Consider the following 56,236-nt stretch of genomic DNA (forward strand, 5'->3'; position numbering starts at 1 on the left):
ACATCCTAAAAAGGTAAGTAGCTTATATAGACGCTAAATCCGCTAAATAATTAGCTAACTCTCTCAATCAGGCCGCGCAAGGTGATGTCAATGGCCTCTGCAGTCAAATCCTTGTCGCCAAGCGAAGGCGAATGCTTCACGGCAGTCAGCCGATTTTTCCGGTCCTCCTTGATAGTCTTGATCCCTTCTGGAAGATGGGTAGCAGGCAAGCCGGCCCAATGGAGAAGGATCGATACGCCCGTAGGCCACACCGACGCGTCCGCGCCGCTCAAGTACTCCGAGATCGCATCTATGGCGATGGTCGAGCGACTTCCAGGCTTTCGATCCTTCCTCTTCCAGATAGGCGCGCCGACTGAGGGGCTTTGACGCGGCATCGAGACTGCAGCGGCTTGCATTTGGCCGGGTGCTCTGGCTTCAATTGCGCGGTTATCAAGGAATTGCCTCACATCTTCGAGCAGGACGACAGTACGCCATATCGCTTCGCCGGAGAGAAACGTCTCAGGACTGAGAGTCGCCGCATTGCGCAGCGTGATCTTCCCGGCGCGCCCCAATTCTTCAACGGACGAGATAAAAAGGCTGCGCTCGATTTCATTTGACATGGTGCCATCGACCGGGTGAATTGCGCGTGCAACCATATCGGCGAAGTTCCAAAGCGGCATTGGCTTGCCGGTTATCTCGATAAAGGCCGAGTAGTGGCGGTCTGACATAAGCACTCCCAAAGTGCAGCCCTGAATTAAAAGGCCGGCGCGGGTCCGTCAGGGAAACGGATTTTCGGGAGCAACCCCTAGCGCCTTCCAAAAACAATCTACCTCAGTCGGGGCTTCCCGCGGTCATGCGAAAGCCGCAACCCAGCGCCGACAGAAAGCCGAAACTGCCGAGCAGATACCAGAAGAACGACAGGACGACGCCCAGGCTTCCCGTAGCGTTCAGCGTGACGATGGAGAGGCTTGCAAGCGCCGCCAGGACGCACAGCAGCAGATAGCCGAGGGCAACCCTGCCGCGGCCGGTGGTGCCGCCGTTGTAGCGGGCGTGGGGCTTCGAAGCGGTGCGGGGGTAGGTGTTGCGCATGTTCAACCCCTCAGCGCCATCATTGGCTGTTGAGCGCGAACCGACGAACCACCGACGAGTCGGAGATGTGTTTGCGCCTCGTCGGCATCCATAACCTTCCACGCGGCCGCGAAAAATGTCTCGCCGTTTCTGAACTGAACGACGTATCCGGGCCGGTAGCTGCCGCGGGTGCCGTTGTCCAGCAGGTATTCACCTTCTTTCTCCTTCACACTGTGTATACCGAAGCCTTGTGTGATCACCGCGGCTGCGCCTCCCCACACCGTCACGGAGTCGCCAACCTTGAACAGGGCGCTTGCATCGCGCACTGCTTCATGAGCAGCCGAATAGCCGGGGTCGTGTTTGATACGTGCGTCAGCTTCCCGGTCTTCCTCTTCGGCCCGCTCTCGGCGTGCGCGCTCTTCATCGTTGAAGCCCAACGTAACCCGGAACTTGGCTGCGCCCATCTTGAAGATTCGTTTGTATGACTCGTCATGCACAGGGCGCGCGGTGCGGGGCAGGCGAATGCCATTCACGTATGTCGTCGCCGTGCTTGGCATACCGGGCAGGCCGGGCAGTTGGTCGAGGGTCAGAAGCCCCGCGGCGGCCAAGGCTTCGGCGGTTCCGATGTAGTGCTTTCCTTGCCAGTCCATGTCGAAGCTCACGCCGGGCATTTCATCGCGGTTTGCCTTCATTGCGTCACCTCTTCTGCGCGTTCGGACAACGTTGAGAGCTTGCTCAGCACGCCGGCAAATGTGATGTCTGCACGAGCAATGCTGGCTCGGTAGCCGGTAGCGATCTCCATGTGGCGCTCCCTGTTGAAGCAAGTTCCTCCGCGCTGCAGAAGGGCTACGATTTCGTCTGTCAACTCGGCGATTTCTGCCTTGGTTTCGTCGTCGTAGCTGAAGCCATGCCACACCGTCGGTGCAATGGCGCGCGGAATCATCAGAAGCACGGCCTGCATCGTGGCAGCCGTCCTTGCGCGAAACGCGGCGTGCGTCGACGGCATGTCTTCGAGCGCCTTGCGGCTTCCCTCTGCATCCTTGTCGGCGGCAAGCCTCCTTTTTCTTTCGGCCGCGCGACGTTGCGCTTCCTCGTTTTCCAAGCCGACCTGAACCCGGGCGCGATGGCGCCCTGTCAGCTGGATGGTCATGAAGCCTTCATCTTTAGGGCAGCGTGGAGCGCCCGGACTGCGCCTTACGCCACAATAAAAGGATGACGTCGTCTTCGGGTTGCCGGGCTGGCCGGGGCACTGCTCGCGTGTGAAGAACCCGGCAACGATGAAGTCGTCAACTGCTCCGACGTAAAAGTCGCAGTAGCTGTAGCTCTCCGTCAATTGGATGCGAGCCCGCGCGCTTTGCAGTGCAGTTGTGATGCTCGCCTTACGGCTGGTAGTGGATGTCGTTGGGCCGCATTGCGGCGTTACAGTCAGGGAAGCCATTTGAAATACTCCAATCCAGTGTTTCGGGTGGTCAGGCCGGGCCGGTGCTAGTAACACCCGCTCGGCCGACTTGTTTTGCCTCAGCATCAGAATCGATTGATCGATCTTGATCGCCCTAAGACGCGGCGCTCACTCTTCGGTCGGTGGTGCTACTTTCGTATCTGTGTACTTCGCGGCCAGGCGCCGAACGTCCAGCATCGCGCCGAGGTAGGCGGACACCCAGTCAGGGATCGGCACCACGCCGGTAGCCCAGCGGCTCGGGGTCTTTTTCTCCAAGCCGGTCTTGGCGCAAAGATCTGATTGCTTCCATCCCAGCTCGGCAAGCGCCTGCTTGAATTGCTCAGGGGTCACGCCGCGTCTTTCGCTGCGTCCGGGGCCCGTTGAGCCCGCTGCAGTGCGCGTAGTTCGCGCCCGTACTTTCTGTGAGCGTAGGCATCAGCGCTGGTCTTTACGCGCTGCGCCATCCAGATCGGATAGCCGCAGACCATCTGTTCGCGGGTGCCGTTCTCATGGATTGCCACCACCGAAAAACGCTGGCCCGTGTCCTGCTCGATCACATGCCGGGGTGGCGCCGGAATGCGTGTTCTGATTTGTTGCGGTACTTGCTCGTAGTCCATCTGTCCTCCGGGTTATGCACAGCCCGTGCCGTGCTGAATCGATTATGTCACATTAACCATGAAGGGTACAAGAACAATATTTATGTTCCCATTATGGTTAACATAACGCTCGTTGTATTGCTTTCTTATTGTGCATAACCTGAGCGTAGTTTTAACGATTTCCTCAATGGAATCAACGGGATGCACCAGCTTTTCGAGATGCTCAAGAAAAAGGCATTAGTATCTCGGTCGTGCGCAGAAAAGTTATCCACAGGGACCAGGGTGTGATGATTGTGGCGAGCGCGGTCATGTGCATCAGAGGAGAAGCGTTGTTTTATTCCGGAACGCCTCAGGGTCATCGTTAGTCCTACTGATAGGATTACGAAACCTCCTGCAAAATAACGTCCGTTGGAAGTTAAGGTGAGCGCACCGATACCGATCCGGTCCAGCATCTGCAGCTTTCTGCAGTCCACCATAAAGATGAGCGCACTCCCACTTACTCTCGATCAAGACATCGTTGACCGCCTGAACCGTATCCTGCATAAGACGGGACATATTGGTCAGGATGCACTTCCGCGCTTTGAGCGTGCCGCGCTTTTCCGGGATCTCGACCGCCTAGCTCGGACCAACGTGGTCCAGGCTGATTGCCTACGCGCAACCATCGCGACCCTTGAAGCAGATGATGCTGTTGTCGAAGACCGCATTCGAAATCTCGAAATGAATGGTGCTCCCGATATGGCAAGGTCAGAGCGCGTGCGCTTTGCTGCGAATCGCTTGCGGGCATCTGAGTTTCTTCCGCTCGTCAGGGAGGCTGTGCATCATCCATTGCCGCACGCACTTCATGAGGTACTTCCATCGATGGTAACAATCGGCGCTTTCCATGCCGCGCGCGACGCGCTGGCCGAAGCAGATCGACAGCAGCGAGTTGCGCATGCGACCCCGGTTTTCGCTATAGCCCGTGAGGGTGCGCGAGTGCTCGACGAGCTTGGGGTTGACGATGATGCGATGGCGCGGACGATAGATGTCGTAGGTCAAGTCCTTTGGAAGCACCGTCTGATTTGGCTAACTGACCACGCTGACGTTTGGACCTCTCCGGCTGGAAGCCCGCCGAATTTGTTGTTGCAATACCGCGTGCAGCTCTCTCCCCGGGCCGCTGCCGATCTTTCTTGGGAAATTAGTTCCGAGCTTGCCGGAGTTGACCTACCGCCGCGGGGCGTGTCGATTGGGCTACTTGGAACCGAATTGGAACTTGCTGCAGTCGCATGAGCATATCGCCGCAGGATTTGATTGCCTGTGGCGAAGCCCTATGCAAAGGCCCCACTGAAGCTGAGTTACGGGCCGGCATGAGCCGCTCCTATTACGGTGCGTATCACGCGGCGCGGGCGTGGTATGAGCCATTAGTGCCTGGCACCAACGGAGCCGGACCAGTGGGCGGCGTCCATCAGCAATTCATTAATTGCCTCCGCAACCCCGCTCCCGAAAACGAGGCGGAAGTGCGTCGATTCTCCAAAGTACTCGGAGCGCAGCTAGACGTTGTGAAGATTCAACGGCACATGGCGGACTACGACCTGGACGCGACGGTGGAAAAGCTACAGGCCGAAAATCTCTTGCGCCTTTGCGAATCTATCGTGGTGAGAGTAACCAAGCCTGCCGCCACCGCGTCGGCGCATTCGCTGCAGCCTCTAGTTGCCCCTGGCTCGCCAGCACAAACCCCTGCTGCGAAGTAAATAAAGCACCAGCCACGCTGGTCGCCCGAACCCTTTTGTAGGTTTTGTAGGGTCGGTAGTGGGCCGCTTTTTGATTTCAGACCGCTTCGACTTTGGCGGTTTCATCCTTCTTGGCGGGCATAGACACCTTTGCCTGTTCCAGCACCCAAGACTCAATGCGCTCGTGATGCACCCGCACCAGGTCCAGCGGGCGAACGGTGTAATGCTTCTCCGCCGTGGCCGAGGGCTTGTGACCCATGATCTGAGCCACCACCCCTGCAGGTATCTCTAGCCATTCCGTGAGGCTTTTGAACGATCTGCGCAGACCATGCAGCGTCAGGCCAGGCACGCCGGCTGCAGTGCACGCCGTTTCCATGGCGCTGTTTGGGTCGGCGATGGAATGATCTTTCTTGCGGGTGCTGGCAAAGACGAACGTATTCACGCGGGGCAGGGCATCAATAAGGCTCCAAACATACGGGGTCAGCGGGATCTGCCTGTCTCCCTCTACCTTGTCCCGAATCGTCATGCTTTTCCACCGCTGATCGATGTCTGTCCACTTCAGCGCCATCAGCTCGCCGCGGCGGGAACCGATGAGCAGCAGAACCTGCAGGTAGGCTGCAAGGGTCTTGCTTGGCAGGTTGCGAACGGCATCGAACCACGCCGGCAACTGCTCTTTAAGAAGCACGTCTTTCTTGTGGCCTGCCTTGCCGAACGCGTCCCGTGCCTTGCGGGTCTTCGCTGCTCCCTCCTGTACAACCCCCTTGTAGTCGTCCTCCTCTGCGCACCAGGCAATGAAAGCTTTCAGGCATCGCCACGCGAGGCGGCCATAAGTCGGACGCTCCGCGCCTTGCTTGATAGCCCATGCCTCGATTCGGCTCGGCGTCAGCTCAGTCAGTCGGAGAGAGAGCAGGGGGTATATCGGACCGGGTTGCGTCTTTCCCGTTCCCTTGGTCCCGCGCTTCACGACGACGCCGCCAGGCTTCGCGAGCGCCGTGTGGTCGTCATAGTGGCGGTCGCCCCATGAATCTTTCCGGGCAGCGAGATAAGCAGTCCACGCTGTCTGAACGGTGACCTTCTCAAGTTCTGTGCGCTGGTCCCGGATCGTGTTGGCAGCGGCCTGCGCCTTGACCTCGTGCCTTGGGTCAAGTCCGCCGTCTAGCAGCACCCGGAGGCGGTTTGCTTCTGCCCTTGCCTTAGGTAGCTCCCATGCTCGGACATCGCCGATGGTGATACGCACGGTCTGGCCGTTCAACTTGCCCTCGAATACGAACGACTTCGCGCCGTTGGCTGTCACCCGGACCCGAAAGCCCGGCGACTTGTTGTCGCGCATGAATGCCTGTAATTTGCCCTCTGGACACGTCAGGCGCTCGATGCTGCCGACGGTTATCTCTGCACTCTTGGAGAGGTCCGGTGCAGCATCTTTGCGTGGTCTTGCCATCTATCGGTCTCGTGTAGCCGCCATGTAGCCGAGGCAGGTGGATTTTGATCGCTTTTCATCACACCTGATAGCACTGAGTTGCGTCGATAGAGGGTAGAAAACGTGGTTTTCAGGTGACAAGATGGCATTATGTCGCATCCGATCACAATTTAACTGGCCGGACTTTTAATCCGTTTGTCGTGGGTTCGACCCCCGCACGTCCCACCAATTTCCCCGTATGGGGGCGTTAAAGCCTGCTATTTAATCGATAGCAGGCTTTTTCTTTGGGTTCGAAGAGCACAAAGAAACTCCAACGAGTCCGTTTGCGCGCCTGATGGTCAAGGGTCAAGCAACCTGGTCGTCATCCTTCGAAGAATGCGTCGGAGAAGCAATGGCCGAAATGATGCCTATGGCACTGGCACGCAGCAATTCCGACCTGAGTGCCGCTTCGAGCACGCTGCGAGCTGTCTTCGGCTGTTCATGGTCGTATTCGTCGTCGAGCTCGCAGTGCAGGTAGTAGTCCACCCGCTCCATGAGACGCTCGACCGATGCTGCAAGGTCCGATTCATTCATTGGCTTTTCCCGTTCCTCCGATTGAGCTGCGCAGAAGGAACAATTTTGTCTCTGGTTACTTTTCTACTTATCGAGTTGACCAGTACCTGACTGACGCAAGTGAGTCTGTCGCGGATATACCGCATACACAAGGGTGTATTTCACACCAGTTCCCGTTGTCAGGCCCGCACGTTGGCGACCGCTACGCTTGCAGGATAAGCCACGCAAGGATTTGAGTACGAAAGTTCTGCAGACTTACTCGCTTGCACGCGCATCCGCGCACGCGAGTTCAGTGCAGGTTGATTGTCGACTGAAGCGTGCCGCGCGACGACGGCGGCAACAGGTGCTGCACCGACAACGCCACCTTCACGCAATCCTTGATGTGCTGCTCGCCGAGCGCGCGCAAGGCTGCGTAGCCCAGCGCAGCCGATACGATCTGGCCGGCCAGCGGCACGTATTTGGTCGCCTGCTTGATCGTCAGCCGCATCCCGGCATGGCGCGCCAGCAAGAGCAGCAGATCGCGCGTGACGAGTCGTCCTATCAACAACGCGCCGACGGCGGCGGCCGCCTTTTGAATGCGCTCGCGCTTGTGCGGCGCCAGGTTTTCGATCTGCGTGACCGACAGGCCGAACTCAGCGCTGATCTGGGGCACCAGTCGTGACAGCAGCGCGGCGTCGGCGGCCCAATCGACGCCCGGCAGCGGCACGGCGCTCGCCGCTGCGGCGAGCAGCGCCTTGCGTGCCAGCAGGCGGCGGCTGCGCTGTACCGCCGCGATCAGGTCGGCGTTGCCTTTGGCGAGTTCGAGGGCGGAGGGCATGGATGCTGTTCCTTCGTCGTGACCGTCGTGATGCCGCTCAGGCCACCAGCCCCTCGAGTTGATCCGACAGCGACAGCCAACGCTCTTCGAGCTTGGCGATCTCTTCGTTCACCGCTTTCAGGCGCTTGCCCGCGTCCGCCATGTCCGCGGCTTTGCCTTGCTTCGCCATTTTTGCTTCGAGCGAAGTCTTCTCGGCGCCGGCTGTCGCCAGCTTCTCGTCGACTTGGGCCAGCTCCTTACGGATCGGCTTGGTCTGGTCGACACGCGCCGGCGCTGCAACGATCGGCTTGACGGCAACCGCCGCCTCGCGCGTGGCGACCTTGGCTTCTTCGCGCTGCCGCTTGGCTTCTTCGAAGAGGTAACGCTGATAGTCGTCCAGGTCTCCGTCGAAGTCGGCAACGGCGCCACGGCCGACCAGCCAGAATTCGTCGCAGACCGAACGCAGCAGTGCGCGGTCGTGGCTCACCAGCATCAGCGTGCCTTCGAATTCGTTGAGGGCGACGGCCAATGCTTCGCGCGTGGCAAGGTCCAGGTGATTGGTAGGCTCATCGAGCAGCAGCAGGTTGGGGCGCTGCCACACCATCATCGCCAGCACCAGACGTGCTTTTTCGCCGCCGCTCATGGTGCCGACCGCCTGCTTGACCATGTCGCCGCTGAAGTTGAAGCTGCCCAAAAAGCTGCGCAGGTCTTGTTCGCCGGTGCGCTCCTTGACCGCGCTGCCGAGCTCGCGCGCCATGCGCATCATGTGTTCGAGCGGATTGTCTTGCGGGCGCAGCACATCGAGTTCTTGCTGCGCGAAGTAGCCGATGTTGAGGCCCTTTCCTTCGGTCACTTCGCCGGCCAGCGCGCCCATTTCGCGCGCGATGGTCTTAACCAGCGTCGACTTGCCCTGGCCGTTGGCGCCCAGGATGCCGATGCGCTGGCCAGCCTGCACCGAACGGCTCACATCCGTCAGGATGGTCTTGGGAACGTCGTCCACCACATAGCCGAAGCTCGCCTTGCTGATCGACAGCATCGGATTCGGGATGTTGCCCGGCTCCTTGAATTCGAACGTGAAGTCAGCTTCAGCCAGCAGTGGTGCGATCTTTTCCATCCGCTCCAGGGCTTTCACACGGCTTTGCGCCTGCTTGGCCTTGCTGGCTTTCGCCTTGAAGCGGTCGATGAACTTCTGCAAGTGCGCGATCTTGTCCTGCTGCTTGCCGAATGCCGTTTGCTGAAGTGCCATTTGCTCGGCGCGCAGCGTCTCGAAGGCGCTGTAGTTGCCGCCGTAACGTGTGAGCTGTGCGTTGGCGATGTGCAGCGTCACGTCGGTCACCGCATCGAGGAATTCGCGGTCGTGGCTGATGACGATCATCGTGCCCTGGTAGCGCTGCAGCCAGGCTTCGAGCCAGACCAAGGCGTCGAGGTCCAGGTGATTGGTCGGTTCGTCGAGCAGCAGCAAATCGCTCGGGCACATGAGGGCCCGCGCGAGTTGCAGGCGCATGCGCCAGCCGCCCGAAAAGCTGTTGACCGGGCCGTCGAGCTCATGGGTCTTGAAGCCGAGACCCTGAATGAGCGCCTGCGCGCGCGGCACCGCGTCGTGCTCGCCGGCGTCGGCCAGGTCGGTGTAGGCGTGTGCCAGTTCCATGCCGATGTCGGAATCGTCCGGATTGGCTTCATATGCGGCCTCGATGGCGGCCAGCGTGTTGCGCACTTCGACCAGCCGCGTATCGCCGCCGACCACGAAATTGGTGGCGGACTCATCGGTCTCGGGCATGTCCTGCGCGACCTGCGCCATGCGCCATTGCTTGGGCACATAGAAGTCGCCGCCGTCTTCGTGCAGCGTGCCGTTGAAGAGCGCGAACAAGGTCGACTTGCCGGCGCCGTTGCGGCCGACCAGCCCGACTTTTTCGCCCGGGTTGAGGTTGACGGTGGCGCCGTCGAGCAGTTTCTTGGCGCTGCGACGTAAAACGACGTTTTTAAGAGTAATCATTGACTCGGCGAAATTAGGCCCAGGGCTTCGACCGCGGCCAGCACCGTGGCGGTCTGGGTGTCGTGGGCAAGAATGAAAGGATCGCCGTAGATCGTTTCGTCAGGAAACTCGGTGATCAACGTCAGGGCGGGGCCCGGACGGTTGACCTCGCTGATCGTGCAGGCCGTGCCATGGATGACTTCGAAAGGAAGATCGCCGGCGTGGGCATTGTAACTGGCGAGCTGTTTTTCGTTGAATGCGACCAACGCTGGCCGTGTAGCCAGTTGCTTGCAGACGTGCGTCGCCAGCTGCCGTGCGCGCTCGGCCCAGCCGGCGTGGTGGCGCACGATCAGGAAGAAGCCCTTTGGAATCGTCCACGCCCCGAAGCCGCGCGGGATGTAGCCGCTCAGGGGCCGAGTCCATTCGTGCGCCGGATAGCCGTGCAGGTTGATGTGCAGATCGGCACCCGACAGCGTGAGCGCCTGGTGCCTCGCCGCGCGCTCGTACCAGGGCGCCGCGTCGCGATATTCGAGGTCGTCGCCCAGCGCGGTATAGCGCGCGGCATGGTGCATGTGGCGCGGCGCGTGGGCGCACAGCTCGCGGTGGAGCGCGTAACCGTCGGGGTTTTCCAGCGGAATGAGCGCGAAGTGCGCATCGGGTTGCTGCGCGAGTACCTTGGCTGCGCGCAGTGCGCCGACCACACCTGAGGTCTCGTTGGCGTGCTGCGCGCCGCTGATGATGACAGCGGGCCCGGTGCCCGCGCGATAGACGCCAGCAACCGTGCGGCCTTGCCGCGTCGTGGCTTCGAAGCGTTGACCGGCGATGCGGCTCAGCTCTGCCGCGATGCGGGCGGGCGTCAGCGGCGCAACCGATTCAGCAAGCGGGACATCGCCACAGCCGGTTTTGGAGCCGATCGCCGAGGTGACGCCATCTGCGGCTGTCTCGGTAACCGCGGCGATTTTTGGATAGCTTTCGACCGCCACACGAAGTCGAATCGCGTCGCTGCTCGAACGCACGTCCGGCACGATCTGTCCGGGCTGCATGCGGCGGTCGCCCTCCGGCCGCCCGCTGCGATGCTGAAAGATTTCCATCAATGAAAAGTACAGGTCTTCGTGCAGCGCCTCTTGCGTGTCGAGGAAGCCAGTTTCCTGCGGCGGCGCGCAGTGGATGCCGCGCAGGTCGACGCGGACGTCGAGCCGTTCGAAGTACGGTTCGGAGCCGGGCCACGCGTGACCTTGAACGCACTCGATGGCTCGCCGAAAAAGCGCTTCGTAGTCGGATTCGCGGCGGCCTTCTGCGATGCTGCCGTCGCGATGTTTCACGCTCAGCCACGCGGTCGGCGAGAGCAGCGTTTCGCCTAGCGCGTCGACATGCACCCGATTCGGCGCGAACACGGTGTCACTGCGGCGGGCGCCGTTGTGCCAGCGCAGCTCGACCCGGTATTGCGGCGTGCCGGCGACAACCGCCTGCGGCTCCATGTGAAGTTGAGCGCCGGCAACCATGTCGACCAGTGGGTAAGCCTCCAGCGCGAAGCGGCGCGGCGGCGCGTTTGGATGCACCGGGTAGTGAACCACCACCTGCGCCAGGGCGTTGCAATCGACGTGTTCCAGAAAGTGATGGATCAGCGGCTTGTAGGCGCTCATAAAGCGTGCGCAGATGCCACCCGCCGCGAGCTGCTGCTCGGCCGCGCGCCGGGCGGCAGTGCCTTCAAAGAGCCAGCCCTCTACGGACTCTGCCGGCTCAACGGACGAGGCCGGCTTGGCGCCTTTCGTTCCGGCAAGCAACTCGCCCACCCACACGTCGAGTGTGCGAGGCAGTTCGATTTCCAGAAGTACGGTCATGTTCAGAGTCGCCTCGTTCGCAAATCCAAGCCGGCGCCGCAGAGCGGGGCGCCGGACAAAAGATCAGTGCAAGTCGCGGACCAGCGTCTCGCGCGTCAGCAGCAATACCTGGTCTTCACCGGCCGAGGTTTCCAGCCACACGGCCTGCAGCCTCGGAAACGCTGCTTCGAAATGCGTGCGCTCGTTGCCGATTTCAAGCACCAGCACAGCGCTCTCGCTCATCTTTGCGGGCGCGGTCTCGAACAGCGTGCGAATGAAATCCATGCCGTCGGCGCCTCCGGCCAGTGCGAGTTCTGGCTCGGCACGGTATTCCGCCGGCAGCGCTTCCATGCTGGAGGTGTTGACGTAGGGCGGGTTGCAGAGGATCAGGTCGAACGCCCCGGTCACGCGGGTCAGTCCATCGGAGGCGACCAGCGTGATGCGTTCGTCCAGCGCGTGTCGCGTCACGTTGATGGCGGCGACTTCGAGCGCTTCGGTGGAAATGTCCGCGGCGGTGACCGAGACGTCCGGGTACGTCATTGCCGCCAGCACGGCCAGGCTGCCGTTGCCGGTGCACAAGTCGAGCAACCGCTGCGTGTGCTCGCCGAGCCAGTAATCGATGCTGCCGTCGACGATCAGCTCAGCGATGAAGCTGCGCGGCACGATGGCACGCTCGTCCACGTAGAACGGCACGCCTTGCAGCCACGCCTCCTTGGTGAGATAGGCCGCGGGCTGGCGCGTGTCGATGCGCCGGTGCAGCAGCGCCGCGACCTTGGCTTGATCGGCTGGCGACACAGCGCGATCGGCCACGGCGTCGAGGTCGTCGATCGGCAGCTGCAGCTGCCACAGCACCAGCCATGCCGCTTCGTCGAAAGCGTTGACGGTGCCGTGTCCGAAGGCGACGCCGGCGTCGGCCAGCTGCGTTGCGCCGGCTTCCACCAGCTCGATCACGCTGCGTACGGACTGCATCGGCTGCATCAAGAGAGCGACTTTTCGAGCCGTTCGAGCGTGCGCCGATAGATGTTTTTCAGCGTCTCGATCGATGCGACGTCGATGTGCTCGTCGATCTTGTGGATGCTGGCGTTGACCGGCCCCACCTCGATCACCTGCTTGCAGATCTTGGCAATGAAGCGTGCGTCACTGGTGCCGCCGCTGGTCGACAGCTCGGTGGCGATGCCTGTCTCGTCGGCGATGGCGGCGCGAACCGCTTCGACCAAATCACCCGGTTGCGTCAAGAAGGGCAGGCCACCGATCGTCCACGCCAGCGTGTAGTCGAGCGCATGTGAATCGAGCACCGCATGCACCCGCTGCTGCAGCGATTCGACTGTGGACTCGGTCGAAAAGCGGAAGTTGAAGTCGATGACGGCAGCGCCCGGAATCACGTTCCCGGCACCGGTGCCCGAGTGAAAGTTACTGACCTGCCAGCTCGTCGGCTGGAACGATGCGTTGCCGGCGTCCCAGCCACCTGCGGTGTTGATGGCGACCAGCTCGGCGAGCGCTGGCGCGAACGCATGCACCGGATTCTTTGCAAGATGCGGGTAGGCGATGTGGCCCTGCACGCCCTTGATCGTCAGCTTGCCGCTCATCGTGCCGCGACGGCCGTTCTTGATCATGTCGCCGCAGCGCTCGACGGCCGTCGGCTCGCCGACGATGCAGTAATCGATGACTTCACCGCGCGCCGCCAGCGTGTTGCACACCGCCACCGTGCCATCGACACCCGGACCTTCCTCGTCGCTGGTGATGAGTAACGCCAGAGAGACTCCCGGTTCGGGCACTGCTTTCAGAAACTCTTCGATCGCCACCACGAAGGCGGCGATGGACGTCTTCATGTCGCAGGCACCGCGGCCGTACAGCTTGCCGTCGCGATGGGTTGGCGTGAAGGGGTGGCTGGTCCACTGGTCGATCGGGCCGGTCGGCACCACGTCGGTGTGGCCAGCGAAGACCAGCGTTTTGGCTTGCTCTCCCGAAGACTTTGTAGCGGCAATCCGCTTCGCCCACAGATTGGTGACTCGAAAATTCGTCGGCCCGCTTTCAATCGTTTCGAGCGTGAAGCCGAGGGGCGCCAAACGCTCGCCGAGGATTTGCTGGCAACCGCCGTCTTCAGGCGTGACCGAGGGGCGTGAGATCAGGTGTTCGGCAAGCTGGAGGGTTCGGGACATCGAAATCGGAGTGGGGTTGAAAGCTTAGAAGCGGACGTCGAGCGTGATGTCGGTGAACGTCGGTTCATCGACCTGGTCGAGCAATGCGCGTTCGGCGGCGGGCGCCTTGGGCGCGTCGGCGTTTTGCAGACGCCACATCAGGTTGGTCGGCGAATCGGCTTGCGACAGGCCTTCTTCCCGCGACACGCGGCCTTCGTTGATGAGGCGGGCGATGTCTTCTTCGAAGGTCTGCGAGCCCTCGGCCATCGACTGCTCCATCGCTTCCTTGACGGCCGAGAAGTCGCCTTTTTCGATCAGCTCGGCGACCAGTGCGGTGTTCAGCATGACTTCGAGTGCCGGCACGCGAGAACCGCTCGGCTGGCGCAACAGGCGTTGCGCCACGATGGCGCGCAGGGCACCGCCCAGGTCGCCCAGCAGCGTGGCTCGCACTTCGACCGGGTAGAAACTCAGGATTCGATTCAGCGCGCGGTAGCTGTTGTTGGCATGCAGCGTGGCGACGCACAGATGGCCCGACTGCGCATAGGCGATGGCCGCGGTCATCGTCTCGCGGTCGCGGATCTCGCCGATCTGGATCACGTCCGGCGCCTGCCGCAACGCGTTCTTCAATGCGATGTTGAGCGACTGCGTGTCGCTACCGACGTCGCGCTGGTTCACCATTGACTTCTTGTTGGTGTAGGTGAACTCGATCGGTTCTTCGACCGTCAGGATGTGCCCGGTGGCGTTCTCGTTGCGGTAGTCGAGCATCGACGCCAGCGTGGTCGTCTTGCCGGCGCCGGTCGCGCCGACCATCAGGATCAGCCCACGCTTTTCCATGATGAGCGTCTTCAGGATGTCCGGCAGATTGAGGTCGGCAAAGCTCGGAATCGTCGAGGCGATGTGCCGCACCACCACCGCATAGGTGCCGCGCTGGCGCATGGCGCTGATTCGGTAGTTGCCGGCGCCTTCGAGCGCGATCGCCATGTTGAGCTCGCCCATGCGTTCGAGCTCGGCGATGCGGCTTTCGTGCACGACTTCGGCCAGCAGATTGAGAGGCGCATCGGCTGGCAAGATCTGCGCGTTGATCGGAAGGCAGCTTCCGTTGATGCGGATGAGCGCGGGTGAATGCGCCGAAAGATAGATGTCCGAGGCCTTGCGCTCGGCCATCAGGCGAAGAATGCGCTCCATCGTTCCGATCATCGAAATCTCCTCCGGCAGTTGTCGTGGCAGTTGTCGTTGAAAAAAGGGCTAGTCGCGCAGCAGGTCGTTGAGGCTGGTGGTCGAGCGCGTCTTGGCGTCGACCTTCTTCATGATGATGGCCGCGTAAGTGCTGTACTTGCCGCCCGGCTTGGGCAGGTTGCCGGCCACGACGACCGAGCCTGCGGGAACGCGGCCATAGCTGACGGTGTCGGTCGCGCGGTCATAAATCGGCGTGCTCTGGCCGATGAAGACGCCCATCGACAGCACCGAGTTTTCTTCGACGATCACGCCTTCGACCACTTCGGAGCGGGCGCCGATGAAGCAGTTGTCTTCGATGATGGTCGGGCCGGCCTGCAGTGGCTCGAGCACGCCGCCGATGCCGACGCCGCCCGACAAATGACAGTTGGCGCCGATCTGCGCGCAGGAGCCGACGGTGGCCCAGGTGTCGACCATCGTGCCTTCACCGACGTAGGCGCCGATGTTCACGTAGCTCGGCATCAGGATCGCGCCCTTGGCGATGAAGCTGCCGCGACGGGCCACGGCCGGCGGCACGATGCGCACGCCCGCTTCTTTCAGTTCAGCGGCCGACAGGTGCGAGAACTTGGTCTGCACCTTGTCGTAGAAGCCGAGCGAGCCCGCCTGAATCTGCTCGTTGTCCTTCAGCCGAAACGACAGAAGCACCGCCTTTTTGATCCACTGGTGCACCGTCCACTGGCCGACACTCTCGCGCGTGGCGACGCGCAGCGTGCCGTTGTTGAGTTCGCTTATCACGTGCTCGACGGCGTCGCGCACTTCGGCAGGCGCGTCGGAAGGGGACAGGTTGGCGCGGTTGTCCCACGCGGCGTCGATGGTCTGTTGGAGTTGTTGGGTCATGAGGAATCTTGGAAAGGAGTCTCGAAAGAAAAACGGTGGCCTCAGCGGCCTTTTTGAACGAACTGAACGATGCGGCTGGCGGCTTCGACGCACTCGGCAGTGTCTGCGACCAGCGCCATGCGGATGCGACCCCGGCCCGGGTTACTGCCCTGCGAATCGCGTGCCAGGTAGCTCCCTGGCAAAACCGTCACATTGTATTGAGCGTACAGCGCCCGCGCGAAGCCTTCATCGTCGCCGGTCTGGTCGCCGTTCCAGGCGTCGGGCAGGCCGGCCCACAGGTAAAAGGCCGCGTCGGGCAAGCGCACGTCGAGCACGGCTTCGAGCAGCGGCGTCACCGTGGCGAACTTGCTGCGGTACAGAGCGCGGTTGTCGATCACATGCGTCTCGTCGCCCCAGGCCGCGATGCTGGCCGCGCCCACGGCACCGCTCATGGCGCTGCCGTGGTACGTCCGGTACAGGAGAAAGCTCTTGATGACGTCGACATCGCCGGCAACAAAACCACTGCGCATGCCCGGTACATTGCTGCGCTTTGACAAAGATGTCATGGCGATCAGGTTCTTGAAGTCGGCACGACCCAACTTGGCAGCCGCCTCGAGTCCGCCGAGCGGCGGCTCGTCCCGGAAATAGATCTCGCTGTAGCACTCGTCTGACGCGATCACGAAGCCGTAGCGATCAGACAAGGCGAAGAGTTTCTTCCATTCGTCGAGCGGCATGACGGCACCAGTCGGGTTGCCAGGCGAACACGCGAAAACGAGTTGCGTGCGCGCCCAGATGTCGGCCGGAACGCTGTCCCAGTCGACCGCGAAGTTGCGTGTCGGATCGCTCGGCGCATACCAGGTTTCGGCGCCCGCCAGCAAGGCCGAACCTTCGTAGATTTGATAGAACGGATTGGGCGAAATGACGATGGGCGCGGGGGAGCGTGTGCCGTCGACCACTGTTTGCGTGAGCGAGAACAGCGCCTCGCGCGTGCCATTGACGGGCAGAGCCTGCGTCGCCGGATCGAGCGTCACGCCGTAACGGCGCTGCAGCCAGTCGGTGAAGGCGGTCCGCAGCTTCAGGTCGCCCGCAGTCGCTGGGTAGGCAGACAGTGCGCCGAGACCCTGAGTCAGCGCGTCCTTGATGAACTGCGGCGTGGGATGTTTCGGCTCGCCGATGCCGAGGCTGATGGGCTTGAATGCCGGGTTGGGAGTGACGCCCTCGAACAGCTTTCGCAGGCGCTCGAACGGGTAGGGCTGCAGTTTGGCGAGCAGGGGATTCATGTGCCGAATTATCGGCGAGCGGTGTGCTGAACCCGTGAATCAGGCCTTCGGGGCGATGCGCCGCCGAGCCTCGCGGGCCGTGACGATGGGGATGCCCGCATTGCTGACCAGCGGCAGCAGATCGCGCCGGCCACCCGATGCGATCAGGCCAGCCGCGCCCGCCAGAGCTGCTGCCAGCACCTCGTCATCGTCAGGATCTGTGGGCACCACGCGCGGCACGCTGGTGGGAGTGACCAAGATGGCCAGCATGCGTAAATCGCCAGCGATGCCATCCGGCGTTTGGCCAGCCAAACGGTGGGCGAACTTTTCGTACCGCGGCAGCTGATCGTCAACGGGGAGGTGCTGGGGCGCTACGGCGCCACCGCGGACCACAGCTACGACGGCACGGTGTTTGCCCAGATGGGGACTTTTTTTAAGTCTGACGGTCAGTTCAGTTTCTGGTACCAGCCGATCGACGGCAACTACCGGCGGGCAGTCCGGGCACCTGTGCGGTGGCCGGATCACGGGGAACACGATGGTTCGGAGTGCGGTCGATCTACATCCAGGGCCACATGGTCCGCTTCTTTGCGCTGAGCGGCCATTGCGTGGAGCGGATGCCCCGCCCCCATTCACCGAGCGGCCGACAACTAAGGGCCAACGAAACCGCCGCGTTCGGAGCAAGACGCTCGAGTCAGAGCTTCTTTACCAACACCAGGCTCTTGCGATCCCAGTTGTACTTGCGCTTGCGCGCATCAGGCAGCCACTCCGGATTGACCTGCTCGAAGCCGCGCTTGATGAACCAGTGCATGGTGCGCGTCGTCAGCACGAAGATGCTTTCGAGCCCCATCGCCTTGGCGCGTTGTTCGACACGCTTCAGGATGCGCTCGCCGTCGCCTTGCGATTGAACGCTGGGTGACACCGTCAGCGCAGCCATCTCGGCAGTGCGTGCCTCCGGGTACGGATACAGCGCCGCGCAGCCGAAGATCACGCCGTCGTGCTCGATGACGGTGTACTGGCCGACGTCGCGCTCGATCTCCGTGCGGTCGCGCTTGACCAGCGTGCCGTCGCGCTCGAAGGGCTCGATCAGTTGCAGGATGCCGCCGATGTCGTCTGCTGTGGCTTCGCGCAGCGACTCCAGCTTTTCGTCGATCACCATCGTGCCGACGCCGTCGTGCACATACACCTCGAGCAGTAGCGCGCCGTCGAGCGCGAAGGGCAGGATGTGGTTTCGCTCGACGCCTGCCTTGCACGCCTTCACGCAATGCTCAAGATAGAAGGCCGTGTCGGTTGGCCGCTGTGCTGGCGGCAGCGAGGCCAGCAGCTTTTCGGCGGCGGCGAGTGGCAGTTCGGTGTCGATCGGGTTGTCTTCGCTCTCCGGCAGTTCGCTGTCCATGCGAATGCCCGGAACCTCGGTCAAGAAGATGAGCTTGTCGGCCTGGATCGAGATCGCCACGCTGGTCGCGACCTCTTCCATCGTCAGGTTGAAAGCTTCACCTGTCGGCGAAAAACCGAAGGGCGACATCAGCACCATCGCGCCGAAATCCAGCGTGCGGCGGATACCGACCGCATCGACCTTGCGCACCAGCCCCGAATGCTTGAAGTCGACGCCGTCGACCACGCCCACGGGGCGGGCCGTGATGAAGTTGCCGGAGATCACACGCACCGTGGACCCGGCCATCGGCGTGTTGGGCAGGCCCTGGCTGAAGGCGGCTTCGATCTCGTAGCGCAGCTGGCCGGCGGCCTCCTGCGCCGAATCGAGCGCAACCTCATCGGTGATGCGCATGCCGTGCGAATACCTGGCTTCGTGCCCCTTGGCGCGGAGCTGCTCGTTGACCTGCGGCCGAAAGCCGTGCACTAGCACGACCTTGACGCCCATCGACTGGATCAGCGCCAGGTCTTGCGCGATGTTCTGCAGCTTGCCCGCAGCGATCGCCTCGCCCGCCAGCGCCACCACGAAGGTCTTGCCCCGATGCGTATGGATGTAGGGCGCCACCGAACGGAACCAGGGCACGAAGGTGAAATTGAAGACAGTGGACATTGAAGGGTAGGCGGTGCGAAGCAGAAGCCGATTTGGCCGGGCGCAAGATAATCGGCGATTTTCCCCGAACTGCCCGCCTTGTCGTTGCCTCCACTGAAGATCGAGTTCCCCGAATCGCTGCCGGTGTCTGCCCGGCGCGACGAAATTGCCGCTGCCATCGAGGCGAACCAGGTCGTGATCGTGTGCGGAGAGACCGGCTCGGGCAAGACCACGCAGCTGCCCAAGATCGCCTTGCTGCTCGGCCGCGGCAAGCTGAACAAGCCGCCGGGGCAGGGCAAGCTCATCGGCCACACGCAGCCACGACGGATTGCAGCCAGCTCGGTGGCCAAACGCATCGCCGAAGAGCTTAAGACACCGCTCGGCGACGTGGTCGGCTTCAAGGTGCGGTTTCAGGACCGGTTGAGCCGCGACGCCTCGGTCAAGTTGATGACCGACGGCATCCTGCTGGCCGAGACGCAGACCGATCCGTTACTGAAGGCCTACGACACGATCATCATCGACGAGGCGCACGAGCGGTCGTTGAACATCGACTTTTTGCTCGGCTACTTGCGCGAGATCCTGCCGCGGCGGCCCGACCTGAAGATCATCGTGACGTCGGCCACCATCGACGCGGACCGCTTTGCCACGCACTTTGCGTCGCGCAACGGGCCGGCGCCGATCATCTATGTCTCGGGTCGCACCTTCCCGGTCGAACAGCGCTACCGGCCGTACGAAGAGTCGCGCGAGTACGACCTCAACAACGCGATCGCCGATGGGGTCGACGAGCTCTGGCGCGATCCGCACCACGTCGGCGACATCCTGGTCTTCTTGCCGGGTGAACGCGAGATCCGAGAGGCGGCGGACTATCTGCGCGGGCATCTGAGCCACAGCCCGCTGATGCGCAATGCCGAGGTGCTGCCGCTCTTTGCGCGTCTCTCGCCGGCCGAGCAGGACCGCATCTTCGACGGCCATACCGGGCGGCGCATCGTACTGGCCACCAACGTGGCCGAAACCTCGCTCACCGTGCCAGGCACGCGCTATGTCATCGATACCGGCACGGCGCGCGTCAAGCGCTACAGCTTTCGCAGCAAGGTCGAGCAGCTGCTGGTCGAGCCGATCAGCCAGGCCGCGGCCAACCAGCGTGCCGGCCGTTGTGGCCGTGTCGCCGACGGCATTTGCATCCGGCTCTACGACGAAAAAGACTTCGAAGGTCGGCCGCGTTTCACCGACCCGGAAATCCTGCGCTCATCGCTGGCCGGCGTGATCCTGCGGATGAAGTCGCTGCGGCTGCGCGACGTCTCGGAGTTTCCGTTTCTGGAGGCGCCATCGCCGCGCGCGATTTCGGATGGTTATCAGCTGTTGAACGAGCTGGGCGCGGTCGACGACAACAACGAATTGACCGCGACCGGTGCCGAGTTGGCGCGCCTGCCGCTCGACCCGCGCGTCGGCCGAATGATTCTTGAAGCGCGGTCACGTGGCGCGCTCGAAGAGGTGCTGGTCATTGCGTCGGCCCTCAGCGTGCAGGACGTGCGCGACCGGCCCATGGAGGCGCAGCAGCAGGCCGACCAGGCACACGCCAAGTTCGACGACGAGAAGAGCGAGTTCAGCGGCTACCTGACGCTGTGGAAGTGGCTCGGCGATGCGCGCGGCGGCAATGCACCGATGACGCGCCGGCAGATGCACGGCAGTGAGACGAAGCGGCCCGGCGCCGCCGTGCTGTCGATCGCCCAGCGCATGGCCGCGCCGGCAGCGGTGAGTGCCGCGGAGGTCGCTCCGACCCACAAGCTCAGCAACCGCCAATACGAGCAGTTGCTGCGGCAGAACTTCGTCAACATACGGCGCGTTCGCGAATGGCGCGACACACATTCGCAACTGCTGACGGTCGTTACCGAGCACAAATGGCCGCTCAACCCGCAGCCGGCCAGCTACGACGCATTGCACCTGTCGATGCTGGCCGGACTGCTCGGCAATGTCGGCTGGAAAATGGAAGATCCGTCAGCGGGTTCAGGACAGTCCGGTGACTACCTGGGCGCGCGGGGCATCAAGTTCTATCCGCATCCGGGCGCGCACTTGCGCAAGAAGCCGGGCCGCTGGATCGTTGCTGCGGAGCTGGTCGAAACCACGCGACTTTTCGGTCGAGGCATCGCCAACATCGAGCCGCAATGGCTGGAAGAAGTCGGCAGTCATCTGCTGAAAAAGCAGCTGCTCGATCCGCATTGGGAGAAGAAAGGCGCGCAGGTGTCCGCGTTGGAACGCGCGACGTTGTACGGCCTGGTGGTGTACAGCGGTCGGCGCGTCGACTTCACTAAAGTCGACCCGGTGGCGTCCCGCGAAATCTTCATTCGCGAAGCGCTGGTCGGCGGGCAGTGGGAGAGCCGGTTTCCGTTTCTGGTCGCCAACCGCAAGCTGGTGCGCGAGGTCGAAGGACTGGAACACAAGGCGCGCCGGCAGGACGTGCTGGTCGACGACGAACTCATCTACGCGTACTACGACGCGCAGTTGCCGGCTGACGTGGCGAGCGGCATCACTTTCGAAAACTGGTACCGGCACGCTTCGCACGATCAGCCGCGCCTCTTGTATCTGACGCGCGACGAGCTGATGCGGCACACCGCAGCCGGCATCACGACGCAGTCGTTCCCGCCGACGGTGCGGCTGGGTGGTGTCGACTGCGCTGCGACGTATCTTCACGAGCCGGGCGATGCGAAAGACGGACTCACCGTCAGCGTGCCGCTCTTCGTGCTCAACCAGGTGAGCGAAGAGCGCTGCGAGTGGCTGGTCACCGGCATGCTGAAGGACAAGATACAGGCGCTGCTGAAGAGCCTGCCGCAGCGTCCGCGCTCGCGGCTGGTGCCGCTGCCCGCGACGGCGGAAAAGCTGCTCGAAGCGTTGTCGGTGCCCGAGGTGTTCGGTGCCGGCGCGCTGACGGATGTGCTGCTGAAGCGCGTGCGCGACATGACCAGCATCGATGTGATGCGCGCCGACTTCAAGCTCGACATGCTGCCGCCGCATCTGTTCATGAACCTGCGGGTGGTCGATGAGCATGGACGTCAACTCGGCATGGGGCGCAACCTCGGCGCACTGAAGGCCGAGTTGGGCGCTCAGGCGCGTGGTGCGTTCCAGGCGTTGGCCGGGCTTAATGTGAAGGTCACGACGGCGCCGGATGCTTCAGATGCGCGCGCCGGTGCCGGCAAGACGCCGACGGGAAAGGCCGAGCCGGGCGCTCGAAGCAGTGCGACGCCCACACCATCGCTGCCTGCAGGACAGCGCTACACGGCATGGACTTTCGGCGAGCTGCCGGAGTTGATGGAAGTCCGGCGCGGCTCGCAATCGCTGATCGGTTTTCCGGCGTTGCTGGATGCCGGCGACGCAGTCACCATCGAGGTCTTCGACGAACCAGCAGTGGCAGCGGCGAAGCACCGTGCTGGCTTGCGTCGGCTTGTGGCGCTGCAGCTGAAAGACGCGCTCAAGTACCTCGAAAAGAACATCCCGGATTTGCCGAAGATGGCGGTCGCGTACATGTCGCTTGGCACTGCCGACGAATTGCGGTTGCAAATCATCGAAGTCGCGCTCGATCGGGCGTTCCTGCAGGAGCCGCTGCCGACCGACGAGTTCGCCTTCAAGCGGCGCATCGAAGAGGGCCGCGGCCGCCTTACCTTGATAGCCAACGAAGTGGCACGACTGACGGGCATCGTCCTCGTCGACTATGCGGTGGCGGTGCGCAAGATCAAGGACACCAAGGTGCAGCCCGACGCCACGGCGGACTCCGCGCAGCAATTGCAACGGCTGATGGGCAAGCGCTTTCTTGCCGACACGCCCTGGCCGCAATTGCAGCACTTCGCGCGCTACCTGAAGGCCATCACCTTGCGGCTCGACAAGCTGCGTGCCGACCCGGCCCGCGACGCCGCCAAGTTGGCTGAGCTAAGGCCGCAGGAGCAGCGCTACTGGCGCCTTTTCGCCGAGCGCAAAGGGGTGACGGACGAGCGCATGAGCGAATTTCGATGGCTGCTCGAGGAGTTGCGCGTCAGCTTCTTCGCGCAGGAATTGCGTACGCCGCAGCCGGTGAGCATCAAGAGGCTCGACAAGGCCTGGACGCAACTGCATACGTGATGCCAAGTCGTGAAAAGCAGCATCGAGCGCGCACAAAAAAGCCCGCCGGAGCGGGCTTCAGTGTCTTAGCGAGGCGCCTTCATATGCGGCCCATCAGCAACAGCACTATGACGATGATCAGCACCAGGCCCAGCCCACCGCTCGGGCCATAGCCCCAGTTCCGGCTATGACCCCAGGTGGGAAGGGCGCCAACCAGAAGCAGGATGACGATAACCAGAACGATGAGCGAGACAGACATGGGGTTCTCCAGAGGGCATTAAAAAGAGCCCCTATCGTGTTTCCTCTGGCTGCTTTGGACTAGGGAATGCAGCCCCTTTGGCAGTCAGGGGACGCCTACGAAACGTGTCAGAGTCTAGCGAGCCGATCGAGCGCGGTTTGGAGCGTCTCGTCTTTCTTGGCAAAGCAAAAGCGCACCACGCGTTGGTCGAATCCGTCGCCATAGAAGGCCGACAGCGGAATCGCCGCGACGCCGATCTCGCTGGTGAGCCATTGGCAGAACTCCGCTTCGCCCAGGTCGCTGACCTCGCCGATTTCGACGCACTGGAAGTAAGTACCGGCGCTCGGCAGCAACTTGAAGCGAGTCTTCGCAAGGCCCGCGGCAAACAGGTCGCGTTTGTGCTGATAGAACGCCGGCAGCTCGAGGTAGGGCGCCGCGTCACCCATGAAATTGGCCAGCGCGTGCTGCATCGGCGTGTTGACCGTGAACACGTTGAACTGATGCACCTTGCGGAACTCGGTCGTGAGCACGGCCGGTGCCGCGACGTAGCCGACCTTCCAGCCGGTCACGTGATAGGTCTTGCCAAAGCTGCTCACGATGAAGGCGCGCGCCGCGAGGCCTGGAAAACGGGCAGCACTCTGATGCAGCGCACCGTCGTAGACCATGTGCTCGTAGACCTCGTCGCTGATGAGCAGCACCTCGGTCGGCGCCAGCAACGCTTCGAGCTGGCGCATCTCGGATTCGGTCCAGACGGTCGCGCTCGGGTTGTGCGGCGAGTTGACAATGATGGCGCGCGTGCGCGGCGTCATCGCGGCGGAAATCTTTTCGAAGTCGGGCCGGAACGTGCCTGGGGTGAGGGGCACACGCACCACCGTACCGCCGGCCAGCTCGATGTTGGGCACGTAGCTGTCGTAGCAAGGCTCCAGCACGATGACCTCATCGCCCGGTCGTACGACAGCCAGCACGGCGGTGATGATGGCCTGCGTGGCACCGGCAGTGACGGTGATCTCGCTCGCCGCGTTGTAGCTGTGGCCGTAAAGCGCCGTGACCTTGGCAGCGATCGCCTCGCGCAGTGTGGCGATGCCCGGCATGGGCGGGTACTGGTTGTGGCCGGCCGCCATGGCTGCCGTCACGTCTGCGATCAGCTTTGGGTCGCAATTGAAATCCGGAAAGCCCTGACCCAGATTGACCGCACCCTTTTCAGCGGCCAATGCCGACATCACGGTGAAGATCGTTGTGCCGACCTGAGGTAGCTTGGTACCGACTTCAGGTGTGCGAAGAACAGCGCTCATAGTTCGTAGTCTTGATGATGGCCCGACAGGGCCTTGGCGATGAGGTTGCGGTCGAGCCGGTCGCTCAGCAACTCGGCAAATTTGAAGACGAAATTGCGCATGTAGGCGCTGCGCTTGAATGCGACCCGAGCGATGTTGGTGCCGAAGATGTGGCCCATCGGCTTCACCACCAAATCGGCATTGGTGTCGTCGCGCACCGCCATCTCCGCGACGATGCCGACGCCCAGGCCCAGGCGCACATAGGTCTTGATGACGTCGGAGTCGATGGCTTCGAGCGCGATGCGCGGGGTCAGCTTCTTCTGCGCGAAGGCCGCGTCGATGCGCGTGCGGCCGGTGAACGACGGGTGGTATGTGATGAGCGGCTCTGTCGCCAAATCTTCGAGCGACACGCGCTCCTTGGCTGCCAGCGGATGGTCCTTTGGCAGCACAAGCACGTGCTGCCACTCGTAGCAGGGCAGGGTGACGAGTTCGCTGTAGTCAGACAGCGATTCGGTGGCGATGCCGATCTCGGCGATCTCGTCGATGACCATGCGCGCCACCTGATCGGGCGAACCCTGGTGCAAGCTCACGTTCACCTTCGGATAGGCCTCGCGCAGCTTGGCGACCGGCACCGGCAGCACATAGCGCGCCTGGGTGTGGGTGGTGGCGATCGACAGCGTGCCGCTGTCTTCGGCGCTGAACTGCTCGCCGATGCGCTTCAGGTTGCCGACCTCGCGCATGATCAATTCGATGCTGGCCAGCACATGCTGGCCCGGCTCGGTCACACGCTTGAGCCGCTTGCCGTGTCGCGCAAAGATCTCGACCCCGAGCTCCTCTTCGAGCTCGATGATGGCTTTGGAGACGCCGGGTTGCGAGGTGTGAAGCGCCTTCGCGGCCTCGGTCAGGTTCAGGTTACGCCGCACGGCTTCCTGCACGAACTTGAACTGGTGGAGATTCATAACAAATTCCGTCTTATTGTCGGATTTATTATGCCTTCTGCAATCTATGGAGCGTCGCGCAGGGTCAGCCGTGCAGGGCGATTTGCGCCAGCAGTTCGACGACTCGAATGTCTTCGCCGACCGCCGTCTGCAACGAAAACGTGACGCCGGGATGCGCGGCGCGCAGTCCATCGATCAGCCCTGGCAAGTCCTCGCGAACGTGCTTGCCGATGCCCAAGAAAAGCGGAACGATGCGCACGGCCTGAGCGCCTTGTGCGAGCAGCCCTGCGGCAGCTGTAGGCAAGTCGGGCGCCATCAGTTCAAGGTAGGCGCAAACCACCGGCGCACCCGGCGAGAGTTCGGTGATACGCCGCGCCACCGCCTCGACCGGTGCGCGCCACCGCGCGTCTCTCGAGCCGTGCGCGAACAACACGATGCCAGCCATGACGACATCGGTCATTCTTAACGCCTCAATACCAGCCATGTGAACGCTGCCAGCGACATCACGGAATAGATAAGACCCGGCGCAGCTGCCGTCATCCACGGCCACCAGTTGCTCAGGTTCCCGAGATAGCCGAAAACGTTGTTCAACATAAAGAAACTGATCCCGATCATCACGCCGCCGAACACGTAGCTCGTGATGCCGGCTTGCCGAAAGTGCAGATATGCGAAGGGCAGCGCCAGCACCACCATCACCAGACACGAGAGTGGATAGAACACCTTGCGCCAGAACTCTATTTCGTAGCGTTGCGCAGTCTGCCCGTTCGCATCGAGATGCCTGATGTACTCGAAGAGGTCGATGGTCGCCATGCGCTCTGGCTTGAGCAATGCGACCGACACCATCTCGTTGGTGAGAGTCGTCGGCCAGTGCATTTCAGGCATCTGCACGATGCCGATTCGACCCTTGTCGACGGTGTTTCGCGTGTTGTAGTCTTGCTGCTCGACCCCGGTGAGAACCCACTCGTTGCCGACGACGCGCGCAGAGGCTGCAGATATTTGTTTGGCGATGAAACCATCGGCATCGAACTCGAAAATGCGCGGGTTGGTCAAGGTGCCATCGCGCCGAATCGACGCGACATTGACGGCATACGACTTGTCGTCGCGCCGTTCTTTCAGCCATGCACCCGTGATGCCGGCGGTCGCTATGTAACCCTGATAGCGTGCCTTCAGGAGTTGTGCCGTGCTGCCCGTGAAAGGTGCGACGTAATCGCCGATGGCAAAGGTAAGCACGACGAATCCAAGGCCCAGCACAAGCAACGTGCGCAAGGCGCGCCAGGGGCCCAGTCCGCTGGTGCGGAGGATCGTGTATTCGGAGCTTTGCGCGAGCCGCGCCATGACGAAAATCGTGCCGATCAATACCGCGATGGGCAGCAGCTCGTACAGATGTCCCGGGATTTGCAAAGTGACGAAAAGAAGCGCCTGCGGCAGGCCGTATCCCAGGCCCGTTTTACCGATTCCGGAAAGCTCGTCGACGAAGTCGAAGAAAAAGAACAGGCTCAAGAAGCCGAGGGTGACGAAAGCAACCGCCTTCAGCACTTCGGCGTAGATCAGGCGACGAATTGTTTTCACGTGGACGATGACGCAGACGAATGCGAGCGCGCAGGTGTAGGTTGGAACAGCCGTCGCAGGCTCCAGCTCTGATGGCGCGCTGACAGCCAAGTCAGGCTGATCGCCAGCACGCCGCCGTGCAGCGCCACCATGAAGCCGACGAAGCTGTAACGCCCCGACGTCACCCAGCCCTGGCCAAGATTGATGAGGTTGTAATAGACGACGAATGCGAACAGCGCGAAGAGCAGGTTGCCGCTGCGGCCGACTCGCGGATTCACGCTTGAAAGCGTCAAAGCCAGCAGCACGAAGTTGATGCCAGCCAGCAGCATGCCGATGCGCCAGCCGAGTTCACCCATGTTTTCCGGCGTGGGTCGCGCCAACAACATGAGGGTGGGACGCGAACGCGCGGGAGCGTCATCGGCCGAGTCGGAGGTGTTGACGCCGGTTCGGGCGCCATAGGTCTTGAACTCGCTGATCTTCAGGCCCGAATTGTCGAGCGGGCGTTCGACGCGCTGGCCATTTTCCAGCATCAGATAGCGCGCCTTGTCGATGTCTTCCATATGGCCGCTTCGCGCCGACGTGACGATCTGCCGGCTGCGCTCGATCGATGAAATGAACACGTTCGATGCGGTGTCGGCATTGGGTGTGTCCTTGTCGATGAAGAAGACCCGCATGCGGCCCGCCGATTCGACGAACTCGCCGGGCGATACCCGCTCTATATCGCTGCGGCGCTCGTACTGGGCGCGCATCCCCTGTGTCTGCGAATTGGCCCAGGGCCAGCCGACGAGCGCAAGCGCCAGGATGAGCAACAGCACCGGCCAGGCGAAGCTGAAGATCGGCTTCACGAAGTCCGCCAGCCCCCGGCCGCTGGAAAACCAGATCACCATTTCGCTGTCACGGTACATGCGCGACAAGGTGCCGACGATCGAGACGAAAAGGCTCAGGCTAAGGATGGTCGGCAGGTACCCGAGCACCGTGTAACTCATCACGAGGAACACCTCGGATGGGTTGACACTGCCTTTGGCGGCCAACCCGAGCGTACGGATCAGCATCATGGTCATCACGATGGTGACCAGCACGACGAGTGTCGCGCCGAAGCTGCGAGACAACTCTCTACGTAGGGAGGAATGGAATAACATCGTCGAGGGAAAAAAAGGATTATGGACTTCCAACTCAAGACCCTCACCAGCAGCCTGGCTGCATCCGAAAAAGCCGACGCGCTTGTCTTCCTCGTGCCCGAGGGTGCCGTCGCGGACAACGATGCTTTGTCGGTCATCGCTGCCGCCGCGCGACTCGCCGGCGACTTCCCTGACAAGGCCGGCAAGCTGCTGAGCCTGTATCACCCGGTCGGCATTGCCGCGCCGCGCGTCGTCCTTGCGTCGATTGGCAACGGTCAGCCGGCGCAGGTGCGCAGCGCGGTGATCGCCGCAATCAACGCTGCGAAAGGCGTCGGCACCAAACGCCTGGCCATGGTCTTCGCGAAAGCGCCAGAGGCCGGCGCGCTGCACAGCGCGATGCTCGCCGCCGCCGATGCCAGCTACGTCTACACGACCACCAAGTCGAAGCCCGAGCCGCGCACGCTGCGGCATGTGACGCTTGGCGTGCCGGACGCCGCGTCGCTGGCCGGCGCATTTGCCGAAGCGAACGCGACAATCTCGGGCATCGAACTGGCCAAGGAGTGGGGCAACCGCCCGGCCAACTATTGCACCCCGACGATGTTGGCAGACGCCGCCAAAGAGCTGGCCGATCTGCCGCGCATCAAGTGCGAGGTGCTCGGCCCGAAAGAGGTCGCCAAACTCGGCATGGGCTCTTTTGCAGCGGTGGCGCAGGGCTCGTCGGAGCCGCTGCGCTTCATCGTGCTGCAGTACAGCGGCGGCGCCAAAGACGAAGCGCCCGTCGTGCTCGTCGGCAAAGGCATCACCTTCGACACCGGCGGCGTCTCGCTCAAGCCGGCTGCCGAAATGGACGAGATGAAGTTCGACATGTGCGGCGCGGCGAGCGTGCTCGGCGTGTTCCGCACACTGGGCGAACTCAAGCCGGCCATCAACGTGGTCGGGCTGATCCCCTCGTGCGAAAACATGAACGACGGCAAGGCGCTGAAGCCGGGCGATGTCGTCACGAGCATGAGCGGCCAGACCATCGAAGTGCTGAACACCGATGCAGAAGGGCGCCTGATCCTGTGCGACGCGCTGACCTATGCGAAGCGCTTCAAGCCGGCGGCGGTCATCGACATCGCGACGCTCACCGGCGCTTGCGTTGTCGCATTGGGTGGCGTGCGCAGCGGCTTGTTTTCTCCGGACGACGTGTTGGCGAAGGCGCTTGAAACCGCCGGCGAGCAATCGCTCGACCGCTGCTGGCGCATGCCGCTCGATGAAGAATATGCCGAGGGCCTGAAGACCCATTTCGCAGACGTCGCCAATATCGCGGGCCGCGCCGGCGGTGCGGTGACGGCGGCCAAGTTTTTGCAGCGCTTCGTCGACGGGTTTCCATGGGCCCATCTGGACATTGCCGGAAGTGCATGGAAGAGCGGCGCCGCCAAAGGATCGACCGGTCGGCCGGTCGGCTTGCTGGTGTCTTACCTGGTCAGTCGTGTCGGCATGTCGATCGCAGCCACGCCGGCTGTGGCGCCGCGCAAGGCCGGCCGCAAAGCGCGTCCTGGCGCTTGATTCTTCCGATCTGTCAAACGATCGCCGCGTGACCGAAATCGACTTTCATTTCAACGCGCCGAACAAGGTGCACCACGCCTGCCGGCTGTTGCGCAAGGCCGTCGGCAAGCACGATGCGAGGCTTGTGGTGGTGGCGGATGCCGCAACGCTCGATGCGATCGATGCTGCGCTATGGGACTTTTCGGCAGTCGACTTCGTGCCGCATTGCCGGGCAGACAGTGCACCGCACGTGGTGGCGCGCTCGCCCGTGGTGCTCATGGGCGCCGACATGGGGACGCCGCCCCATCGGCAGGTGCTGGTCAATCTGGGCAACGCATTGCCGATTGGATTCGAGCGTTTCGATCGACTGATCGACATCGTCAGCAGCGATGCACAAGACCGGCAACTGGCACGTGCGCGCTGGCGGCACTATGCCGACCGCGGATATTCAATCAAGCGGCACGACTTCGGGGAGGCAACTGCCTGATGGCCAGCAACCAGCGCACGCCGCCGCGCTTCGTGCCGACGTTGACCACGGTGCTCGACATGCCGGATGAGCCGCACGCGTTGCCATCGCCGCTTCCGCTTCCCCTGATGTCCGAAGAAGAGGCGCAGCACACGCCGTCGGCGGAGGCACGCCAGGCCGCGATTGCAACGGCGATGGTCGGTATCGCCGCGGACGTGGCGCAGACAGCGGATGAGGCGTACGTAGCCGAGCCGCCTGCGCCCATCGCTTTGGACGCAGCCTCCAGCCCGCCGCCGGAAAACCGGATCGCCATCGATGTCAATGCCTTGTCGGACGCCGATGCGTTCGGCCTCGAAGAGCAATTGATGCACCGCGTGCTGCAGCGTATCGACCTGTCATTGGAGGAGCGTTTGAGCGACGCGGTGTCAGCTGCAGTTCAGCAACAGCTCGATGCGATGGTGCCGCGCTTGCGCAGCGAAATTGAAGGCGTCTTGCGTTCGCTGGTGGTCGAGGCGCTGTCGAAAGAGCTTTCCGACAACACAGGGTCTGTGCCAGCCTTCAGCCCACAATCCGTCGGCTAAACTGCGCGCCGGGTCGGCTGGCGCAGGGGCGTCCCCGGTCCGCGGCGCGAAACTTGCTGAATAAATTTGTCGGATTTCCCGCCCGGATCGAAAGACCGGTTTTTACGTAATTCTTCATCAATGTTCTGGAGGTTTCCCATGCAATTGAAATGGACTGTGACTGCGGTCGCAATGGCTGCGCTGACGCTAGCGGCTTGCGGCAAAAAAGAAGAAGCTGCCGCTCCTGCTGCTGCGCCAGCGGCAACTACCGCCGCCGCACCTGCTGCAGCGCCTCCTGCCGATGCACTGATCGTCAAGATCGGTCACGTCGGCCCGACCAGTGGCCCGATCGCCCACCTTGGCAAGGACAACGAGTTCGGCGCCAAGATGGCCATCGAAGACCTGAACTCGCGCAACCTGAAGATCGGCGACAAGGTTGCCAAGTTCGAACTGCTCGCAGAAGACGACGCTGGCGATCCTAAGCAAGGCACCGCTGTGGCGCAAAAGCTGGTCGACGCCAAGGTCAACGGCATCGTTGGTCACCTGAATTCGGGCACCACCATCCCGGCTTCCAAGCTGTACAGCGACGCTGGCATTCCGCAGATCTCGCCATCGGCAACCAACCCCAAGTACACGCGTCAAGGCTTCAAGACCACGTTCCGCGTGGTGGCTGACGACACGCAACTCGGCGGCACGCTGGGCAAGTACGCAGTCGAAACGCTCAAGGGCAAGAATATTGCCGTGATCGACGACCGCACTGCTTATGGCCAGGGTGTGGCTGAAGAGTTCGAAAAGTCGGTCAAGGCGGCGGGCGGCACCATCGTCGGCCATGAGTTCACCACCGACAAGTCGACCGACTTCAATGCCATCCTGACCAAGCTCAAGGGCACCAAGCCCGACGTGTTGTTCTTCGGCGGCATGGACGCGGTCGCTGGCCCGATGCTCAAGCAGGTCAAGCAACTCGGCATGACCGTCAAGTTCATGGGCGGCGACGGCCTGTGCACTGGCGAACTGGCCAAGCTGGCCGGCGATGCGATTGGTGAGGACATGGTGGTTTGCGCCGAAGCCGGCGGTGTCGACGGCGACTTCAAGGCGCCTTTGGAAAAGTTCAAGGCCGACTTCAAGGCCAAGAACGGCGTCGACGTGCAGATCTATGCACCGTACGTATACGACGCCGTCGAGATCCTGGCCGACGCCATGGTCCGCGCCGGTTCGTCGGACCCGGAAAAGTACCTGCCTGAAGTTGGCAAGACCAACTACAAGGGCGTGACCGGCCCGATCGCCTTCGACGAAAAGGGCGACATCAAGAACGGCGCGCTGACCCTGTACACGTACAAGGCCGGCAAGCGCGAACAGATCGCTGTCGTTCGCTAAGCCTTCGCGGCAATCGAGAAAGGGGCCTTCGGGCCTCTTTTTTTTGTCCAGAGAAAAGAGGTCTTTCGACCTCATTGTCGGTAAGGGAAAACGACAGATGTGCTCGGAGGAGCGGCGTGTTTTTATCAACCTGCCATTCAAACAACAAACAGGAGACAAAAATGCGCAAATCAGTGACAGGTGCCATCGCTCGGCCGCTCGGTCTGGGTGCCATGGCCAGTGTGGCGAGCGTGTGCGCCGCGCTCTTCATGCTGCCGGCTACCCAAGCCCAGGCTCAGGCAGTCAAGAGCTACGACTCCACCAAAAAAGACTTCTGGGAACATCCGCCCGCGGACTGGTTTCTCGGTGACGAAACCGAATCCCAGAAAGGTCTGGCGCCGCCATCCGGTCCAGCCTTGCCGGCATCGATGGCCGACCTCGAAAAGAACCTCAAGGCCATCAAGCTTCCCAAGGGTTTCAAGATCAGTGTGTATGCGGCCGGCGTCAACAGCGCGCGCCAGATGGCGTGGGGCGACAAGGGCACGCTCTTTGTCGGATCGTTCGGCGTAGGCACCGTGTATGCGATTACAGACAACGGCAAGACCGTGAAGCCGATCATCACCGGGCTGAAGATGCCGACGGGCGTCGCGTTTCGCGATGGCTCGCTGTACGTGGTCGATATCGACAGGATCCTGAAGTACGAGAACGCCGAAGCCAACTTGGACAAGATGCCCGAAGGCAAGGTCGTCTACAACGACATGCCGGCCTATGCGGCCCACGGCTGGAAGTACCTGACCTTCGACAAACAGGGCTGGCTCTACGTGCCCTTTGGCCCGCCGTGCAACGTGTGCTTGCCACCAACGAGCCTGTCGCAAGTGCGGCGCATCAATCCGGCAACCGGCGAGGCGGAGATGGTCGCCATCGGCGTGCGCAACAGCGTGGGCGGCGACATCGATCCGCGCACCGGCGACTACTGGTTTACCGAGAATGCGCGTGACTGGGTCAGCGACGACATGCCCAGCGACAAGCTCAACCATGTGGCGAAAATCGGCGCGCACTACGGCTATCCGTATTGCCACCAGGGCGACATGCCCGACCCCAAATACGCGATGGGCCACAAGTGCTCCGAATTCACGCCACCGGCCTTGAAGCTCGGCGCGCACGTGGCGCCACTGGGGATGAAGTTCTACACCGGCAAGCAATTCCCGGCCGAGTACGCCAACAACATCTTCATTGCCAACCACGGCTCATGGAACCGTCACAAGTACAGGGGCGGCGAGATCGTCCGCGTCACGACCGATGCGCAGGGGAAGAAGATCAAGCAGCAGACGTTCGCAACCGGCTGGATCACGGGTGATCAGGCTTACAGCGGTCGGCCGGCGGACGTGGTGGTGGCGGCCGATGGATCGCTGCTCGTCGCTGACGACTGGGCGGGTGCGGTGTATCGCATCAGCTACGGCAAATAACGAGAGGCGCGCTCAATGGCTGGAGTAAAGCGATGGGTGTGATGGCACCGGTGCGGCTGTGGGCCGCGCGCATGAGGGCAGGGTTCGGAACAGTGGCGTTGGCCGCGTTCGCCGCGTTGGCAACGTCAGTCGCGTTGAGCGGCGCGGCTCACGCTGCCGACTTGCCCGCTGCGTCGGCCAAGGCAGAAACATGCATCGCGTGCCATGGCACCGTCGGCATTTCGCAGATGCCGGAGACGCCGTCGCTGGCAGGTCAACCGGAAAGTTTTCTCCAGTGGCAACTGGTTTACTTCAGGACGGGCACACGCAAGTCCGCGGTGATGCAGCCACTGGCGGCGAGTCTGAGCGACGATGACATCCGGGTGCTGTCCAAGCACTTTGCCGCTATGGCGCCACCGCCGCGCGCCACAGCTTCCGGCGATCAGTCGATGTACTCGGTCGGCCTCAAACTGGCGCAACAAAACCGCTGTGCCTCGTGCCACAAGGACGACTATTCGGGCACCCAGGCAACGCCGCGAACGGCCAACCAGCGCGAAGACTATTTGCTCAAGGCGTTGCGCGACTTCAAGGCCGGTAAGCGAACCGGCGGCGGCGTGGCCGCAATGGCCGATGTCGTATACCCGCTGGCGGACGACCAGCTGCGCGCGTTGGCAAATTTCATGGCGCAGTACCACTAGGCTCCTCAAAGCCCAGACGCAAAAAAGCCCCGCGAACGGGGCTTTCAGCAGGTTTTTGGAATGACCTGAAGAGATGCAGGCCACCGCAACGCGCTTCGCGGCATCGTGGGATCTGATCCGCAACAGCACGACGACCAGCCTGGCCGACAAGGTCAAGGCGTTCCAATCCTATTCGCAGGCAGCCACCGAAGCAAACCACGGCGTGGAGACATCGGAGATCGCAGTCCAACGCGAGATGCTGCGTATGCAGATCATCGGGCAAGCCACGGGCACTTCGATCGCTACATCGATGGGTGTTGGCAAAGACGGCGTCGACAAGCTGCTCGATTCGCTTCGCAACGTGAAGCCGCAGCCTGGCCTCGATGGCAACAACTACAACGGCAACGTGTCATCGCCGGGCGATTCGAACGGGCCGAAGTACAGCGGCAAGCGTGGCGAGTCTGGCAACGATCGACCCGACGGACCGAGCGACCGCAGCGGCAGCACGTTCCTCGATAGCTTCGGCGTCGAGCGAACGCGCAACAGCGGCGCGCCGGTGGGCACGTTCACGAACACCGTACCGCTCGACAAGGCGAAGGCGGTAGCCAACGGCGTTGGCAAGACCAAGTACACGGCCGCCGACATCCCATGCTCGAAGAGGCGCACAAGCAAGCGCGCGACGCGGCACAGTTCATCAGCGCCGCCAGCGCAGGCACCGCGGGCTCGGTGTCACCGGAGGCCATCCGCGACACGCAGGGCATGCTTGCTGCGACGACTAACGCACTCGATCAAGCGCGACGCGCTGCAGCCGGTGACAAGCGACGAGCGGATGCGCAGAAGGCCGGCCCATCGGACAACAAGACGTTGACTATCAACATCGGCGGCAGGCAGACGGCCGCCAATCTCGCGAGTGGTGGCGACCGCGATGCACTCACTGGGATATTTCGCCAGCTTGAAGCCGGAGCAGGGACTGCGCAATGAGAGCCACGTTGGCTCAAAATCTCGCTTAGTCTAATCAGCGGTGCTGAAAGGTAGGCCATGAGCGTGCACGATTTCCAGATCGAGATGACGAAGATATTTTTCACAGGCATGGTGCTATCTGTCATCGGCACGTTGATCGGCCTCTACGTCCTGTATCTCGTGATTCGGTGGGGCGTGCGAGACGGCATCAAAGATGCCCGCCGCAGCGATCGGCGAGCACGACGCGCTTCAGCCAGTGCGAAAGCTAATAAGCTGCCTGAGTGGGCGGCGACCAGATAGCTTGCCGCCGGCACGTCGATAGTCAAGAAGAATAGTTTCGCGACCGCCTTGCGCAAACGCGCAAGCGATCGTCGCTGAGCGCTGGACATCGCCTTGCGCAGATGCGCAAAACCTTGCGCAGAAACGTAACCTCACGCGAGTCGGGTACTGCCTGTTCAGTGCGTGTCGACGCAGAAACTGCGTGCTCTTAAACCACTTTTTCCGGAGCACACCATGGCAATCAAATCAGGCGACATCTGCATCGTCGTTGGCGAGGTCAAGGGCTGCGAAGCCAACATCGGCGCGTACCTGACGGTGACCGAGCCCGATGGGCTGGCGTGGCGCTTCAAGGATGCGAGCCGCCCGCTGGTTGGCGAGTTCGTTTTCGGGCACCACATGGTGCCAGTGCCTGTCGATATCTCTACCGAATACGGTATTACCCAAGTCGTCCAAGCCCGCTGATTTCGAAATACCTAATCAGGATTGATTCTGTATCCACGCAATTAACAGAGACGACCTTCGGTTTCGAGTTACCTAACCTGTTGATATCAGGAGGGAATTTTTGATATCGAAAGAATATTGGACGATTTTTTGATTGTGCACATCAATCAGAGAACGTCTGACGGGAAAACAGGCGCGCTCACGAACAACGAAGTTGCCGCTGAATGTTGCGTACTTGTGCAGATTGCGGCTAGACTCGCAACTGCCGCAGGTCCGTGTACCGGCGATAAGGCGCGCCACATGTCAACCGTCTCAGAAAAGCCAAAACTTACGCCAGCCTATGGCTCATTTAAGTCATTCAACTCGTTCATGGAAGCTCGCCGGGATGACGGGCACATCACCGATGTGGTCGACCGCTCGCTGATGTCCAACTTCGCCGGATCGACCGCTGGGGAACTCCTTGCGGCCTTGAAATATCTCGGCTTCGTCACCGAGAGGGGCGCGCCGACGACGCTCTACAGGGAATACGTCCCCGCCGAAGACGAGTCGCGAGTCCCCTTGCTTGAGGCCGCCCTCAAAAGCGCCTACCCCTACTTGTTCGCTGCTGAAAATTTCAACATTGAGCGCGCTACAAGCCAGCAGGTGCTCGAGCAGTTTCGAGCCCAAGGCATTAATGGCAGCACGCTCGCCCGCGCCATCATGTTTTTCCTTGCAGGGGCTAAACAAGCGGGCATCAAGGTCTCGCCAAACATCCGCGCGCCGAATGTGTCGATCCGCCTAGTTGGTGGCGCCCCGAAGAAAACCACACTCAGCTTTCCCAAGCTGACAGCATCACTGCAGGCAGCCGCTGAGGCGCCACGCCTGCCCCCACCGGTTGCTGACGTTCACGTGTTCGATATCCCTATTCCGATCGGCCGCAAGGTGTCGGTTTCGATCCCTAAAGATTTTGTCGACGCAGACTGGGAACTGTTTCAGACCATGCTTACCGCGTACATCGGCCATTGGAAGAAACAGACCGCCGAGATGCAAACGGCAGCACCTGCTGAGAAGGAGGACGAGTCGCTATGAGCGCTCTGGAAAACGACAAAGGCCCCTAGGTATGAGCTAGGGGCCTGCGTCAGGTCCGACGACAAGTGTCTGCAACCATGTCTTTCTGAGGGACAGCCGCAGTGTAATAGCTGCGGGGGAGCGGGTGCAACGCCGTCGGGGATGTCACACACCACCCGAGGGATAACACCATGCCTATTTGCATGTACCCCCGCAGCGTGCACGTGCGCCCATACGTTCGATTTCGGCTCGGCCGACTTGAGAACGTCTGTGAGCACTGCCGCGGCATGCCTGGTCAACTGAGCCTGTTCTAACCAGGCCGCGACCTCTGCCCTGATCATGACAATCAGGTGCCGGCTCATCCAAGCCGGTCAAGCCCGCCGCGTGCGGGCCTTTTCGTTTTGTCCAATCGAGTTTCGTTCGAAATTAAAACCGTGCGCGTCAGGGCCACTCTAGCTTGCCGCTTGGCGACTCCAGTTCGTCGAGCATTGAAGTGATGAGCACATGGTCGGCTTCGATCTCCTCTTTCGTCTGCGGCGCGCTTCCACTGGACAAACCCGCGCGGCGTGCAAGCAGGACGGCAATCAAGAGGTCGCGTTGGTCGCTACTTATATGCATGGACGCACTCGTTCAAGAGGAGGGTAACAAGGGGGGTAGAAAAGCAAAACGGGCCCAGAGGGCCCGTAAATACTATCTTTCTGGCGGAGCAGGCGGGATTCGAACCCGCGGAGGGTATTAACCCTCACACGCTTTCCAGGCGTGCGACTTAAACCGCTCATCCACCGCTCCAGCAGGCCACGATTCTAACCGGCTCCGGGACTGGTTTTTGCGGCTTGCACCATTCGCATAGCCGATGCGATGAGGGCCGAGGTCTCGGTCATGTTGCTGGGCACGATCAGCGTGGTCTTCGAATCGGCTGCCACCTTGCTGTAGGCATCGATCGCGCGCTCGGCCACCTTCAGCTGCACAGCTTGTTCACCGCCCGGCTGGCGGATCGCAGCGGCGACACGCTCGATGGCAAAAGCCGTTGCATCAGCGACTGCGGTGATGGCAGCCGCCTCGCCCTGGGCGTTATTGATCTGCGCCTGCTTCTCGCCTTCGGAGCGCGCGATAAAAGCCTCGCGCTCGCCGGTCGCGATGTTGATCTGCTCTTGTCGACGACCTTCTGAGGCAGCGATGAGCGCGCGCTTGCCGCGCTCGGCGGTGATCTGCGCCTGCATGGCCAGCAAAATTTCCTTTGGAGGCGTCAGGTCTTTGATCTCGTAGCGCAGCACCTTCACGCCCCAGTTGAGCGCGGCCTCGTCGATGGCTTGCACCACTTGCGCGTTGATGATGTCGCGCTCCTCGAATGTCTTGTCGAGCTCCAGTTTGCCGATCACGCTACGCAACGATGTTTGCGCCAGCTGCGTCACCGCCATGATGTAGTTCGAAGAACCGTAGCTCGCGCGCATCGGGTCGGTCACCTGGAAGTACAGGATGCCGTCGACCTGCAGCTGCGTGTTGTCGCGCGTGATGCAGATCTGGCTCGGTACGTCGAGCGGGATTTCTTTCAGGCTGTGCTTGTAGGCGACCTTGTCGATGAACGGAATAAGGAAGTTGGCGCCAGGCGTCATCGTGCTGTGGTACTTGCCGAGGCGCTCTCGCACCCAGGCGTTTTGCTGCGGCACGAATTTCACGGACTGGCTGATGAAGATCACTGCGATGATCAATATGACGAGGGGGACTGCGTAATCCATCTGCTATCTCCTTGGGTTTATGTTCTTTAGATCTTGTCGACGACCAGCCGGCTGCCGATGACTTCGGTCACGCGGTGCTCTCCTGGCGCTGGCGTGTGGCCGGGGCGCGGCACCACGGTCCATTGCGCGCCTCGGTAGCGGACCGTCGCCGTGCCGTCGGAGTTCCACGCATCGACCTGCACCTTTTCTCCGATGTCCATGTTCACGTCGGGGTTCGATGCACTGTCGAGCGGGGCAGGGCGACCACGTCGAATCAGATGCCAGGTAAGGACGGCGCCTACGCCGACGATTGCAGCGACGATGATTTGGGTGGTCAGACCGAAGCCCAGATGCGCCGCGATGGCAGCCGAAGCGAAGCCCGCGCTCAGCAGCAAAAGGTAGACGGTGCCCGACAGCAACTCGAGCACGATGGCTGCGCCTGCAATGAGCCACCAGACCGATGAGTTCGCCATTGAAGCCTCTTCGTTGTTGTTGGCCCCCATTGTCTGATAGATGGTCCGGCAGCCGTCACGCGAATTCCTTACACTTCGCGGCTCTTTTGCCTGCCGGACCCCGCACATGAAATTTCGTTTTCCGATCGTCATCATCGACGAGGACTACCGCGCCGAGAACACCTCGGGCCTTGGCATTCGCGCATTGGCGGAGGCGATCGTCGGCGAGGGCTTCGAGGTGCTGGGCGTGACGAGCTACGGCGACCTGAGCCAGTTCGCGCAGCAGCAAAGCCGCGCCAGCGCGTTCATCCTGTCGATCGATGACGAGGAGTTCACCGTTGGCCCCGACCTCGATCCTGCGGTGCTCAATCTGCGCACCTTCATCGGAGAGGTGCGGCGCAAGAACGCCGACGTGCCGATCTACATCTACGGCGAAACCAAGACGGCGCGTCACATCCCCAACGACATCCTGCGCGAGTTGCACGGCTTCATCCACATGTTCGAAGACACACCGGAGTTCGTGGCGCGCCACATCATCCGCGAAGCCAAAAGCTATCTGGAGGGCGTGCAGCCGCCGTTCTTCAAGGCGCTGATCGACTACGCCGAAGACGGCTCGTACTCTTGGCATTGCCCGGGCCATTCGGGTGGCGTGGCGTTCTTGAAGAGCCCGGTGGGGCGCATGTTCCATCAGTTTTTCGGCGAGAACATGTTGCGTGCCGACGTGTGCAACGCGGTCGAAGAGTTGGGGCAGTTGCTCGACCACACCGGCCCGGTGGCGGCCAGCGAACGCAATGCGGCGCGCATCTTCAACGCCGACCATTGCTTCTTCGTGACCAACGGCACCAGCACCAGCAACAAGATGGTGTGGCACCACACGGTGGCGCCCGACGACGTGGTGGTGGTCGACCGCAACTGCCATAAATCCATCCTGCACGCGATCATCATGACGGGCGCCATCCCCGTCTTCATGAAGCCCACGCGCAACCACTTCGGCATCATCGGACCGATACCCAAGAGCGAGTTCGAGAAGAGCGCGATCAAGGCCAAGATCAAGGCGAACCCGCTGTTGAAAGACCGCGACCCCGAGACCGTGAAGCCGCGCGTGATGACGCTCACGCAGTCGACCTACGACGGCGTGATCTACAACACCGAGACCATCAAGAACATGCTCGACGGCTATGTCGATACGCTGCATTTCGACGAGGCCTGGTTGCCGCATGCGGCGTTCCATCCGTTCTATGGCGCCTACCACGCCATGGGCAAGCGCCGCGTCCGGCCCAAAGATTCGCTGGTGTTCGCGACGCAATCGACCCACAAGCTGCTGGCCGGGATCAGCCAGGCCAGCCATGTGCTGGTGCAGGATTCGCAGAACCGCGCGCTCGATCGTGACCTCTTCAACGAGGCTTACCTGATGCACTCGTCGACCAGCCCGCAGTACGCGATCATCGCCAGCTGCGACGTGGCTGCCGCCATGATGGAGCCGCCCGGCGGCACCGCGCTGGTCGAAGAAAGCATCCTGGAGGCGCTCGATTTCCGCCGTGCCATGCGCAAGGTCGAAGAGGAGTTCGGCAAGGACGACTGGTGGTTCAAGGTGTGGGGACCGGAGAAGCTCGTCGACGAAGGCATCGGTCGCGCGGAAGACTGGATCATGAAGGGCGAGAAAGAGGCCAAGCGCAAGACCAAGAAGTCACCGCGTAACTGGCACGGATTCGGCGATTTGGCCGATGGCTTCAACATGCTCGACCCGATCAAGTCGACCATCGTCACGCCCGGCCTCGACCTCGAAGGCAACTTCGCGGACACCGGCATCCCGGCCAGCGTGGTGACCAAGTTTCTGGCCGAGCACGGCGTCATCGTCGAGAAGACCGGGCTCTACAGCTTCTTCATCATGTTCACCATCGGCATCACCAAGGGTCGCTGGAACACGCTGCTCACGGCGCTGCAGCAGTTCAAGGACGACTACGCACGCAATCAGCCGATGTGGCGCATCCTTCCCGAGTTCTGCCAGAGTCATCCGGGCTACGAGCGCCTCGGCCTGCGCGAGTTGTGCCAACACATACACAAGCTCTATGCGCGCTTCGACGTGGCCAAGCTCACCACCGAGATGTATCTGAGCGACTTGACACCTGCCATGAAGCCGAGCGATGCCTTCGCGCACATCGCGCACCGCAAGACCGAGCGCGTCGAGATCGACTTCCTCGAGGGCCGCATCACGACGAGCCTGATCACGCCCTACCCACCGGGCATCCCGTTGCTCATTCCGGGGGAGGTCTTCAACAAGAAGATCGTCGACTACCTGCGTTTTGCGCGCGAGTTCAACACCGAGTGCCCGGGTTTCGAAACCGATATCCACGGCTTGGTGGCGAAGGTCGACGAAACGGGCAAGAAGCGCTACTACGCGGATTGCGTCGCAGCACCTGTTGCTGCTGTCACGGCGTCGGACTGACCGGGCGCTCGACGATCGCGCTGCGCTTCAGCCGAAGCGCAGCGCGATCACTCCGCACACCACGACCACGGTGCCGATGGCGCGCTGCCAGCCGAAGGGCTCGCGCAGCAATAGCGTCCCTATGACGGCTGCGAACAGCACCGAGGTTTCGCGCAGCGCGGCGACCAGCGCCACCGGTGCACGCGACATGGCCCACAGCGCGATCGCATAGCTGCCGAGCGACGCCAGCGTGCCGACAGAAGCGAGCTTCCAGCGGCCCGCCATGTAGCGCAGTGCTGCACCGCGTTGCGCGGCGGGCCGCTGCCACATGACCAGCAGCAGGTACGGAATGCCGTCGAACAGGAACAGCGCTGCGACGTAGGCCAGCGCATTGCCGGACGCGCGCACGCCGATGCCGTCGACCACCGTGTAGAGCGCGATGATGGCGGCGTTGCAGAGCGCAAAGGTCAGCGCCTTACGTCGCTGCGACTCGTCGCCGACGTGCAGCGCCGACCTTGACAACCCGAGCGTGAGCACGCCGGCGCAAACGACAGCGATACCGATCCACGCTACCAGCGACAGCCGCTCGCCGATGAAGGTGAAGCTGCCGAGGGCGACCAGCAGAGGCGCGCTGCCACGCATCACGGGATAGGTGAGGCCGAGATCGCCATGCCGGTAAGCACCGGCCAGCGCGATGTAATAGCCGAGATGGATGGCCGTCGACGTGGCGATGTAAGGCCATGACGTCGCGCTCGGCAATCCGATGTAGAGCAGCAGCGGCAAAGCCAGGAAAAAGCCGAGACTGTGGATAAGCGCCGTGTCGAGCTGCTTGTCGCGACCCGACTTGATGAGCGCGTTCCAACTGGCGTGCAGCAGCGCGCCGAACAGCACGGCGAGCACGATCGGCGCGGTCAGTCCTGCAGCGAGCACCACCGGTGCGACGGTGTTCAATGAACCATGCAGCGGCGGGCGCGCGCGAGGTAGTGCGCCAGCGTTGGTGTGACCAGGTCGGCTGATTTGGCCTGGTCGTCCCACAGTCGCAATTGCACCGCCTCGGGCGCGTTCTCTTGCGCGATGAACTGCGCCGCCTGCTCGGCTGAAAAGACGCCGCCTTGCAACGTGAGGCTGCGCTTGGAGTCGGCCGACAGGCTGGCCCAATAGTCGGGTCGCGTCGCACACAGGTAGCGCTTTGCATCGACGTGCCACTTGATCGCGCACAGCACGCGCTCGCCGAACACGCCGCGAAGAAAGGGAAGGGCGAAGTACTGGTGCACATCGTCGACGCCGCGCAGGCTCGGCGTCTCGCCCTGGTCGTTGAGCAGGTGGCCGAGGTCGTGCAGCAAGGCAGCCGTCACCAGTTCGTCGTCGGCACCGGCCTGTTCTGCGAGGTAGGCGCTTTGAAGTGCATGTTCGAGCTGCGTGACCGGCTCGCCGCTGTATTGCGCGGCGCCGTGGCGAGCAAAGAGCGTGTCGATGTCTTGCAGTGTCAGTGCCATCGGTCAGGCCTCCACGGTGGCGTTCGATTTAACCGCATTGCCAGCGGTCAGGACCGCAGCCTTCAATGCGTCTGCCTGCTTGGCCTCGTAGTTGCGCAGGGTGCGTTCGCGGCTGTTCATCACATGCTGGTACATCGCCTGGCCGGCTGCCTCAGGCTCGCCCGCTGCGATGGTCTTAACGATCAAACGATGCTCCCGCGAGTAGACCGTCATCGATTCGTTGGTGAGGTTCTGGCGCCGGAACAGCGAGAGTTCGTTGACCAGCTTGCGGTACGTCGACGTGAGCTTCGTATTGCCGGCGAGTTCGAGCAAGCGGTCATGGAACTTCAGGTTGAAGCGGTGGTAGTCGTGCGCGTTGTCGGCCTTCACGGCCTGGTCCATGGCGTCGGTCAGCTGGCGCAACTCGCGGACTTCTGCGGTGCTGATCCCTTCCGCAAGTTTGCGTCCCACATGAAGATCCAAGACGGCGCGCAATTCGAAGATCTCCAGCGCTTCTTCGATCGGCACATCGCGCACGAACACGCCGCGGTTCTTTTCGGTGCGAACCAATCCAGCTTCCTCGAGCATGCGAAAAGCTTCGCGCACCGGGCCGCGCGATACGCCGAGTTGCTCTGCCAGCGTGGCTTCCGTCAGCTTGGAACCCGACGACAACTCGCCATCCAGAATCATGCGTTCGATCTCGACCTGCACCAGATTCGCGAGCGAATTGCCCTGAAGCTGTGCGATGGCGGGACTGCTGGATATCTTTTTAACCATGATCGATCGTAGGTCAGTCATTCGAGATTGTCTACAATTTACAAAAGACAATAAACTAAGTTTTCGATCGGGCCCCGATTTTGCTTTGCCTTCGTGTCACGAATATGTCGTGTCGGTCCGGCAGAGTCCATCTTCGATTTTCTTTAGATCCAGGAGCCCCTTAAATGAAGTTCGCAAAGTCCCTGATTGTTGGCCTGCTCGGTCTGGTGTGTGCCGCCGGCGCATGGGCGCAGAAAACCCAGCTGACCGTTTACACCGCGCTCGAAACCGACCAGCTGAAGGCCTACCAGGAAGCATTCAACAAGGTCGAGCCCAACATTGAAATCAAGTGGGTGCGCGATTCGACCGGCGTCATCACCGCCAAGCTGCTTGCCGAAAAAGCCAACCCGCAAGCCGACGCCATCTGGGGTGTGGCAGCCACCAGCCTGGCGCTGTTCAAGCGCGACGGCATGCTCGAGCCCTATGCGCCGTTGAACCTCGACGCGATCATGTCGCAGTACCGGGACAAGGCATCGCCACCGGCTTGGTGGGGCATGGACGTGTTCGGTGCAGTGGTCTGCTTCAACACCGTCGAGGCCAAGAAGAAGAACCTGCCGATCCCGACGACCTGGAAAGACCTGACCAACCCAATCTACAAGGGCCAGGTCGTGATGCCCAATCCCGCCTCTTCAGGCACCGGTTACCTCGACGTCGTGTCGTGGTTGCAGATGTGGGGTGACGACGGCGGCAAGGGCGGCGGCTGGAAGTTCATGGACGCGCTGCACGAGAACATCGGCCAATACACGCACTCGGGATCCAAGCCATGCACCATGGCTTCGGCCGGTGAATACGTGGCGGGCATCTCGTTTGAATACCGCGCACACATGAACAAGACCAAGGGTGCACCGATCGACCTGGTGTTCCCGAAGGAAGGCCTCGGTTGGGACCTCGAGGGCTTCGCGATCTACAAGGGCACCAAAAAGCTTGAAGCTTCGAAGAAGCTCGCCGACTGGGCTTCGTCGAAGGACGCGATGATCCTCTACGGCAAGAACTTCGCGATCACAGCGCAGCCGGGCGTGGCGCCCAAGCTGGCAAACATCCCTGCCGACTACGAGTCACGTTTGATCAAGCTCGACTTCGACAAGGCCGCTGCGGGCCGCGCTGCGACGCTGGCCGAATGGTCTAAACGCTACGACGCCAAGAGCGAGCCCAAACCCAAGTAACCCGAGTAACCCAAGTAACCCAAGTAACCCAAGTAACCCAAGTAAGCGAATTAAGCCAGCGAAGGTCATCGCAATGGTTGCAGTCAACGACTACCTTCAACTGAAGGGCATCCGCAAAAGCTTCGGCGCGTTCAACGCGTTGGACGGCATCGATCTGTCGATTAGACAGGGCGAGTTCGTCTGTTTCCTCGGGCCGTCGGGCTGCGGAAAGACCACGTTGCTGCGCATCATCGCGGGGCTCGAGACGCAAACGGCTGGCACCATCCTGCAGGCCGGCCGTGACATTTCTGTGCTGCCGCCAGCCGGGCGCGACTACGGAATCATGTTCCAGTCGTATGCGCTCTTTCCCAACCTGACGGTGGCTCAGAACGTCGGCTACGGGCTGGTCAACCGCAAGCAGAGCAGGTCGCAGATCGCGCAGCGGGTCGAAGAGCTGCTCAAGCTGGTCGGCTTGCCGGGCAGCGGCGGAAAGTACCCGGCACAGATGTCGGGAGGGCAGCAGCAGCGCATCGCGCTGGCACGTGCGCTCGCGACGTCGCCAGGGCTGCTGCTACTCGACGAGCCGCTCTCTGCGCTCGACGCCATCGTGCGGGTGCATCTGCGCAACGAAATCCGGTCGCTGCAACGCGAGTTGGGCGTGACGACCGTGATGGTCACGCACGACCAGGAAGAAGCGCTGTCGGTGGCCGACCGCATCGTGGTGATGAACCACGGTGTGATCGAGCAGGTCGGCACACCGCTGGAGGTGTACCGCGAACCGGCATCTCCATTCGTTGCTGATTTCGTCGGCAAGGTGAATCGGCTGACCGCAGTGGCGGAGGGCGATCACTGGTTTCGCTGTGGCGACATGCGCCTGAAGACGGCGGCCGGTCATGGCGCGGACTTCAGGCCCGGCCGCGACGTCGCGCTCTACCTTCGTCCGGAAGACCGGGTGGTCGGCAACGTGCTCGACGACGATCCGATGCGATGCGAGGGCACTGTGCGGCACATTGAATTCCTGGGCGGCAATTGCCTGGCCGAAGTCGACGTGCTCGGCATCCCCGGGCAGCCGTTGCTGCTGCAGTATTCGCTCAACCAGATGGACGAGTTCGGCGTGCGCGAAGGTGCCAGCGTGCGCTTTTCGCTGCGGGCCGATCGGCTGCGGGTGTTTCCTCTTTCCCCCATGCATTCCGTGGCTCCCGTGTCTGCCATGGCAGCTGCTGCCTGACGCGACCGCGATAGCGCGAGAACTCGATGTCAGCATTCCCCGCACTGTCAGCCGCGTCGATCGTATTGGTCGCGCCTCCGCTGAAGCAACGTGTCTATTGGGTCGATCGAATTTCGCATTTGGCGCTGCTGTTCACAGTCGCGTTGCTCGCCATCGGATTTGTGGCGCCGCTGCTGTTTATTCTTTCTAAGGCGCTGGAGACACCCGATGGCGCTGCGTCGGGCGTGAGCGCGTTCGGCAGCTACATCGCGTCGCCTGCGCTGATGCAGAGCCTCTGGCACAGCACCTGGGTGTCGGTGCTGGTGATGATCATCGTGGTGCCGCTGGCATTCACCTTCGCCTATGCGCTCACGCGAAGTTGCATGCCGTTGAAGCCGCTCTTTCGCACCACCACGCTGCTGCCGCTGCTGGCGCCGTCGCTGCTGTCGGCCATCTCGCTGATCTACTGGTTCGGCAATCAAGGTGTTGCCAAGGACTTCTGGCTCGCGCTCGGGTTCACTGGCATCTACGGACCGTCGGGCATCGTGTTGGCGGAGTGCTTCTCGGTGTTCCCGCACGTGTTGATGATCCTGGTCACGGCGCTCACGCTGGCCGATGCGCGGCTGTACGAAGCGGCCGATGCGCTGGGCACGAGCACGGTGCGGAAGTTCTTCACCATCACGCTGCCGGGTGCCAAGTACGGGCTGATCTCTTCGGGGTTGGTGAGCTTCACCCTGGTCATGACAGACTTTGGCATCCCGAAGGTGGTCGGCGGCAATTTCAATGTGTTGGCGACCGACGTCTTCAAGCTTGTCATCGGTCAGCAGGACTTTCGGCGTGGCGCGGTCGTCGCGCTGTTCTTGCTGACGCCGGCGGCGCTCACTTTCGCCATCGATTACTTCGTGCAGCGAAAGCAAGTGTCGGTCTTGTCGGCGCGCGCGGTGGCGCTGGTGCCGCGGCCATCGCGCCGCTTCGACCTGGCGATGGCGATCTACTGCAGCGTGATCGTCGCGCTCATGCTTGCCATGTTCTTCATGGCCGTGTTCGCATCGTTCGCGACGCTCTGGCCGTACAACCTGACACCCAGCTTTTCGCACTACGTGTCAGGTTTGGTCGATGCCGAACTGGGCGACGCGATGCTCAACAGCCTCAAGCTGGCGGCATGCACGGCGGTGATCGGCACCATCGTCGTCTTTATCGGCGCCTACCTGCTGGAGAAGACGCGCGGGCTCGACTGGGCGCGGCCCGTGATCCGGTTGATGGCAATGCTGCCGATGGCGGTACCGGGCCTGGTGCTCGGCTTGGGCTACATCTTCTTCTTCAACGCACCTGCCAATCCGTTGAACTTCATGTACCAGTCGCTGGGCATTCTGGTGCTCTGCACGATCGTCCATTTCTACACGACGGGCCATCTGACGATGGTCACCGCGTTGAAGTCGATCGACCCGGAATTCGAGTCGGTCTCGGCTTCGCTCAAGGTGCCGTTCTACAAGACCTTCTGGCGTGTCACGCTGCCGATCTGCCTGCCGACCTTACTGGATGTGTCGCGCTACTTTTTCATCAACGCGATGACGACGATCTCGGCCGTGGTGTTTCTGTACTCACCCGACACCAAGGTGGCGGCCGTCGCGATATTGAACCTTGACGAAGCCGGCGACACCGGCCCGGCCGCGGCGATGGCGGTGCTCATCGCCGCGACCTCGCTGGTCGTCACCTTGCTGTACATGGCGCTCGGCAAGTGGATCGACCACCGCACGCAAGCCTGGCGGGCGCCGAACCGTTGATACGGTCCACTGCGATGTCTACGCCCATGCAAACTCTGGCCCTGTTCGATCTCGACAACACCTTGCTCACCGGCGACAGCGAGGTACTGTGGGCTGACTTTTTGGTGAGCCGCGGCCTGCTCGGCGACTGCTTCGCGCAGCGCAACGCGGACATGGACCGGCGTTATCACGCAGGCGAAGCAGCGCCGGGCGAGTTCTGTGAATTTTTCGCTTCCACCTTCGAGGGCCGCAGTCCGGCCGAGTGGTCGCCGACGCGCGCTGCGTTCATGAACGAAGTGATTAGTCCGCGCATTCCGGACGCGGCACGCGAACTCGTCCAGCAACATCGCGATCGTGGCGATCTGCTGGTGCTGACCAGCGCGACGAGTCGCTTTCTTGTCGAACTGACTGCGGGCGAACTTGGCTTCGAGCATGTGATCGCGACCGAGCTCGAAGTGCTTGCCAATGGCCGTTTTGCTGGCCGCACGCGCGATGTGCTCAATATGCGCGAGGGCAAGGTCATGCGCTTGCGCAACTGGCTGGCAGCGCGTGACGACACGACCGATGGCCTCGACGCGCAACTCGCGCGTGCTTTTTTCTACAGCGATTCGATCAACGACCTGCCGCTGTTGCTGGTGGTCGGCCAGCCTGTCGTGGTCGATCCCGATGCTCGCCTCGCGGTCGAAGCGCAGCAGCGGCACTGGCCGGTGCTGCGGTTGGCGCGTGGGCTTCCTTCTTCTTCATCATGACCTCTTCCGAAACGAAATTCGATCTCATCGTGGTGGGTGCCGGCATCGTCGGCCTGGCTCACGCGTACACGGCGGCCAAGCGCGGGTTGAAAGTCTGTGTGCTCGAACGCGACGCCGCGTGCGTCGGTGCATCGATCCGCAACTTCGGCTTCATCACAGTCACCGGCCAGGGCGAAGGCGACACCTGGCGCCGTGCCCGCCGCGCGCGGGAAGTGTGGGGCGAGGTCGCCCCGCAAGCGGGCATCGCCGTTTTGCATCGCGGCCTGTACCTGAGCGCTTTTCGCCCCCAGGCGTTGAAGGTGCTCGAGGAGTTCATGGCCACACCAATGGGAGACGGTTGCGAGCTGCTCGACATCAGCGAGGCCATGCGGCGCGCGCCGGTCATGCAACTCGAGGGCGCCCAAGCGGTGCTCTACAGCCCTCACGAGATGCGGGTCGAATCGCGCACCGCTATCGGTCTGCTTGCCAAGTGGCTGGCCGCATCGTTGGGCGTGGTGTTTCGCTTCGGCGAAGCGGTACTCGAAGTCGCCACGCCGCGAGTGCGCACCTCGCTCGCCGCCCTGCATGCGGAGCGCGTGGTCGTCTGCACCAACACCGACTTGCACGGCCTCTTCGCGGAACGACTTGCGCAGCACAAGCTCACGCTGTGCCAGTTGCACATGCTGCGCGTTCAGCCCGAGCCCGGCTTCCGTTTGCCCGGCTCTGTGATGTCCGATCTGAGCCTGGTGCGCTATCACGGCTATAGCAAGCTGCCGGCTGCGGCACTGCTGCTCGAACAGATGCGCCGCGAAGAGGGCGAGTCGCTCGACAACGGAATTCACCTGATCGTGGTGCAGAGCGCCGACGGCTCGCTGGTCGTCGGCGATTCGCATCACTACGGCGCCGCGCCGGAACCCTTTGCCGATCAGCGCGTGGACGATCTCATCCTCGGTCACATGCACAAGGCCTTGAAGTTGCAGCAGGCCAAGGTGACCAAGCGCTGGGTTGGCACCTATCCTTCATCCGCCACAACCGACTGTCTGATCGACCAACCCGACGACGCTACGCGGCTGGTGCTGGTCACCAGCGGCACCGGTGCCAGCACCGCTTTCGGCATTGCCGAGGATGTCTTCGCCGGTTGGTAGATTTCTCGAGACAAACTTCCATGACCACTTCTTCCGCCGCATTGCCTCGCCACCTCAGCGCCGTCGTTTTTGACTGGGCCGGCACCATCCTCGACTTCGGTTCCTGCGCGCCAATGGGCGCCTTCGTGCGTCTGTTCGAAAAGTTCGGCATCGTGATTACCGTCGACGAAGCGCGCGGGCCGATGGGCGTGGCCAAGTGGGACCACATCAAGGCGCTCGGTACATTGCCGCGCATCGCCGCGCAGTGGCAAAAGCGTTTCAGCCGGCCGCTCACCGATGCCGACGTCGACCACCTGTATGAAGTCTTCACGCCGATGAATGCGGCCGTCGTGGCCGACTTCGCAGACTTCATTCCGGGCGCGGTCGAGATGGTGAACACGCTGCGCGCGCGCGGGCTCAAGATCGGTTCGACCACCGGATACAACCGGCCGATCATGGAAGTCGTGACGCCCATCGCTGCCGCTGGCGGCTACGTGCCGGACAACCTGGTCTGCGCCGGGGATCTGGCAGCCGGGCGGCCCTCGCCGTTGATGATGTACCGCACCTTTGCCGACATCGGCGTGTGGCCACCGTCGAGCGTGGTCAAGGTCGACGACACGGGCGTCGGGATCGAAGAGGGCATCCATGCCGGCACCTGGACAGTGGGGCTGGCTGTGAGCGGCAACGCGGTCGGCCTGTCGCTGGCTGAATGGCAGGCACTCGACGCTGCCAGCCAGGATGCGCTCAGGCAGATCGCCACCGCCAAGCTGAAGGCATCAGGCGCCCACTACGTGATCGACAGCGTGGCCGATTTGCTGCCGGTGATCGACGATATCGAAGCGAAGCTCAGGCAAGGCATCGAGCCCTGATCGAGCGGCGCCGATTTCAGGTCGGGCCTTCTTCCCGCACCCGCAAAAATCGTGCGAAGCGCGGCAGTCCGCTGGCGTTTGCACCGTTGAATCGGTAGGTCACCCAGGTGCCCACTGCCGGCGGGTTGTCGCGCTGCGCATCGGTGAAGCCGCCGCCAAGCTTGAAGCGTCGCCCTCCGGGTGTCTCGACCAGCAAGGCGCCGAGTCGACCGGTGTGTCGGCCCTTTCCCGGAAGTTGCTCGACCACGCGCGCCTCGGCATCGTCATAGAGTTTGAACTTGAGCAAGTCGCCATTGCGCTCGCCGCGATAGAGCGACGCGCCGCGATGCAGCATCAGCCCCTCGCCGCCCAGCTTGACGGTCTTGTCGAGCAGGGCCTGCAAGTCGGCATGCGTGGTCGTGTGCTCTTGAGCCACCGGCATCACCCAGGGTGCGCTGGTGATCGGCAGCAGCTTTTTCAGCGCGGCCAGCCGGAGGTCGAAAGTGCCGGGTTGGGCTGGCAAGTCGAACACCATGAAGCGCATCTCGCGCCAGGCAGCGTCGTTGGGCGTCTGGCTGCGCACGGTCGAGAGCGCACGCTCGAACTGGCCATGTCCGGCCCACAACTCACCGTCGAGCGGCGTGCGAGGCAGTGGCGCAGTGAACCAGATGGGCGCTGTCACGCGCTCTCCGCCGCGCGTCCACAACTGCTTGCCATCCCAGTAGCCTCGAACGCCGTCGTACTTCTCGCTGACCCAGAAGCCGTCGAGCGACATGCCGCGGCGGTACACCTCGGCCAGCATCAGCGGTGGTGCCGGCTCGCGCGCGTAGGCTGCAGGAGCCAGCGATGTGACACTCGTGGCCGTGGTGATCGCAGCAGCGAAAGCCGCGGATAGAAAAATGCGCCGTTTCATATGGCCCTCCCAGGCACTCTCTCCGCGACGGGACCGGTCAGGATGCCGGTTCGTCGATTCCGCCGACGACCTGGCTGAAGCCACCGTCGACATAGGTGATTTCGGCCGTCACGCCGCTTGCCAGATCGCTCAACAAGAACGCAGCGACGTTGCCGACGTCTTCGATGGTCACGTTGCGACGCAATGGCGAAACCTCGGCGACGGCCGACAGGATCTTGCCGAAGCCCTTGATGCCGCTGGCCGCCAGCGTCTTGATTGGTCCGGCACTGATGCCGTTGACGCGCATGCCTTTGGGCCCGAGCGAGCCGGCGAGATAACGCACCGAGGCTTCGAGCGACGCCTTGGCAAGACCCATCGTGTTGTAGTTGGGCAGCGCGCGAATCGCGCCGAGGTAGGTCAGTGTCAGCAGCGCCGACTTGTCGTTGAGATAGGGCAGTGCCGCCTTGGCCATGCCCGGAAAACTGTAGGCGCTGATGTCGTGTGCGATGCGGAAGCCTTCGCGCGTGATGCCTTCCAGGAAGTCGCCCGAGATCGCTTCGCGCGGCGCGAAGCCTATGCTGTGCACGAAGCCGTCGAACTTGGGCCAGCTTTGAGAAAGGTCGGCGAACAGTTTGTCGATTTGCGCGTCGTCACTCACGTCGCAATCGAAGATCAGCGTGGAGCCGAACTCTTTCGCGAAGTCGGCGGTACGGTCCTTGAAGCGCTCGCCGACGTAGCTGAATGCCAGTTCTGCGCCTTGCTGGTGGCACGCTCTGGCGATGCCGTAGGCGATGGAGCGGTTGCTCAGCACGCCTGTGATCAACAGTTTCTTGCCCGAAAGAAAGCCCATAAATTTGCCTCACATAAATCTTGTGCAGAATTCTCGCATGCGATGTTGGTTGCTTTGTCTGTGGATGCTCGTGGCAGCCCCCTCGTGGGCAGCCCATGCCTACGCACAATTCGGCGATATCAAATACCCCGAAGGCTTCACGCATTTCGGTTACGTCAACCCCGACGCACCCAAAGGCGGGGAATTGCGCATGGTGCCGCCGATCGCGGTCACCAATTTCGACAAGTTCAACCCGTTCACGCTCAAGGGCACCGCGCCGGCAGGACTGGGGTTGTTGGTGTTCGAGAGCTTGCTCATTGGCAATTCAGAAGAAGCCACGACCGCATACGGCCTGCTCGCCGAAGATGTCACGGTGGCGCCCGACATGCTGTCCGCTACTTTCAAACTGCGGTCGACGGCGCGCTTCAACGATGGTTCGCCAGTGCTGGCCGCCGACGTGGTCCATTCGTTCGAGACGCTGACCGGCAAGCTGGCCGCTCCCCAGTTTCGAACGATCTACGCGGAGGTGAAGCGTGCGGTGGCTGTCGACGAGCGCACCGTGCGATTCGAGTTTGCCAACCCCAATCGCGAATTGCCGCTGGTGGTAGGCGGCATGGCGGTGTTCAGCCGTGCGTGGGGTGGCGGCAAGCCGTTCGATCAGATCACCAGCGATGTGCCGATTGCGTCCGGCCCGTACAAGCCAGCCAGCGCGCGGCTGGGACGCGATATCACCTACTTGCGTGACCCGAACTACTGGGGCGCGCAGTTGCCCGTGCGCAAGGGGCAGTTCAACTTCGACCGACTGACATTCAAGCTCTACCTCGACGAGACGGCGCGCTTCGAAGGCCTCAAAGCCGGTGAGTTCGACTTCATGCGCGAGTTCATTTCGCGCAATTGGGCGCGGCAATACAGCGGCAAGCAGTTCGATTCGGGCGATGTCAAAAAGCAGGTCTTCGAGAACCGCAATCCTGGCGACTTTCAGGGGTACGTGTTCAACCTGCGCAACCCGAAGTTTCAGGACGTGCGCGTGCGACAAGCGATTGGCTTGGCGATGGACTTCGAATGGCTCAACCGGCAGCTTTTCTACGGCCTCTACAAACGCGTGGACGGCTATTTCCCAAACAGCGAATTTCATGCGTCGGGATCGCCGACGTCGGACGAGCTGGCATTGCTCGAACCCTTGCGCAAGGAGCTGCGGCCCGTTGTGTTCGGGCCCGCTGTCGTGTCGCCGACGACCCTGCCGCCGGCGAGCTTGCGCGACAACTTGCGGCAGGCGCAACAGCTGCTGGCACAAGCTGGCTGGACATATCGCGACGGCGCGCTGCGCAATGCGAAGAACGAGGTCTTCGACATCGAGCTGCTCAACAACCAGGCATCGTTGATTCGGCTCATCACGCCGCTGCAAACGTCGCTGAGCAAGCTGGGCATCGACCTGCGGGTGCGCACTGTCGATGGCTCGCTGTACCAGCAGCGCATGGACAACTTCGAGTTCGAGATGACCACGGTGCGACTGCCTGGCAGCAATGCGCCGGGCGGCGAGATGTTCGAGCTGTTCGGCTCGAAGGCTGCCGCAAACCCCGGCTCGTCGAACATCTGGGGGATCAGCGATCCAGCAGTCGATGCGCTGTTGCAGAAGGTGGTGCAGGCCACGACGCGTCCTGAGCTGACCGCCGCGATGCGCTCGCTCGACCGTGTGCTGTCGCATGGTTACTACTCCATCCCGCAGTGGTACAGCGACGCGTTCCTGGTCGGCTATCGGCCGGCCGGCTTTGTGCTGCCGCCGACCCTGCCGCCGTTCTATCAGCCAGATTCGTGGGCTATGGCGACCTGGTGGGCGTCGTCTTTCAACAAGTAGATCAACGCCAATGGCCAGCTATATCCTCAAACGCTTGTTGCTGATGGTGCCGACGCTGCTCGGCGTACTCATCCTGACGTTCGTGGTGACCCAGTTCGTGCCCGGCGGGCCGGTAGAGCAAATGGTCTCGCAGCTGCAAGGCCGCGACTCGGGCGGTGAGCGTGCAGCGTCGAGCGGTGCAGGTTATCGCGGGCGGCAGGGACTCGATGCCAAGCGCATCGAAGAAATCAAGCAGCTTTACGGCTTCGACAAGCCGCCGATTGAGCGCTTCTGGGGCATGCTGAAATCTTTCGCGCGTTTCGATCTCGGGCAGAGCTTCTATCAACGCAAGGACGTCTGGCAACTGGTGAAAGAAAAGCTGCCGGTGTCGATCAGCCTCGGGTTGTGGACCTTCTTCATCAGCTACCTCATCGCGGTGCCGCTGGGCGTCGCCAAAGCGGTACGCGCCGGTTCTCGCTTCGACTTCGTGACCACGCTGGTCGTGCTTGTCGGCTATGCGATTCCCGGCTTCGTGCTCGGGGTGGCGCTGCTGGTGATCTTCGGCGGGCAGTTGCAGTGGTTTCCGCTGCGCGGGCTCACCTCGTCTAACTGGGACAGCATGACCTGGGGCGCACGCATCGTCGACTATCTGTGGCACATCACCTTGCCCATCACCGCGATGGTGCTCGGCAGTTTTGCGGTGACCGCCATGCTCACCAAGAACTCGTTCCTCGAAGAGATCCGTAAGCAATACGTGCTGACCGCGCGCGCCAAAGGTCTGTCGGAGCGGCAGGTGCTGTGGAAGCATGTGTTTCGCAATGCGCTGATCCCGATCATCACGGGCTTTCCGGCGGCTTTCATCGGTGCGTTCTTTACCGGATCGTTGCTCATCGAAACGCTGTTCTCTCTGGACGGGCTGGGTTTGCTGAGCTATGAGAGCGTGATCCGTCGTGATTACCCGGTGGTCCTCGGCACGCTTTACCTCTTCACCCTGATCGGCCTGGTGACCAAACTCATCAGCGATCTTTGCTACGTGTGGGTCGACCCGAGAGTGAAGTTTGACTGAGCCCATGAACACGATCGTGGCGCCTGCGCGCTCAGCCCCGTCGCTGTCACCGGCGCGGCGCGCGTGGCGGCGTTTTCGACGCAACCCGCTCGGGTTTTGGAGTCTCGTGCTTTTCAGCATCCTCGTCGTACTGAGCCTGTTCGCCGAATTGCTGTCGACCGACAAGCCGCTGGTGGTTCGATACGAAGGCCAAACGTACTTTCCGGTGATGCGCGACTATGCCGAAAAGACCTTCGGCGGCGACTTCGAAACGCCTGCCGACTACCTCGACCCCTTCATCCGCGAGCGCATCACGCGAGGACCGAACTGGGCGCTCTATGCGCCCAACCCGTACGGGCCAAAGACGCTTAACTATTTCGCGAAGTTTCCCAATCCTTCGGCGCCGTCGCGTGACAACCTTTTCGGCACCGACGACCGTGGGCGCGACCTGCTCGCGCAACTGATCTACGGCTTCAGGGTGAGCGTGTTGTTCGCGTTGGCGCTCACGTTCATCGGCACTTTGCTGGGGGTGATCACCGGCGCCATCCAGGGCTTCTTCGGCGGCAAGACCGACCTTGCGTTTCAACGCTTCATCGAAATCTGGGGCTCGATGCCGGAGCTCTACCTGCTCATCATCTTCAGTGCGATCTTCGCGCCCAGCATCGCATTGCTTTTGATTCTGCTGAGCCTGTTCGGCTGGATGGGCTTGTCCGATTACGTCCGTGCCGAGTTCCTGCGAAATCGCCAGATGGACTACGTGCGCGCCGCACGCGCACTGGGGGTCGGCAACATGCAGATCATGTGGCGCCACATCCTGCCCAACAGCATGACGCCGGTGGTCACGTTCTTGCCGTTTCGCATGAGTGCCGCGATCCTGGCGTTGACCTCGCTGGATTTTCTGGGGCTCGGTGTACCGCCAGGCACGCCATCGCTGGGCGAATTGCTGAGCCAGGGCAAGGCCAACATCGACGCCTGGTGGATCTCGCTGTCGACCTTTGCCGTGCTGGTCGTCACGCTCATGTTGCTCACTTTCATGGGCGATGCGCTGCGCGACGCGCTCGACCCGCGCAAGGCCGAAAAATGAAGTTCGAACCGCTGCTCGAGGTGAAGAATCTGCGGGTCGCATTCGGCGACAAGGAAGTCGTGCACGGTGTCGACTTCAGCATCGGTGCGGGCGAAA

General features: G+C 62.1%; 56 protein-coding genes and 1 tRNA gene (1 of these 57 only partly in view). 24 read left to right on the plus strand and 33 right to left on the minus strand.

The genetic code is table 11. The features are described from left to right. Window positions 1-50: 50 nt before the first annotated feature. The 6 genes from RCH10_RS18830 to RCH10_RS18855 all read right to left on the minus strand — a co-directional run bounded on the left by RCH10_RS18830 (window position 51) and on the right by RCH10_RS18855 (window position 3,102). Window positions 51-707, minus strand: a complete 657-nt coding sequence (locus tag RCH10_RS18830; RefSeq protein WP_409053575.1) for a hypothetical protein — start codon at window positions 705-707, stop codon at window positions 51-53. 103 nt (window positions 708-810) lie between these two features. Continuing rightward, a complete protein-coding gene (locus RCH10_RS18835; RefSeq protein WP_409053576.1) occupies window positions 811-1,068 on the minus strand; it encodes a hypothetical protein in 258 nt (85 codons plus the stop codon). A 2-nt stretch (window positions 1,069-1,070) separates the two neighbouring features. After that, window positions 1,071-1,739, minus strand: a complete 669-nt coding sequence (locus RCH10_RS18840; RefSeq protein WP_409053577.1) for a hypothetical protein — start codon at window positions 1,737-1,739, stop codon at window positions 1,071-1,073. Next, on the minus strand, window positions 1,736-2,485 hold the full coding sequence (locus RCH10_RS18845) for a hypothetical protein (protein WP_409053578.1): 750 nt from the start codon (window positions 2,483-2,485) through the stop codon (window positions 1,736-1,738). The genes RCH10_RS18840 and RCH10_RS18845 overlap by 4 nt, the downstream gene beginning before the upstream one ends. 129 nt (window positions 2,486-2,614) lie before the next feature. Continuing rightward, window positions 2,615-2,836 (minus strand): hypothetical protein, encoded by a 222-nt coding sequence (locus RCH10_RS18850; RefSeq protein ID WP_409053579.1) that lies wholly within the window; start codon window positions 2,834-2,836, stop codon window positions 2,615-2,617. Then, a complete protein-coding gene (locus RCH10_RS18855; protein WP_409053580.1) occupies window positions 2,833-3,102 on the minus strand; it encodes a hypothetical protein in 270 nt (89 codons plus the stop codon). Before RCH10_RS18855 ends, RCH10_RS18850 begins: the two co-directional genes overlap by 4 nt. Window positions 3,103-3,561: 459 nt before the next feature. Between RCH10_RS18855 and RCH10_RS18860 the strand changes: the two genes are divergently transcribed. After that, entirely contained in the window at window positions 3,562-4,347 is a 786-nt protein-coding gene (locus RCH10_RS18860) for a hypothetical protein (protein ID WP_409053581.1), read from the plus strand. 77 nt (window positions 4,348-4,424) lie between these two features. Then, the gene (locus RCH10_RS18865; protein ID WP_409053582.1) at window positions 4,425-4,808 is read left to right on the plus strand and encodes a hypothetical protein; all 384 of its coding nucleotides are present in this window, start codon (window positions 4,425-4,427) and stop codon (window positions 4,806-4,808) included. Between the two features lie 76 nt (window positions 4,809-4,884). On the opposite strand, the gene RCH10_RS18870 is transcribed toward RCH10_RS18865, so the two are convergent. From RCH10_RS18870 to argA, 12 genes are all read right to left on the minus strand, one after another. Then, a complete protein-coding gene (locus RCH10_RS18870; RefSeq protein WP_409053583.1) occupies window positions 4,885-6,225 on the minus strand; it encodes a tyrosine-type recombinase/integrase in 1,341 nt (446 codons plus the stop codon). Between the two features lie 324 nt (window positions 6,226-6,549). Further along, window positions 6,550-6,777: a hypothetical protein gene (locus RCH10_RS18875; protein WP_409053584.1), complete on the minus strand. Its 228-nt coding sequence runs from the start codon at window positions 6,775-6,777 to the stop codon at window positions 6,550-6,552. 268 nt (window positions 6,778-7,045) lie between these two features. Continuing rightward, window positions 7,046-7,573, minus strand: coding sequence for a hypothetical protein (locus RCH10_RS18880; RefSeq protein WP_409053585.1), 528 nt, complete (start codon window positions 7,571-7,573; stop codon window positions 7,046-7,048). A 37-nt stretch (window positions 7,574-7,610) separates the two neighbouring features. Further along, on the minus strand, window positions 7,611-9,545 hold the full coding sequence (locus RCH10_RS18885; RefSeq protein ID WP_409053586.1) for an ABC-F family ATP-binding cassette domain-containing protein: 1,935 nt from the start codon (window positions 9,543-9,545) through the stop codon (window positions 7,611-7,613). Next, window positions 9,542-11,365, minus strand: a complete 1,824-nt coding sequence (locus tag RCH10_RS18890; RefSeq protein WP_409053587.1) for a peptidase M14 — start codon at window positions 11,363-11,365, stop codon at window positions 9,542-9,544. The genes RCH10_RS18885 and RCH10_RS18890 overlap by 4 nt, the downstream gene beginning before the upstream one ends. Before the next feature lie 63 nt (window positions 11,366-11,428). Beyond that, on the minus strand, window positions 11,429-12,313 hold the full coding sequence (prmB, locus tag RCH10_RS18895; RefSeq protein WP_409053588.1) for a 50S ribosomal protein L3 N(5)-glutamine methyltransferase: 885 nt from the start codon (window positions 12,311-12,313) through the stop codon (window positions 11,429-11,431). A gap of 8 nt (window positions 12,314-12,321) precedes the next feature. Next, window positions 12,322-13,503, minus strand: coding sequence for a succinyl-diaminopimelate desuccinylase (dapE, locus tag RCH10_RS18900; RefSeq protein WP_409053589.1), 1,182 nt, complete (start codon window positions 13,501-13,503; stop codon window positions 12,322-12,324). A gap of 24 nt (window positions 13,504-13,527) precedes the next feature. Beyond that, entirely contained in the window at window positions 13,528-14,676 is a 1,149-nt protein-coding gene (locus tag RCH10_RS18905; RefSeq protein WP_187055060.1) for a PilT/PilU family type 4a pilus ATPase, read from the minus strand. A gap of 51 nt (window positions 14,677-14,727) precedes the next feature. Further along, the gene (gene dapD, locus RCH10_RS18910) at window positions 14,728-15,552 is read right to left on the minus strand and encodes a 2,3,4,5-tetrahydropyridine-2,6-dicarboxylate N-succinyltransferase (protein ID WP_187052121.1); all 825 of its coding nucleotides are present in this window, start codon (window positions 15,550-15,552) and stop codon (window positions 14,728-14,730) included. A 41-nt stretch (window positions 15,553-15,593) separates the two neighbouring features. Then, a complete protein-coding gene (dapC, locus tag RCH10_RS18915) occupies window positions 15,594-16,811 on the minus strand; it encodes a succinyldiaminopimelate transaminase (protein ID WP_409053590.1) in 1,218 nt (405 codons plus the stop codon). A 39-nt stretch (window positions 16,812-16,850) separates the two neighbouring features. Beyond that, window positions 16,851-17,060, minus strand: a complete 210-nt coding sequence (locus RCH10_RS18920) for a hypothetical protein (protein ID WP_409053591.1) — start codon at window positions 17,058-17,060, stop codon at window positions 16,851-16,853. 421 nt (window positions 17,061-17,481) lie between these two features. Beyond that, window positions 17,482-18,828, minus strand: a complete 1,347-nt coding sequence (gene argA / locus RCH10_RS18925) for an amino-acid N-acetyltransferase (protein ID WP_409053592.1) — start codon at window positions 18,826-18,828, stop codon at window positions 17,482-17,484. 78 nt (window positions 18,829-18,906) lie between these two features. Here argA and hrpA point away from each other — a divergent pair, with 78 nt between their 5' ends. Next, window positions 18,907-22,914 (plus strand): ATP-dependent RNA helicase HrpA, encoded by a 4,008-nt coding sequence (gene hrpA, locus RCH10_RS18930; protein ID WP_409053593.1) that lies wholly within the window; start codon window positions 18,907-18,909, stop codon window positions 22,912-22,914. A gap of 79 nt (window positions 22,915-22,993) precedes the next feature. Here hrpA and RCH10_RS18935 read toward each other — a convergent pair whose 3' ends face one another. From RCH10_RS18935 to lptF, 6 genes are all read right to left on the minus strand, one after another. Beyond that, entirely contained in the window at window positions 22,994-23,152 is a 159-nt protein-coding gene (locus RCH10_RS18935) for a DUF3309 family protein (protein ID WP_409053594.1), read from the minus strand. Window positions 23,153-23,259: 107 nt separating this feature from the next. Continuing rightward, entirely contained in the window at window positions 23,260-24,423 is a 1,164-nt protein-coding gene (locus tag RCH10_RS18940) for a pyridoxal phosphate-dependent aminotransferase (RefSeq protein WP_409053595.1), read from the minus strand. After that, a complete protein-coding gene (locus RCH10_RS18945) occupies window positions 24,420-25,361 on the minus strand; it encodes a CysB family HTH-type transcriptional regulator (protein ID WP_409053596.1) in 942 nt (313 codons plus the stop codon). The genes RCH10_RS18940 and RCH10_RS18945 overlap by 4 nt, the downstream gene beginning before the upstream one ends. Window positions 25,362-25,425: 64 nt before the next feature. Beyond that, window positions 25,426-25,800: a sirohydrochlorin chelatase gene (locus RCH10_RS18950; RefSeq protein WP_409053597.1), complete on the minus strand. Its 375-nt coding sequence runs from the start codon at window positions 25,798-25,800 to the stop codon at window positions 25,426-25,428. 2 nt (window positions 25,801-25,802) lie between these two features. After that, the gene (gene lptG / locus RCH10_RS18955; protein ID WP_409053598.1) at window positions 25,803-26,909 is read right to left on the minus strand and encodes an LPS export ABC transporter permease LptG; all 1,107 of its coding nucleotides are present in this window, start codon (window positions 26,907-26,909) and stop codon (window positions 25,803-25,805) included. Further along, complete coding sequence (lptF, locus tag RCH10_RS18960; RefSeq protein ID WP_409053599.1) at window positions 26,906-28,027, minus strand: LPS export ABC transporter permease LptF; 1,122 nt, start codon at window positions 28,025-28,027, stop codon at window positions 26,906-26,908. Before lptF ends, lptG begins: the two co-directional genes overlap by 4 nt. Window positions 28,028-28,048: 21 nt before the next feature. On the opposite strand from lptF, the gene RCH10_RS18965 reads away from it, so the two are divergent. From RCH10_RS18965 to RCH10_RS19010, 10 genes are all read left to right on the plus strand, one after another. Continuing rightward, a complete protein-coding gene (locus tag RCH10_RS18965) occupies window positions 28,049-29,554 on the plus strand; it encodes a leucyl aminopeptidase (RefSeq protein ID WP_409053600.1) in 1,506 nt (501 codons plus the stop codon). Between the two features lie 28 nt (window positions 29,555-29,582). Beyond that, entirely contained in the window at window positions 29,583-30,020 is a 438-nt protein-coding gene (locus RCH10_RS18970; RefSeq protein ID WP_187052104.1) for a DNA polymerase III subunit chi, read from the plus strand. After that, window positions 30,020-30,580, plus strand: a complete 561-nt coding sequence (locus tag RCH10_RS18975) for a hypothetical protein (RefSeq protein WP_409053601.1) — start codon at window positions 30,020-30,022, stop codon at window positions 30,578-30,580. The genes RCH10_RS18970 and RCH10_RS18975 overlap by 1 nt, the downstream gene beginning before the upstream one ends. A gap of 138 nt (window positions 30,581-30,718) precedes the next feature. Next, complete coding sequence (locus RCH10_RS18980; protein ID WP_187052103.1) at window positions 30,719-31,933, plus strand: branched-chain amino acid ABC transporter substrate-binding protein; 1,215 nt, start codon at window positions 30,719-30,721, stop codon at window positions 31,931-31,933. A 161-nt stretch (window positions 31,934-32,094) separates the two neighbouring features. Then, complete coding sequence (locus RCH10_RS18985; RefSeq protein WP_409053602.1) at window positions 32,095-33,378, plus strand: PQQ-dependent sugar dehydrogenase; 1,284 nt, start codon at window positions 32,095-32,097, stop codon at window positions 33,376-33,378. A 32-nt stretch (window positions 33,379-33,410) separates the two neighbouring features. Further along, window positions 33,411-34,055, plus strand: coding sequence for a c-type cytochrome (locus RCH10_RS18990; RefSeq protein ID WP_409053603.1), 645 nt, complete (start codon window positions 33,411-33,413; stop codon window positions 34,053-34,055). Between the two features lie 73 nt (window positions 34,056-34,128). Further along, window positions 34,129-34,902, plus strand: a complete 774-nt coding sequence (locus RCH10_RS18995) for a hypothetical protein (RefSeq protein ID WP_409053604.1) — start codon at window positions 34,129-34,131, stop codon at window positions 34,900-34,902. Between the two features lie 170 nt (window positions 34,903-35,072). Continuing rightward, a complete protein-coding gene (locus tag RCH10_RS19000) occupies window positions 35,073-35,294 on the plus strand; it encodes a hypothetical protein (RefSeq protein ID WP_409053605.1) in 222 nt (73 codons plus the stop codon). Window positions 35,295-35,507: 213 nt separating this feature from the next. Next, window positions 35,508-35,735, plus strand: coding sequence for a hypothetical protein (locus tag RCH10_RS19005; RefSeq protein ID WP_409053606.1), 228 nt, complete (start codon window positions 35,508-35,510; stop codon window positions 35,733-35,735). A 279-nt stretch (window positions 35,736-36,014) separates the two neighbouring features. Further along, window positions 36,015-36,782, plus strand: a complete 768-nt coding sequence (locus RCH10_RS19010) for a DUF5343 domain-containing protein (protein ID WP_409053607.1) — start codon at window positions 36,015-36,017, stop codon at window positions 36,780-36,782. A 420-nt stretch (window positions 36,783-37,202) separates the two neighbouring features. Here RCH10_RS19010 and RCH10_RS19015 read toward each other — a convergent pair whose 3' ends face one another. From RCH10_RS19015 to RCH10_RS19030, 4 genes are all read right to left on the minus strand, one after another. Next, complete coding sequence (locus tag RCH10_RS19015) at window positions 37,203-37,379, minus strand: hypothetical protein (RefSeq protein ID WP_409053608.1); 177 nt, start codon at window positions 37,377-37,379, stop codon at window positions 37,203-37,205. Window positions 37,380-37,460: 81 nt separating this feature from the next. Further along, window positions 37,461-37,550, minus strand: a tRNA-Ser gene (locus tag RCH10_RS19020). Window positions 37,551-37,564: 14 nt separating this feature from the next. Continuing rightward, the gene (locus RCH10_RS19025) at window positions 37,565-38,497 is read right to left on the minus strand and encodes an SPFH domain-containing protein (RefSeq protein ID WP_187052102.1); all 933 of its coding nucleotides are present in this window, start codon (window positions 38,495-38,497) and stop codon (window positions 37,565-37,567) included. A 26-nt stretch (window positions 38,498-38,523) separates the two neighbouring features. Beyond that, window positions 38,524-38,949, minus strand: a complete 426-nt coding sequence (locus RCH10_RS19030; protein ID WP_187052101.1) for an NfeD family protein — start codon at window positions 38,947-38,949, stop codon at window positions 38,524-38,526. A gap of 106 nt (window positions 38,950-39,055) precedes the next feature. On the opposite strand from RCH10_RS19030, the gene RCH10_RS19035 reads away from it, so the two are divergent. After that, complete coding sequence (locus RCH10_RS19035; protein ID WP_323495184.1) at window positions 39,056-41,374, plus strand: arginine/lysine/ornithine decarboxylase; 2,319 nt, start codon at window positions 39,056-39,058, stop codon at window positions 41,372-41,374. A gap of 27 nt (window positions 41,375-41,401) precedes the next feature. On the opposite strand, the gene RCH10_RS19040 is transcribed toward RCH10_RS19035, so the two are convergent. Genes RCH10_RS19040 through RCH10_RS19050 form a run of 3 tightly spaced genes read right to left on the minus strand, consistent with a single transcriptional unit; the run spans window position 41,402 to window position 43,605 of the window. Continuing rightward, complete coding sequence (locus RCH10_RS19040) at window positions 41,402-42,304, minus strand: EamA family transporter (protein WP_409053609.1); 903 nt, start codon at window positions 42,302-42,304, stop codon at window positions 41,402-41,404. Further along, complete coding sequence (locus RCH10_RS19045) at window positions 42,301-42,849, minus strand: phosphonate degradation HD-domain oxygenase (RefSeq protein ID WP_409053610.1); 549 nt, start codon at window positions 42,847-42,849, stop codon at window positions 42,301-42,303. The genes RCH10_RS19040 and RCH10_RS19045 overlap by 4 nt, the downstream gene beginning before the upstream one ends. Before the next feature lie 3 nt (window positions 42,850-42,852). Further along, a complete protein-coding gene (locus RCH10_RS19050; protein WP_409053611.1) occupies window positions 42,853-43,605 on the minus strand; it encodes a phosphonate utilization associated transcriptional regulator in 753 nt (250 codons plus the stop codon). 164 nt (window positions 43,606-43,769) lie between these two features. Between RCH10_RS19050 and RCH10_RS19055 the strand changes: the two genes are divergently transcribed. The 6 genes from RCH10_RS19055 (at window position 43,770) to phnX (ending at window position 50,477) form a co-directional block, all read left to right on the plus strand. Continuing rightward, entirely contained in the window at window positions 43,770-44,807 is a 1,038-nt protein-coding gene (locus tag RCH10_RS19055) for a putative 2-aminoethylphosphonate ABC transporter substrate-binding protein (protein ID WP_409053612.1), read from the plus strand. Window positions 44,808-44,880: 73 nt separating this feature from the next. Further along, on the plus strand, window positions 44,881-46,014 hold the full coding sequence (locus RCH10_RS19060) for a putative 2-aminoethylphosphonate ABC transporter ATP-binding protein (protein WP_323495188.1): 1,134 nt from the start codon (window positions 44,881-44,883) through the stop codon (window positions 46,012-46,014). A gap of 26 nt (window positions 46,015-46,040) precedes the next feature. Continuing rightward, window positions 46,041-47,777, plus strand: coding sequence for a putative 2-aminoethylphosphonate ABC transporter permease subunit (locus tag RCH10_RS19065; RefSeq protein ID WP_409053613.1), 1,737 nt, complete (start codon window positions 46,041-46,043; stop codon window positions 47,775-47,777). A gap of 26 nt (window positions 47,778-47,803) precedes the next feature. Continuing rightward, window positions 47,804-48,505: an HAD family hydrolase gene (locus RCH10_RS19070; RefSeq protein WP_323495190.1), complete on the plus strand. Its 702-nt coding sequence runs from the start codon at window positions 47,804-47,806 to the stop codon at window positions 48,503-48,505. Continuing rightward, on the plus strand, window positions 48,502-49,629 hold the full coding sequence (locus tag RCH10_RS19075) for a TIGR03364 family FAD-dependent oxidoreductase (protein WP_409053614.1): 1,128 nt from the start codon (window positions 48,502-48,504) through the stop codon (window positions 49,627-49,629). Before RCH10_RS19070 ends, RCH10_RS19075 begins: the two co-directional genes overlap by 4 nt. A gap of 20 nt (window positions 49,630-49,649) precedes the next feature. After that, window positions 49,650-50,477 (plus strand): phosphonoacetaldehyde hydrolase, encoded by an 828-nt coding sequence (gene phnX, locus RCH10_RS19080; RefSeq protein ID WP_409053615.1) that lies wholly within the window; start codon window positions 49,650-49,652, stop codon window positions 50,475-50,477. Between the two features lie 16 nt (window positions 50,478-50,493). Here the strand turns inward: phnX and RCH10_RS19085 are convergent, their stop codons facing one another. Both RCH10_RS19085 and fabI read right to left on the minus strand, forming a co-directional pair. Further along, window positions 50,494-51,369, minus strand: coding sequence for a DNA ligase (locus RCH10_RS19085; protein ID WP_323501349.1), 876 nt, complete (start codon window positions 51,367-51,369; stop codon window positions 50,494-50,496). A gap of 37 nt (window positions 51,370-51,406) precedes the next feature. Continuing rightward, window positions 51,407-52,198 (minus strand): enoyl-ACP reductase FabI, encoded by a 792-nt coding sequence (gene fabI / locus RCH10_RS19090; protein WP_323495194.1) that lies wholly within the window; start codon window positions 52,196-52,198, stop codon window positions 51,407-51,409. Between the two features lie 37 nt (window positions 52,199-52,235). Between fabI and RCH10_RS19095 the strand changes: the two genes are divergently transcribed. The 4 genes in view from RCH10_RS19095 to RCH10_RS19110 are tightly spaced (at most 10 nt apart) and all read left to right on the plus strand, a layout consistent with a single transcriptional unit that may run on beyond the window. Next, a complete protein-coding gene (locus RCH10_RS19095) occupies window positions 52,236-54,032 on the plus strand; it encodes an extracellular solute-binding protein (RefSeq protein WP_409053616.1) in 1,797 nt (598 codons plus the stop codon). Between the two features lie 10 nt (window positions 54,033-54,042). After that, window positions 54,043-55,077, plus strand: coding sequence for a microcin C ABC transporter permease YejB (locus RCH10_RS19100; RefSeq protein ID WP_187052087.1), 1,035 nt, complete (start codon window positions 54,043-54,045; stop codon window positions 55,075-55,077). Window positions 55,078-55,081: 4 nt separating this feature from the next. Beyond that, complete coding sequence (locus RCH10_RS19105) at window positions 55,082-56,140, plus strand: ABC transporter permease (RefSeq protein WP_323495197.1); 1,059 nt, start codon at window positions 55,082-55,084, stop codon at window positions 56,138-56,140. Then, window positions 56,137-56,236 carry the 5' portion of an ABC transporter ATP-binding protein gene (locus tag RCH10_RS19110; RefSeq protein ID WP_409053617.1) on the plus strand. The gene runs 1,523 nt beyond the window's last position, so only the first 100 of its 1,623 coding nucleotides appear in the window; it begins with the start codon at window positions 56,137-56,139; its stop codon lies beyond the right edge, outside the window. Before RCH10_RS19105 ends, RCH10_RS19110 begins: the two co-directional genes overlap by 4 nt.

This window comes from Variovorax sp. GrIS 2.14, from assembly GCF_046115955.1.
Taxonomy (GTDB): Bacteria; Pseudomonadota; Gammaproteobacteria; order Burkholderiales; family Burkholderiaceae_C; genus Variovorax.

Excerpts from the sequence above, each read along its gene's own strand:
- RCH10_RS18945 (WP_409053596.1), bottom strand. The coding sequence starts at position 25,361 with ATGAATCTCCACCAGTTCAAGTTCGTGCAGGAAGCCGTGCGGCGTAAC.
- RCH10_RS19075 (WP_409053614.1), top strand. The coding sequence starts at position 48,502 with ATGACCTCTTCCGAAACGAAATTCGATCTCATCGTGGTGGGTGCCGGC.
- RCH10_RS18860 (WP_409053581.1), top strand. The coding sequence starts at position 3,562 with ATGAGCGCACTCCCACTTACTCTCGATCAAGACATCGTTGACCGCCTG.
- RCH10_RS18920 (WP_409053591.1), bottom strand. The coding sequence starts at position 17,060 with ATGCTGGCCATCTTGGTCACTCCCACCAGCGTGCCGCGCGTGGTGCCC.
- RCH10_RS18990 (WP_409053603.1), top strand. The coding sequence starts at position 33,411 with ATGGGTGTGATGGCACCGGTGCGGCTGTGGGCCGCGCGCATGAGGGCA.
- RCH10_RS19055 (WP_409053612.1), top strand. The coding sequence starts at position 43,770 with ATGAAGTTCGCAAAGTCCCTGATTGTTGGCCTGCTCGGTCTGGTGTGT.
- RCH10_RS19045 (WP_409053610.1), bottom strand. The coding sequence starts at position 42,849 with ATGGCACTGACACTGCAAGACATCGACACGCTCTTTGCTCGCCACGGC.
- RCH10_RS18875 (WP_409053584.1), bottom strand. The coding sequence starts at position 6,777 with ATGAATGAATCGGACCTTGCAGCATCGGTCGAGCGTCTCATGGAGCGG.
- RCH10_RS18985 (WP_409053602.1), top strand. The coding sequence starts at position 32,095 with ATGCGCAAATCAGTGACAGGTGCCATCGCTCGGCCGCTCGGTCTGGGT.
- RCH10_RS18855 (WP_409053580.1), bottom strand. The coding sequence starts at position 3,102 with ATGGACTACGAGCAAGTACCGCAACAAATCAGAACACGCATTCCGGCG.
- RCH10_RS19065 (WP_409053613.1), top strand. The coding sequence starts at position 46,041 with ATGTCAGCATTCCCCGCACTGTCAGCCGCGTCGATCGTATTGGTCGCG.
- RCH10_RS19035 (WP_323495184.1), top strand. The coding sequence starts at position 39,056 with ATGAAATTTCGTTTTCCGATCGTCATCATCGACGAGGACTACCGCGCC.
- RCH10_RS18890 (WP_409053587.1), bottom strand. The coding sequence starts at position 11,365 with ATGACCGTACTTCTGGAAATCGAACTGCCTCGCACACTCGACGTGTGG.
- argA (WP_409053592.1), bottom strand. The coding sequence starts at position 18,828 with ATGTCCACTGTCTTCAATTTCACCTTCGTGCCCTGGTTCCGTTCGGTG.
- RCH10_RS18830 (WP_409053575.1), bottom strand. The coding sequence starts at position 707 with ATGTCAGACCGCCACTACTCGGCCTTTATCGAGATAACCGGCAAGCCA.
- RCH10_RS19025 (WP_187052102.1), bottom strand. The coding sequence starts at position 38,497 with ATGGATTACGCAGTCCCCCTCGTCATATTGATCATCGCAGTGATCTTC.
- phnX (WP_409053615.1), top strand. The coding sequence starts at position 49,650 with ATGACCACTTCTTCCGCCGCATTGCCTCGCCACCTCAGCGCCGTCGTT.
- RCH10_RS18995 (WP_409053604.1), top strand. The coding sequence starts at position 34,129 with ATGCAGGCCACCGCAACGCGCTTCGCGGCATCGTGGGATCTGATCCGC.
- dapD (WP_187052121.1), bottom strand. The coding sequence starts at position 15,552 with ATGACCCAACAACTCCAACAGACCATCGACGCCGCGTGGGACAACCGC.
- RCH10_RS18950 (WP_409053597.1), bottom strand. The coding sequence starts at position 25,800 with ATGACCGATGTCGTCATGGCTGGCATCGTGTTGTTCGCGCACGGCTCG.
- fabI (WP_323495194.1), bottom strand. The coding sequence starts at position 52,198 with ATGGGCTTTCTTTCGGGCAAGAAACTGTTGATCACAGGCGTGCTGAGC.
- lptF (WP_409053599.1), bottom strand. The coding sequence starts at position 28,027 with ATGTTATTCCATTCCTCCCTACGTAGAGAGTTGTCTCGCAGCTTCGGC.
- dapC (WP_409053590.1), bottom strand. The coding sequence starts at position 16,811 with ATGAATCCCCTGCTCGCCAAACTGCAGCCCTACCCGTTCGAGCGCCTG.
- RCH10_RS18840 (WP_409053577.1), bottom strand. The coding sequence starts at position 1,739 with ATGAAGGCAAACCGCGATGAAATGCCCGGCGTGAGCTTCGACATGGAC.
- RCH10_RS19030 (WP_187052101.1), bottom strand. The coding sequence starts at position 38,949 with ATGGCGAACTCATCGGTCTGGTGGCTCATTGCAGGCGCAGCCATCGTG.
- RCH10_RS18865 (WP_409053582.1), top strand. The coding sequence starts at position 4,425 with ATGAGCCGCTCCTATTACGGTGCGTATCACGCGGCGCGGGCGTGGTAT.
- RCH10_RS18870 (WP_409053583.1), bottom strand. The coding sequence starts at position 6,225 with ATGGCAAGACCACGCAAAGATGCTGCACCGGACCTCTCCAAGAGTGCA.
- RCH10_RS19095 (WP_409053616.1), top strand. The coding sequence starts at position 52,236 with ATGCGATGTTGGTTGCTTTGTCTGTGGATGCTCGTGGCAGCCCCCTCG.
- RCH10_RS19000 (WP_409053605.1), top strand. The coding sequence starts at position 35,073 with ATGAGCGTGCACGATTTCCAGATCGAGATGACGAAGATATTTTTCACA.
- RCH10_RS18835 (WP_409053576.1), bottom strand. The coding sequence starts at position 1,068 with ATGCGCAACACCTACCCCCGCACCGCTTCGAAGCCCCACGCCCGCTAC.
- RCH10_RS18965 (WP_409053600.1), top strand. The coding sequence starts at position 28,049 with ATGGACTTCCAACTCAAGACCCTCACCAGCAGCCTGGCTGCATCCGAA.
- dapE (WP_409053589.1), bottom strand. The coding sequence starts at position 13,503 with ATGTCCCGAACCCTCCAGCTTGCCGAACACCTGATCTCACGCCCCTCG.
- RCH10_RS18940 (WP_409053595.1), bottom strand. The coding sequence starts at position 24,423 with ATGAGCGCTGTTCTTCGCACACCTGAAGTCGGTACCAAGCTACCTCAG.
- RCH10_RS19085 (WP_323501349.1), bottom strand. The coding sequence starts at position 51,369 with ATGAAACGGCGCATTTTTCTATCCGCGGCTTTCGCTGCTGCGATCACC.
- RCH10_RS18980 (WP_187052103.1), top strand. The coding sequence starts at position 30,719 with ATGCAATTGAAATGGACTGTGACTGCGGTCGCAATGGCTGCGCTGACG.
- RCH10_RS19105 (WP_323495197.1), top strand. The coding sequence starts at position 55,082 with ATGAACACGATCGTGGCGCCTGCGCGCTCAGCCCCGTCGCTGTCACCG.
- RCH10_RS18935 (WP_409053594.1), bottom strand. The coding sequence starts at position 23,152 with ATGTCTGTCTCGCTCATCGTTCTGGTTATCGTCATCCTGCTTCTGGTT.
- RCH10_RS19060 (WP_323495188.1), top strand. The coding sequence starts at position 44,881 with ATGGTTGCAGTCAACGACTACCTTCAACTGAAGGGCATCCGCAAAAGC.
- RCH10_RS18885 (WP_409053586.1), bottom strand. The coding sequence starts at position 9,545 with ATGATTACTCTTAAAAACGTCGTTTTACGTCGCAGCGCCAAGAAACTG.
- RCH10_RS19100 (WP_187052087.1), top strand. The coding sequence starts at position 54,043 with ATGGCCAGCTATATCCTCAAACGCTTGTTGCTGATGGTGCCGACGCTG.
- prmB (WP_409053588.1), bottom strand. The coding sequence starts at position 12,313 with ATGCAGTCCGTACGCAGCGTGATCGAGCTGGTGGAAGCCGGCGCAACG.
- RCH10_RS19005 (WP_409053606.1), top strand. The coding sequence starts at position 35,508 with ATGGCAATCAAATCAGGCGACATCTGCATCGTCGTTGGCGAGGTCAAG.
- RCH10_RS18880 (WP_409053585.1), bottom strand. The coding sequence starts at position 7,573 with ATGCCCTCCGCCCTCGAACTCGCCAAAGGCAACGCCGACCTGATCGCG.
- RCH10_RS18845 (WP_409053578.1), bottom strand. The coding sequence starts at position 2,485 with ATGGCTTCCCTGACTGTAACGCCGCAATGCGGCCCAACGACATCCACT.
- RCH10_RS19015 (WP_409053608.1), bottom strand. The coding sequence starts at position 37,379 with ATGCATATAAGTAGCGACCAACGCGACCTCTTGATTGCCGTCCTGCTT.
- RCH10_RS19010 (WP_409053607.1), top strand. The coding sequence starts at position 36,015 with ATGTCAACCGTCTCAGAAAAGCCAAAACTTACGCCAGCCTATGGCTCA.
- RCH10_RS19070 (WP_323495190.1), top strand. The coding sequence starts at position 47,804 with ATGCAAACTCTGGCCCTGTTCGATCTCGACAACACCTTGCTCACCGGC.
- RCH10_RS18975 (WP_409053601.1), top strand. The coding sequence starts at position 30,020 with ATGGCCAGCAACCAGCGCACGCCGCCGCGCTTCGTGCCGACGTTGACC.
- RCH10_RS19050 (WP_409053611.1), bottom strand. The coding sequence starts at position 43,605 with ATGGTTAAAAAGATATCCAGCAGTCCCGCCATCGCACAGCTTCAGGGC.